Annotated in this window: 51 protein-coding genes and 3 tRNA genes (1 of these 54 running past the window's edge); 46 read left to right on the top strand and 8 right to left on the bottom strand. The window is 49.2% G+C overall.

What is annotated here, in order from left to right; genetic code table 11:
- Positions 1 to 13, top strand: partial view of an SPOR domain-containing protein gene (locus tag V5T57_RS16950; RefSeq protein WP_332892442.1) — the end only. 1,649 nt of this gene lie to the left of the window's left edge; only the last 13 of its 1,662 coding nucleotides appear in the window; its start codon lies off the left edge, out of view; it ends in the stop codon at positions 11 to 13.
- A gap of 18 nt (positions 14 to 31) precedes the next feature.
- Here the strand turns inward: V5T57_RS16950 and V5T57_RS16945 are convergent, their stop codons facing one another.
- Positions 32 to 2,296: a two-component system response regulator gene (locus tag V5T57_RS16945; RefSeq protein ID WP_332892441.1), complete on the bottom strand. Its 2,265-nt coding sequence runs from the start codon at positions 2,294 to 2,296 to the stop codon at positions 32 to 34.
- Between the two features lie 369 nt (positions 2,297 to 2,665).
- Between V5T57_RS16945 and V5T57_RS16940 the strand changes: the two genes are divergently transcribed.
- The 7 genes from V5T57_RS16940 (at position 2,666) to V5T57_RS16910 (ending at position 10,984) form a co-directional block, all read left to right on the top strand.
- Positions 2,666 to 3,175, top strand: coding sequence for a chemotaxis protein CheW (locus V5T57_RS16940; RefSeq protein ID WP_332892440.1), 510 nt, complete (start codon positions 2,666 to 2,668; stop codon positions 3,173 to 3,175).
- A 2-nt stretch (positions 3,176 to 3,177) separates the two neighbouring features.
- The gene (locus V5T57_RS16935; protein ID WP_332892439.1) at positions 3,178 to 4,665 is read left to right on the top strand and encodes a CheR family methyltransferase; all 1,488 of its coding nucleotides are present in this window, start codon (positions 3,178 to 3,180) and stop codon (positions 4,663 to 4,665) included.
- Entirely contained in the window at positions 4,655 to 5,266 is a 612-nt protein-coding gene (locus tag V5T57_RS16930) for a chemotaxis protein CheW (protein ID WP_332892438.1), read from the top strand. The genes V5T57_RS16935 and V5T57_RS16930 overlap by 11 nt, the downstream gene beginning before the upstream one ends.
- On the top strand, positions 5,259 to 6,803 hold the full coding sequence (locus V5T57_RS16925; protein WP_332892437.1) for a methyl-accepting chemotaxis protein: 1,545 nt from the start codon (positions 5,259 to 5,261) through the stop codon (positions 6,801 to 6,803). Before V5T57_RS16930 ends, V5T57_RS16925 begins: the two co-directional genes overlap by 8 nt.
- Positions 6,804 to 6,867: 64 nt before the next feature.
- Complete coding sequence (locus tag V5T57_RS16920) at positions 6,868 to 9,264, top strand: hybrid sensor histidine kinase/response regulator (protein ID WP_332892436.1); 2,397 nt, start codon at positions 6,868 to 6,870, stop codon at positions 9,262 to 9,264.
- Between the two features lie 194 nt (positions 9,265 to 9,458).
- Positions 9,459 to 10,577: a chemotaxis-specific protein-glutamate methyltransferase CheB gene (cheB, locus tag V5T57_RS16915; protein ID WP_332892435.1), complete on the top strand. Its 1,119-nt coding sequence runs from the start codon at positions 9,459 to 9,461 to the stop codon at positions 10,575 to 10,577.
- Positions 10,574 to 10,984 (top strand): hypothetical protein, encoded by a 411-nt coding sequence (locus tag V5T57_RS16910; protein WP_332892434.1) that lies wholly within the window; start codon positions 10,574 to 10,576, stop codon positions 10,982 to 10,984. Before cheB ends, V5T57_RS16910 begins: the two co-directional genes overlap by 4 nt.
- 7 nt (positions 10,985 to 10,991) lie before the next feature.
- Here the strand turns inward: V5T57_RS16910 and V5T57_RS16905 are convergent, their stop codons facing one another.
- Positions 10,992 to 12,326 (bottom strand): diguanylate cyclase, encoded by a 1,335-nt coding sequence (locus V5T57_RS16905; protein ID WP_332892432.1) that lies wholly within the window; start codon positions 12,324 to 12,326, stop codon positions 10,992 to 10,994.
- 380 nt (positions 12,327 to 12,706) lie between these two features.
- Between V5T57_RS16905 and hypF the strand changes: the two genes are divergently transcribed.
- The gene (gene hypF / locus V5T57_RS16900; RefSeq protein ID WP_332892431.1) at positions 12,707 to 14,968 is read left to right on the top strand and encodes a carbamoyltransferase HypF; all 2,262 of its coding nucleotides are present in this window, start codon (positions 12,707 to 12,709) and stop codon (positions 14,966 to 14,968) included.
- Here hypF and V5T57_RS16895 read toward each other — a convergent pair.
- Together V5T57_RS16895 and ilvD are read right to left on the bottom strand one after the other, a co-directional pair.
- On the bottom strand, positions 14,965 to 15,567 hold the full coding sequence (locus V5T57_RS16895; protein ID WP_332892430.1) for a class I SAM-dependent methyltransferase: 603 nt from the start codon (positions 15,565 to 15,567) through the stop codon (positions 14,965 to 14,967). The two genes, hypF and V5T57_RS16895, sit on opposite strands and share 4 nt — an antisense overlap.
- Before the next feature lie 64 nt (positions 15,568 to 15,631).
- A complete protein-coding gene (gene ilvD, locus V5T57_RS16890; RefSeq protein ID WP_332892429.1) occupies positions 15,632 to 17,497 on the bottom strand; it encodes a dihydroxy-acid dehydratase in 1,866 nt (621 codons plus the stop codon).
- Between the two features lie 152 nt (positions 17,498 to 17,649).
- Here ilvD and V5T57_RS16885 point away from each other — a divergent pair, with 152 nt between their 5' ends.
- The 17 genes from V5T57_RS16885 (at position 17,650) to trxA (ending at position 33,935) form a co-directional block, all read left to right on the top strand.
- Positions 17,650 to 18,270 (top strand): L-threonylcarbamoyladenylate synthase, encoded by a 621-nt coding sequence (locus tag V5T57_RS16885; RefSeq protein WP_332892428.1) that lies wholly within the window; start codon positions 17,650 to 17,652, stop codon positions 18,268 to 18,270.
- Between the two features lie 263 nt (positions 18,271 to 18,533).
- Positions 18,534 to 19,331: a 30S ribosomal protein S2 gene (gene rpsB / locus V5T57_RS16880; protein WP_332892427.1), complete on the top strand. Its 798-nt coding sequence runs from the start codon at positions 18,534 to 18,536 to the stop codon at positions 19,329 to 19,331.
- Positions 19,332 to 19,415: 84 nt separating this feature from the next.
- Positions 19,416 to 20,327, top strand: coding sequence for a translation elongation factor Ts (gene tsf, locus V5T57_RS16875; protein ID WP_332892426.1), 912 nt, complete (start codon positions 19,416 to 19,418; stop codon positions 20,325 to 20,327).
- Between the two features lie 172 nt (positions 20,328 to 20,499).
- Positions 20,500 to 21,219 carry a UMP kinase gene (pyrH, locus tag V5T57_RS16870; RefSeq protein WP_332892425.1) on the top strand — a complete coding sequence of 240 codons (720 nt, stop codon included), beginning with the start codon at positions 20,500 to 20,502 and terminating at the stop codon, positions 21,217 to 21,219.
- 2 nt (positions 21,220 to 21,221) lie between these two features.
- Positions 21,222 to 21,779, top strand: coding sequence for a ribosome recycling factor (gene frr / locus V5T57_RS16865; RefSeq protein ID WP_332892424.1), 558 nt, complete (start codon positions 21,222 to 21,224; stop codon positions 21,777 to 21,779).
- A 136-nt stretch (positions 21,780 to 21,915) separates the two neighbouring features.
- Positions 21,916 to 22,647 carry an undecaprenyl pyrophosphate synthase gene (uppS, locus tag V5T57_RS16860; RefSeq protein WP_332892423.1) on the top strand — a complete coding sequence of 244 codons (732 nt, stop codon included), beginning with the start codon at positions 21,916 to 21,918 and terminating at the stop codon, positions 22,645 to 22,647.
- A 192-nt stretch (positions 22,648 to 22,839) separates the two neighbouring features.
- On the top strand, positions 22,840 to 23,646 hold the full coding sequence (locus V5T57_RS16855; protein WP_332892422.1) for a phosphatidate cytidylyltransferase: 807 nt from the start codon (positions 22,840 to 22,842) through the stop codon (positions 23,644 to 23,646).
- Between the two features lie 2 nt (positions 23,647 to 23,648).
- Positions 23,649 to 24,806 (top strand): 1-deoxy-D-xylulose-5-phosphate reductoisomerase, encoded by a 1,158-nt coding sequence (locus V5T57_RS16850; protein ID WP_442918234.1) that lies wholly within the window; start codon positions 23,649 to 23,651, stop codon positions 24,804 to 24,806.
- Positions 24,807 to 24,849: 43 nt separating this feature from the next.
- Positions 24,850 to 25,965, top strand: coding sequence for an RIP metalloprotease RseP (gene rseP / locus V5T57_RS16845; protein WP_332892420.1), 1,116 nt, complete (start codon positions 24,850 to 24,852; stop codon positions 25,963 to 25,965).
- A 23-nt stretch (positions 25,966 to 25,988) separates the two neighbouring features.
- Positions 25,989 to 28,292, top strand: coding sequence for an outer membrane protein assembly factor BamA (gene bamA / locus V5T57_RS16840; RefSeq protein WP_332892419.1), 2,304 nt, complete (start codon positions 25,989 to 25,991; stop codon positions 28,290 to 28,292).
- A 183-nt stretch (positions 28,293 to 28,475) separates the two neighbouring features.
- The gene (locus V5T57_RS16835) at positions 28,476 to 29,018 is read left to right on the top strand and encodes an OmpH/Skp family outer membrane protein (RefSeq protein ID WP_332892418.1); all 543 of its coding nucleotides are present in this window, start codon (positions 28,476 to 28,478) and stop codon (positions 29,016 to 29,018) included.
- A gap of 3 nt (positions 29,019 to 29,021) precedes the next feature.
- Positions 29,022 to 29,477, top strand: a complete 456-nt coding sequence (gene fabZ / locus V5T57_RS16830) for a 3-hydroxyacyl-ACP dehydratase FabZ (RefSeq protein WP_332892417.1) — start codon at positions 29,022 to 29,024, stop codon at positions 29,475 to 29,477.
- Positions 29,477 to 30,262, top strand: a complete 786-nt coding sequence (gene lpxA / locus V5T57_RS16825) for an acyl-ACP--UDP-N-acetylglucosamine O-acyltransferase (protein WP_332892416.1) — start codon at positions 29,477 to 29,479, stop codon at positions 30,260 to 30,262. The genes fabZ and lpxA overlap by 1 nt, the downstream gene beginning before the upstream one ends.
- On the top strand, positions 30,253 to 31,173 hold the full coding sequence (locus V5T57_RS16820) for an LpxI family protein (protein ID WP_332892415.1): 921 nt from the start codon (positions 30,253 to 30,255) through the stop codon (positions 31,171 to 31,173). Before lpxA ends, V5T57_RS16820 begins: the two co-directional genes overlap by 10 nt.
- On the top strand, positions 31,163 to 32,158 hold the full coding sequence (locus V5T57_RS16815; RefSeq protein ID WP_332892414.1) for a Gfo/Idh/MocA family protein: 996 nt from the start codon (positions 31,163 to 31,165) through the stop codon (positions 32,156 to 32,158). Before V5T57_RS16820 ends, V5T57_RS16815 begins: the two co-directional genes overlap by 11 nt.
- Before the next feature lie 30 nt (positions 32,159 to 32,188).
- On the top strand, positions 32,189 to 33,358 hold the full coding sequence (gene lpxB / locus V5T57_RS16810) for a lipid-A-disaccharide synthase (RefSeq protein ID WP_332892413.1): 1,170 nt from the start codon (positions 32,189 to 32,191) through the stop codon (positions 33,356 to 33,358).
- A 205-nt stretch (positions 33,359 to 33,563) separates the two neighbouring features.
- Entirely contained in the window at positions 33,564 to 33,935 is a 372-nt protein-coding gene (gene trxA, locus V5T57_RS16805) for a thioredoxin (protein WP_332892412.1), read from the top strand.
- Between the two features lie 97 nt (positions 33,936 to 34,032).
- Here trxA and V5T57_RS16800 read toward each other — a convergent pair whose 3' ends face one another.
- From V5T57_RS16800 to V5T57_RS16790, 3 genes are read right to left on the bottom strand one after another with little or no spacing between them, the layout of a single operon-like run.
- Entirely contained in the window at positions 34,033 to 34,338 is a 306-nt protein-coding gene (locus V5T57_RS16800) for a hypothetical protein (protein ID WP_332892411.1), read from the bottom strand.
- Positions 34,339 to 34,351: 13 nt separating this feature from the next.
- Entirely contained in the window at positions 34,352 to 38,302 is a 3,951-nt protein-coding gene (gene hrpA, locus V5T57_RS16795; protein ID WP_332892410.1) for an ATP-dependent RNA helicase HrpA, read from the bottom strand.
- A 2-nt stretch (positions 38,303 to 38,304) separates the two neighbouring features.
- Positions 38,305 to 39,066 (bottom strand): class I SAM-dependent methyltransferase, encoded by a 762-nt coding sequence (locus tag V5T57_RS16790; RefSeq protein WP_332892409.1) that lies wholly within the window; start codon positions 39,064 to 39,066, stop codon positions 38,305 to 38,307.
- Between the two features lie 141 nt (positions 39,067 to 39,207).
- Between V5T57_RS16790 and pheA the strand changes: the two genes are divergently transcribed.
- The 19 genes from pheA to V5T57_RS16695 all read left to right on the top strand — a co-directional run bounded on the left by pheA (position 39,208) and on the right by V5T57_RS16695 (position 55,674).
- On the top strand, positions 39,208 to 40,062 hold the full coding sequence (gene pheA, locus V5T57_RS16785; protein WP_332892408.1) for a prephenate dehydratase: 855 nt from the start codon (positions 39,208 to 39,210) through the stop codon (positions 40,060 to 40,062).
- A complete protein-coding gene (lgt, locus tag V5T57_RS16780) occupies positions 40,059 to 40,880 on the top strand; it encodes a prolipoprotein diacylglyceryl transferase (protein WP_332892407.1) in 822 nt (273 codons plus the stop codon). The genes pheA and lgt overlap by 4 nt, the downstream gene beginning before the upstream one ends.
- Positions 40,873 to 42,723, top strand: a complete 1,851-nt coding sequence (gene uvrC / locus V5T57_RS16775) for an excinuclease ABC subunit UvrC (protein ID WP_332892406.1) — start codon at positions 40,873 to 40,875, stop codon at positions 42,721 to 42,723. The genes lgt and uvrC overlap by 8 nt, the downstream gene beginning before the upstream one ends.
- A gap of 11 nt (positions 42,724 to 42,734) precedes the next feature.
- Positions 42,735 to 43,280, top strand: coding sequence for a CDP-diacylglycerol--glycerol-3-phosphate 3-phosphatidyltransferase (gene pgsA / locus V5T57_RS16770; RefSeq protein WP_332892405.1), 546 nt, complete (start codon positions 42,735 to 42,737; stop codon positions 43,278 to 43,280).
- Positions 43,281 to 43,481: 201 nt separating this feature from the next.
- Positions 43,482 to 43,556: transfer RNA gene (locus V5T57_RS16765), tRNA-Gly, on the top strand.
- Between the two features lie 6 nt (positions 43,557 to 43,562).
- Positions 43,563 to 43,639 (top strand) — tRNA-Cys (locus V5T57_RS16760).
- A 27-nt stretch (positions 43,640 to 43,666) separates the two neighbouring features.
- Positions 43,667 to 43,741, top strand: a tRNA-Gly gene (locus V5T57_RS16755).
- Between the two features lie 260 nt (positions 43,742 to 44,001).
- Positions 44,002 to 44,589, top strand: coding sequence for a LabA-like NYN domain-containing protein (locus tag V5T57_RS16750; RefSeq protein ID WP_332892404.1), 588 nt, complete (start codon positions 44,002 to 44,004; stop codon positions 44,587 to 44,589).
- Between the two features lie 175 nt (positions 44,590 to 44,764).
- Positions 44,765 to 45,130 (top strand): hypothetical protein, encoded by a 366-nt coding sequence (locus V5T57_RS16745; RefSeq protein ID WP_332892403.1) that lies wholly within the window; start codon positions 44,765 to 44,767, stop codon positions 45,128 to 45,130.
- Between the two features lie 192 nt (positions 45,131 to 45,322).
- Positions 45,323 to 46,261: an ACP S-malonyltransferase gene (gene fabD, locus V5T57_RS16740; protein WP_332892402.1), complete on the top strand. Its 939-nt coding sequence runs from the start codon at positions 45,323 to 45,325 to the stop codon at positions 46,259 to 46,261.
- Between the two features lie 25 nt (positions 46,262 to 46,286).
- Positions 46,287 to 47,027, top strand: a complete 741-nt coding sequence (fabG, locus tag V5T57_RS16735) for a 3-oxoacyl-ACP reductase FabG (protein WP_332892401.1) — start codon at positions 46,287 to 46,289, stop codon at positions 47,025 to 47,027.
- A 220-nt stretch (positions 47,028 to 47,247) separates the two neighbouring features.
- Complete coding sequence (locus V5T57_RS16730) at positions 47,248 to 47,484, top strand: acyl carrier protein (protein WP_332892400.1); 237 nt, start codon at positions 47,248 to 47,250, stop codon at positions 47,482 to 47,484.
- A 207-nt stretch (positions 47,485 to 47,691) separates the two neighbouring features.
- Complete coding sequence (gene fabF / locus V5T57_RS16725) at positions 47,692 to 48,936, top strand: beta-ketoacyl-ACP synthase II (protein ID WP_332892399.1); 1,245 nt, start codon at positions 47,692 to 47,694, stop codon at positions 48,934 to 48,936.
- A 35-nt stretch (positions 48,937 to 48,971) separates the two neighbouring features.
- The gene (gene mltG, locus V5T57_RS16720; RefSeq protein ID WP_332892398.1) at positions 48,972 to 49,985 is read left to right on the top strand and encodes an endolytic transglycosylase MltG; all 1,014 of its coding nucleotides are present in this window, start codon (positions 48,972 to 48,974) and stop codon (positions 49,983 to 49,985) included.
- Positions 49,986 to 50,001: 16 nt separating this feature from the next.
- Positions 50,002 to 50,631, top strand: coding sequence for a dTMP kinase (gene tmk / locus V5T57_RS16715; RefSeq protein WP_332892397.1), 630 nt, complete (start codon positions 50,002 to 50,004; stop codon positions 50,629 to 50,631).
- A complete protein-coding gene (gene holB / locus V5T57_RS16710) occupies positions 50,618 to 51,628 on the top strand; it encodes a DNA polymerase III subunit delta' (RefSeq protein WP_332892396.1) in 1,011 nt (336 codons plus the stop codon). Before tmk ends, holB begins: the two co-directional genes overlap by 14 nt.
- A gap of 36 nt (positions 51,629 to 51,664) precedes the next feature.
- Complete coding sequence (locus V5T57_RS16705; RefSeq protein WP_332892395.1) at positions 51,665 to 53,134, top strand: PSP1 domain-containing protein; 1,470 nt, start codon at positions 51,665 to 51,667, stop codon at positions 53,132 to 53,134.
- A gap of 176 nt (positions 53,135 to 53,310) precedes the next feature.
- The gene (locus V5T57_RS16700; protein WP_332892394.1) at positions 53,311 to 54,690 is read left to right on the top strand and encodes a TatD family hydrolase; all 1,380 of its coding nucleotides are present in this window, start codon (positions 53,311 to 53,313) and stop codon (positions 54,688 to 54,690) included.
- Positions 54,691 to 54,852: 162 nt separating this feature from the next.
- Entirely contained in the window at positions 54,853 to 55,674 is an 822-nt protein-coding gene (locus V5T57_RS16695; RefSeq protein ID WP_332892393.1) for a PilZ domain-containing protein, read from the top strand.
- 20 nt (positions 55,675 to 55,694) lie between these two features.
- Here V5T57_RS16695 and V5T57_RS16690 read toward each other — a convergent pair whose 3' ends face one another.
- A complete protein-coding gene (locus tag V5T57_RS16690) occupies positions 55,695 to 56,879 on the bottom strand; it encodes a hypothetical protein (protein ID WP_332892392.1) in 1,185 nt (394 codons plus the stop codon).
- 260 nt (positions 56,880 to 57,139) lie between these two features.
- On the opposite strand from V5T57_RS16690, the gene V5T57_RS16685 reads away from it, so the two are divergent.
- Entirely contained in the window at positions 57,140 to 57,643 is a 504-nt protein-coding gene (locus V5T57_RS16685) for a hypothetical protein (RefSeq protein ID WP_332892391.1), read from the top strand.
- The last annotated feature ends 28 nt before the right edge of the window (positions 57,644 to 57,671 follow it).

The following is a 57,671-nucleotide window of genomic DNA, read 5'->3' as shown; positions in this document are numbered from 1 at the left end:
AGCTTGGGATTGACCCATAAACCGTATCCCTTTAGGGGAGAGATACTTCAGAAACGCTGGAGAGTAGACGTGCTGAGTGGGACTCTACTTCTGGTAAAAAAGCATCAAAGTCCAACTTTGAAAGCGGTTTAGAGAAATAGTAGCCCTGACATTCATCACAGTGGTTTTGCTTAAGGAAGGTCACCTGATCCATGGTTTCAACACCTTCCGCCACCACCTTAAGGTTCAATACCTTAGCCAAAGATAGGATCGCCGCGATAATCTCAATATCATTGGCGTCATCCGGTACATCTTGCACAAAGGAACGATCGACCTTGAGTGAGTGGATGGGGAACTGTTTGAGATAGCTTAATGAAGAGTAGCCTGTACCAAAATCATCCATGGCAATATGAATCCCCAGATCGCTGATCTGTTTAAGGGTCGCAATGGCGGTCTCCACATCGTGCATCATTAAGCTCTCAGTAATTTCCACCTCAAAGTGTGCGGGGGCAAGCCCGGTCTCTTGCAACCCTTGTTCAATACTCGCCACCAGTCCAGGGGCCTGAAACTCACGGGCTGAAAGATTAACAGCCACCCTTAAACTATGATCACTCTTCGCCACCCACTGAGCACAATCCTGCATGGCTTGGCGCATAACCCACTGACCGAGAGGGACAATAAGGCCAGTCTCTTCCGCGACTGGAATAAAATGATCCGGGGGGATCATGCTTCCATCATCCTGTGGCCAGCGAACCAGAGCCTCCATGCCGACCATAATACCCGTCTGCATATTCAGTTTAGGCTGATAGTGTACTTCAAGGTGCTGGTTATTCACCGCATGGTGGAGCTGAGCTTCCAGGGAGAGACGTTCACTGGTGCTGACGTTCATCTCTTCACTAAAGAACTTATAATTTCCCCGGCCACTCTCCTTGGCTCGGTACATCGCCATGTCCGCATTTTTGGTGAGGGTCTCGACATTGCTGCCATTGGTGGGGTAGAGGGCAATACCAATACTGGCCCCAACAAAGATATCGTGCCCTTTAATATGGATGCTCTTTTGCAACTCTTCGAGCACTTTACGCGCAACTCTGGCTACCGACTCATTATCATGAATATCGGCGAGAATAACGGTAAACTCATCGCCCCCCATACGTGCCACAGTATCATTGGCCCGCACACATCCTTCCAAACGTTGCGCAACATGTTGTAGCAGTTCATCTCCAGCACTATGGCCAAGGGTATCATTCACCTGTTTAAAGCGATCTAAGTCGATAAAGAAGACGGCCACCTGTTTACGGTGCCGCTGGGCTGCATAAAATTCATGCTCCAACCGATCATGAAACAGCATACGGTTTGGGAGCTGGGTCAGGGCGTCGTAATACGCCAGCCGTTCCAGCTTGAGTTCAGTGGCTTTACTCTCACTAATATCAGAAAAAATACCAATATAGTTCTCAACACGACCTTCATGATTGCGGACGGCGTTGATGGTCAAACGCTTGGGATAGATTTCACCATTTTTGCGTCGGTCCCATATTTCTCCCTGCCACAACCCTTCCTCAGCGATTTTTTTCCACATATCCTGGTAGAAATTGTCATCGTGACGGTCTGATTTAAAGGAGCGGGGATTATTCCCCACCGCCTCTTCTCGGCTGTAGCCGGTTATTTCTGAAAAGGCCGGGTTGGTGTCAATAATAACACCCTGAATATCCGTAAGAATAATGGCCTCAGAAGTGTTTTCAAACACCTTATGGATTAAACGAAGGCCACTTTCAGCCCGCTGACGCACTTCAACTTCATCACTTAGGCGAGCATTGATTTGGGTGAGTTCCTGGGTACGCTCTTGAACCCGATGTTCCAATAAATGTCGGGCTTGTTCTTCGACCCGGCGCATATGTTCTGCGGCTTCCAACTGTTTACGGCGGGCTTCATCTTCGGCTTTGCGCTGAGCTTCTTGGGTTTCAATAAAGCGACCCATGGCAGCAACACGCATAAGAAAGACCTCTTTAGGGTCCTCCTTATGGATCAGATCAATCGCCCCTGCTTCCAGGGAGTCTGCAATAACATCCAAGCTTTGTGAATGCATAACGACCAAGATATCAGAGGTCGCCTCTTCAGCCAGTAGGGCGCGGGTCAGGTCAGCACCTGTTCCATCAGGCATGTGATAATCGACAATGGCTAATAAAGGATGTTCCTGGCGTGCTTTATCCAAAGCATCCTGTACCGATTCTGCCAATACCACATCGTAGCCACTTTGGGAGAGCAAACGCCCATAAAGCATGCGTACAGTGGCCATATCATCCACGAACATCACCTTCATGGTGTCAATGACCTTTTCTCTGACCTGTGTTTTTGTCTCATGATTAATACTTCAATTGTGGTAAGAAACTAATACCATTGCGTGTGGTTATCTAATGCTTCTCATGCAACAGTCATGACTGAACAACGCCCCAAAGAATTACCATATTAGCATAAACTCCGTTTGTCTCAAGTGTTGTGCGTCTATAAAGATGCTGTTTTTCCCCATTCATGTAAACCATCCCAGGCTTTGTCACCCGACGCTACCGGTGTAGAGTCTAAAAAACAAAGCTTTCGTTTCCATGTTTGGCATGCTTATAATCCCTAGCAACTCCATGTTTGGCATGCTTATAATCCCTAGCAACGGTTGAGAAAAGCTTTTCGAGGTATTATGCCAGATTCTATTGAACAACAGCGGGGGGAGCCTGCGCCCTTGGCACCGGCCACACTACAGAATATGCTAGCTTTTCAAGCTGGCGCTGTACGTTTGGTTTTGCCGTTGACTCAGGTTGACCGTGTACTCTTTTTGCCTGCACTTGTTCCGACCCCCAACAGCGCACCTTGGCTGGTTGGTATGATGCATGTGGGACATGAAGCCTTACCTGTTATTGACCTCAGTTTGCGTATGGGGTTTCAACCAACCCGTCACTACCATGTAGATACCCAGCTGATTCTCTGTCGGGATGGTCAGTTGTGCGGTGCTTTTTTGGTTGATGATATTCTTGGCCTGTGCAGACCCTCTCCTCTTTCAAGTGATCGCATGGCCCAAGAGCCTCTCATCGCTCAACTCTTGGAAGATGACCAAGGTCCTTTGATGATGCTGGATCTGGGTAAAAGTTTGGAGCTGACACCTCACCTGCAACCTGTTGAGGCGTTTGTTCTGCCTGGAGAGAAGGCTTAAGCGTGCAAGAGTCTCTGACCACGGCATTGGCTGAGGATGAACGGGCCCTAGCACAGTTGGTGCGCAGCCGGCTGGGCATAACGGTGCGCGATCATCAGATCCTGCCTTTTAGACGAGGTATTCAGCAGACTTTAGATCGCTTTGGTCTAAGCAGTTACCATGACCTGACCCAACTCATTGCCCAAGCATCCGGGCATGATCCTATTATGGAATCTCTGGTTGCAGGCGTTACGGTGGGTGAAAGCTATTTCTTCCGTGATCCTCAGCAGATCTCATTTCTAGAACAAAGGTTTCTTCTGCCGCTACTGGATGAAAGACGCCAGCAAAATAACCCGACTTTGCGCATATGGAGTGCGGGATGCTCAGATGGCCAAGAGCTCTATACATTATTGTTGGTTTTAGACCGCTTAATACCCAAACATGAAGCATGGCAGGTACACGCTTTAGGCAGTGATATCAATAAAGAAGCGCTGGATAGAGCCCGCCAAGGACGTTATAGCGACTGGGCCATGCGTGGTGTTTCTGATCATCTTAAACAGACACATTTTCTACCGGATGGAAGCCATTGGCAGCTACAAACCCAACGGTTTAAAGCCAGTGTGAAATTTCATTATCTCAATTTGATTGAGGGCGGATACCCCTCGGTCCTGCAAGGAACCTCTCAACAGGATCTTATTCTTTGCCGAAATGTTTTTATCTATTTCGATAATCCCACTGTTGACAGCATTGTAGAGCGATTTGCCCGATGTTTGGCTCCAGGGGGCATTCTAGTTACTGGAGCCTGTGATTATGTCCCTAATCACATACCTGGCCTGGTTTATCGTCATGAGGGAGATACTTTCTTTTTTGAAAAATCTAAGGAAGATAATCTGGGTATGAGTGAGGCTTCCAATACTTATAAGCCCACCCCCCCTGTTCAAACCAGACCGCAAACCAGTGACTACAAAGCTACGCCGATACGTGAGACAGCCAGTGAGACGTTGAGTGCGCCGAACTTGGATGGGTTAATGTCATCCTTGTGTACGGGGGATTATGACACCGTTTTAAAGCAGACTGAACGTCTAAGCCCGATCCAGACACAACACCACATCCCTCTACTGAGACGGGCACAAGGACTTTCAGCCCTGGGACAGTTGGATGAGGCCAAAGCTGTCTTACAAGCATTGGTCGATAGGGATGAATTGAATGAAGAGGCCCATTTTTTATTGGGTTTGGTGGCGATGGAGCAGGGGAATGAAAAAGTCGCTGAAGAAGAGTTGCGAAAGGTCATGCTGCTGAGCCGAAACCATCTTCTTAGCCACTATCACATGGGTTTTTTGAAAATCAATCAAGGACGTGTTGAGGCTGGAGAGCGGTTATTAAATCGGGCGTTGACGCTTCTCAAGGCTGAGCAGGATGTTCATATGGTGTTGGATCCTATTGCGCGTTTGACCATTATGGAGCTCCGGGATCAACTCAGTCAGTATCTGGAGAATGATCATGTCCAGTGAACAGGACGATAAGATGCACACCTATACTGGACAGGCTTTTGCCCGAATGCCCAGTGACAACGACTCGGCCAAAGTGTTGGAAGAGCGTGCCCGTTTATTACGGAGTGAACGTCATGATGGCTTGGCAGAACAGAAAGTTGAAGAGTGCTACCTAAGGATCTCTTTAGGTGAGGATGCACGCTACGGCATCCCATTCGACGCCTTGGAGGAGATCCTTTATACCAAAGGGGTCCGTAGCATACCTGGTGTGCCTAACCATATTGCAGGTGTGATTAACCGTCGGGGTGAGTTCGTCACGGTGGTTGATCCAGCCCCTCTATTTGGGCTTGAACCACAAACCCAACATGCTGATAGCCGTATCATTGTGGTACAGCACGATCAACAGCGGGTTGCAGGCCTTCTTGTCAGCCGTGTCGAGAGTGAAGTTCGCTATATGCGCGATGAGCTGACAGCACCTTTTCCAACTAGAAATCTCTCCACAGATTTTATCCGTGGAATTCACTTAGGGTCCGTTACTTTGTTGGCGCCCCGATCACTGCTGGCCTCGCCAGAGGTGCAGATCAACCATTTGAACCATTCAGAGGATGCGATTCATGGCTAATATGCCCGATTCCCTTATGCACCCAGCGTCCGAGCCCAAGCTGGACCTGGAACATATTGAGCAGATGAAACGCTTTGTGGGCTTTACCGACAAAGATGCCAGCATCTTGAAAAAACTGCGTCCTCTTGCAAAAGAACATGCGGTTGATATTGTTGATGATTTTTACTCGCGCATCAGTAGCTTCTCTCAGCTCGAGCAGGTCATTACCCGTGCGGGTTCATCGGTGGAGCGCTTAAAACGAACCCAGGTGGAGTATCTTATTCAGCTGTTTGACGGTGAATATGGCCGGGACTACTTTTTACGGCGTTGGCGTATTGGGCAAATGCACAACCAAATTGGTCTGGAACCAGGTTGGTACTTGGGGGGCTATAGCCTTTACCGTCAGCTATTTTCTCCCATCATTATGAAGGCCTTAGGAAAACCTAAGAAAATTCAAAAAGCCATTGGCGCATTAGATAAAATTCTTACTTTAGATAGTGAGTTGGCCATTGGTAGTTATATTGATGCCGTCATGGACAGCCTGAGAGATGTGAATGTCTCAAAGAAAGAGATTGAGCAAAAGGTTAACGAATACGGCAACTTTATTGATCTGGTTGCCGACGGTGATCTGACCCAGCACCTGGCTGTTGAGGGGGATGATGACTTGGCTCAGTTAGGTAATAACCTAAATGTGATGACCGAGCGTCTTGCTGAAATGTCTCGTTCGATTAACGGTGCCAGCAGTGATATGCATAAGACCTTGGCAGATGTTCAAAAAGCGGTGGCAGATCAATCCTCTGGCGCGGCTCAACAGGCAGCCGCTGTTAATGAAACCACCTCAACTTTGGTCGAGATCCGCACCACCTCCAGTCAAACGCTAGAAAAAGCCACAGAGCTGGGCAAATCGGCAGAGCGTACCCGTGAAGTGGGTGACCGTGGTTTGGATATGGTTGAAGAGAACATTGCGGGCATGCAATCGATCCGCACACGGGTAGAGGGGATTGCCGCTTCAATTTTAGCACTGTCTAAGCAGACACAGCAGATTGGTGAGATTACAGGCGTGGTCGCTGGGCTTGCTCAACACTCTAAAATGTTGGCCCTGAACGCTTCCATTGAAGCCGCTAAAGCGGGAGATAGCGGTAAAGGGTTTGCGGTTGTTGCTGCTGAAGTAAAAGATCTGGCTGAGCAGTCAGAGGAGTCGACGGCCCAGGTTCAAAAGATTCTGACCGAGATCCAACACGCCACAGATCGTGCTGTTATGGCGACCGAGGAGGGGGTTAAGGATGTTGACCAAGGTGTGGTACTGATGTCGCGTACCGGAGAGGTGGTTCGGGATCTTAAAGATGTTATTCATCAATCGGTCTTAAGCAGTCAGCAAATTGTGGCGGCTGTTCGGCAAGAGGCCGTGGGGATTGATCAGGTGTCCACTGCGATGAATGAGATTAACTCGGTGACCGGTCAATTTGTTGAAGCGACCCAAAAAACCTCTGGTGCCAGTGAAGATCTCAACCGTCTGGCGGTTACCTTGCAGGATACCGTATCCCGCTTCCGTAGTTGATGGGGTGGGGGACCTGTTCCCCCACTTTTTCCTCCCTTTCCTCTAGAGCCCGGGTCGCTGTCTCATGGAGTTGGATGCCGATTTTCTCAACGAACTGCTGGCCACTTTCCGTGCGGAGTTGGAAGACCAAACCGCCATTATGGGGGATGGTCTTCTTGCCCTTGAAAAGGGGTTAGATGCTGACTTACGACGGGAAACTATACACCTGATTTTTCGTGCAGCCCATAATGTTAAAGGGGCTGCTCGCGGGGTAGAGATCAAACCGTTATCTGATCTATCCCATCGGTTGGAATCCCTATTCAGTACTCTGCAGAAGAACGATGCTATTCCCGATCAAGCCTTGATTACGCTTGCCTTGGATGCTGTGGATCAAATGCGTCAACTTGGTGGGCAGTTAGGCCCTGGTGAGCCTGCTCCTCAAGATATCGCCCCGCTTTTAGATCAACTTCAGGCGGCGGCAGAGCATGACTTCACAGCCACAACAACGCCCCTGGCTGAGGAGCCTTCAACCGTAGAGCCGTCTTCTCCTGAGCCACCGTCAGCACCGCCTAGCGTTGAAACCAAGAGTGAGCATGCGCAAGAAGCGGCTAAGGTTGAAGAGCTACAACCAGAACCTCCGTTAGAAGCGCAAGCAGAAGAGCCCAAAGAGACTGTTGAGCAGGCTAAACCTGCAACCGACACTACGGCTAAGGTGATACCACCTAGTGAGGTTATACGGGTTGCAGCAAGTAAGATTAATGAAGCCATTGGCCTGGCAGAAGAGATTCAAATTAGTAAAGTTCAGATGGAAGGCTTACAGGCCGGTGTACGTGGGTTGGAAGGAACAGCACTAAATTTAATCCACCAAATCTCCTGTCTCTCAAGTTTTGATGATGATGGTGAAACGCTACCTGATAAGGAGTTGTGGCAGAACTTTGTGCAAAATGCCCCCTCTCTGATCAGTGAACTTAAAACGCAAATGCGTAGCATGCGTTTTGGGGTGAATGAGCGGGCAAAACGCATGGGGTTGTTGAGCAATAACTTGCAAGCCAACTTGCGTATGATGCGCCTGGTTCCTCTCTCTACGATGACCCGCCCTATGGCTCGTACAAGCAGGGATCTATGTCTTGAGCTAGAGAAAAGTGCCGACTTTAAAGTGATTGGGGATGATATTGAGCTCGACCGGGCCGTTCTTGATCAGCTTAAAGATCCTTTGACCCATCTGCTGCGTAATGCTGTGGACCACGCCATAGAAAAACCCCAAGAACGTCTCTCTGCCGGCAAACCAGAACAGGGAACCATTGAGCTGGAGGTGTTGGCAGAAGGGGGGACCATTCAATTGGTGCTTAAGGATGATGGCCGTGGCTTGGATTTGGACCGTATTAAAGCCAAAGCCATTCGTGAAAGGCTTATCACCGCAGAAGATGCCCATAATATGGATGCCGAGGCTGTCACGGAACTGATCTTTATGCCCGGCTTTTCAAGCCGTGATCAGGTGACATCCGTCTCAGGGCGAGGCGTTGGCTTAGATGTCGTCAGAGCCAACCTGCGCCATATTAATGGTCAAGTAAAAGTCAAAACTCAACTGGGAGAAGGAACCCAGTTTATCCTGACAGTGCCGTTAACACTCTCGACTGAACGCGGCTTGCTGGTTCAATTGGCAGGAGAGGTTTTTGCCCTTCCCATCTCTCATGTTGAGCGGATTCGTTCTGTGCCTAGAGATGCCGTGCGCACCCTGGAGGCTGGACCAGCAGTTGTCTTGGATGGTCGGCCTATGCCTTTGTATAGCCTTTCTAATTTACTTGGTATATCAGGCTCTAATGCACTCTCGTTAAATCCTATGCCTGTGGTTATCCTCTCTAAGGGGTGGCATCAGGTCGCAGTGGCGGTGGATGCTGTGGTGGGTGAGCAGGAAATTGTTGTCAAACCTTTTCAAGCCCCCCTGTGCTCGGTTCGCCACCTCAAAGGCGGCAACCTGGACCGCAATGGTCACATTGTTGTGGTGTTGGACTCTGCTTCTCTGGTTGATGCGGCCCTTGAAAACCGAACAGGTCCACTACAGTTGAGTGATCCAACGCACTATGTGGAAGAGAGTGAGGCAAAACCTCCCCATATTCTGGTTGTGGATGATTCCATCACCACACGCACATTAGAGAAGAACATTCTTGAAGCCAAAGGATTTCAAGTGACCACCGCTGTAAACGGTCAAAAAGGTTGGGATACCTTGCAAGAAGGTAGCTATGATCTCGTGATCAGTGATGTTGAGATGCCGATTATGAATGGTTTTGAATTTGCGCGGACCATCCGTGAAGATAGTCGTTATGACGATCTGCCCGTTATTATTGTTTCCTCTTTGGACTCACAAGAGAATAAACGACGTGGCATGGAAGCTGGGGCGGATGCCTATATTGTAAAAGGTAGCTTTGAAACGGCCACCTTACTACAAACTGTACGGGAGTTGCTGGATCATGATCTCTCATAATTAGATCAAAGTGGAAAGTATATTTATAGCACTGAAAAGAAAGTGACCATCACAAGCTATGACAACTTGTCATAATGGGATGATCAATATATTCTATAGTGATCGGTAATGTTTCAAGTGTTAGGGGGAGCTCTTGAAACACACGCAGAGGGGAGCGTGCGCCAAAATAATTCTGTGGAAGGTAGTCTGTCGAAATGAACCAACCCTTGCGTATTCTCATCGTGGAAGACTCTGCTGTGGTCTCCATGCTCCTCAAGGCAATTTTAAATAATGAACCGGATATGGAGGTCGTCGGCGTTGCCGCTGATGGTCAGCAAGGTGTAGAGATGGTTAGCCATTTAAAACCTGACCTGATCACCATGGATATTCGTATGCCGGTGATGGATGGCTTTGAAGCTACCCGCGAAATTATGTCCACACAACCCACCCCTATTGTGGTAATTAGCTCCAGTGTGGATGATGAAGAGCTCAAGATCACCTTTCGGGCTATTGAAGCAGGTGCGCTCTCTGTTCTAGAAAAACCCCATGGTCCTGGGCATCCAAAGTTTGAAGATAACCGCATAGAAATTGTTGAGATGGTTCGGGCCATGGCAGAAGTTAAGGTGGTTCGCCATCTACGCCACCGCCCCCAAAGTGCTGCTAATCAGGGGCAAGAAAGCCAAACAACACCCTCAAGTTGCACACCTCACTATCGGGTTCCCAGCCAACCTTATGAAGTCATGGCTGTCGGGGCTTCCACAGGAGGACCCCAGGCACTACATGCACTCTTAAAATCCCTTCCTGCAGACTTTCCTCTACCTATCTGTGTGGTTCAACACATCTCCCCAGGTTTTATTGGTGGATTAATTCAGTGGCTAAATACAGATAGCGCCTTAAAGGTCAAACTGGCTGAAGAGGGGGAAGCTCTACGTTCGGGTCATGTCTACTTTGCGCGAGATGGCATGCATCTTGAGGTACATCGGGCTCTGGATGGGGGTCTACAGGTTGGTTTTTCTTTGCAACCGGAGAGCTTACATCGACCGGCTGTTGATCAACTGTTTAAGAGTGTGGCCAAGGAGTGTGGGGCACTCTCTATTGGCGTTATCCTCACAGGTATGGGGGATGATGGCGCGAAGGGTTTAAAAGTAATGCATGAGCGGTTAGCGATGACGGTTGCACAGGATGAAGCTTCGTGTGTGGTGGCCGGTATGCCAAGAAGTGCTGTACAGCAAGGGGCCGTTAAAGAGATTTTAGAACTTCATAAGATGGGGAGTCGCTTGGTGGAGGTCACACAGCCCATGCGGTTGGCACAAAAAAGTGTGGTATTCACATGAGCCAGAAGCAACTCATTGATCCTAAGGCGCTTCAGTCCCTTTTTCACCAAGAGTGTAAAAGCCGTTTAACCAGTTTTACCGCTACACTCTCACAGGCTGTTCAAGATCCTGATTGTGAGAGTCGTTGGGATGCATTACATCAAGAACTGGACAGCATTGCCAACGCAGCCCGTATTGTAAATGATCCAGATACAGAACGGGTATCTCGAGAGTTGGCAACCTTGGCCAGAAAGGCCCGTAAACAACCGCGTTTGCGGATGCAAGTACTGGAACTGCTGCTCAGAGGCATTACCGCCATTCACTGCCACTGTTTAGAACCGCAATTATCGGAAAGTGGTGAAACGCTGGATTATCGACGGTTGGATAAACGCTTAAAAGCCTTTGATCAAGATCGTACTGAGGAGTAACAAAACATTATGTCAAATGCTCAGGATCACGATCTTGGGGAAACCCACAGACGACCTGATCTCGCCCCTTATTTTTTGCCGCATAGACCGATGTATCCGCTCTCTTAAATAGCTTTTCAAAACTGTCCTCACCATCATGAGAGAGACATGTCACACCGATACTTGCCGTGATGGATAGCTCGCTTGAAAGGTCATCAAAGCGCATACGCCTAACCTGTTCCAATATGGTTTGAGCTTTTAAGCGCGCCTGATGAGGTGGGCAGTGGATCAAAACCACTAAAAACTCCTCCCCCCCAATGCGAGCGGCAAAGTCCTCTCCACGTGTCATGCTTTTTAAGGTTTTACCAATTTCTTTTAAAACGGCATCGCCGGCATCATGGCCCAAGGTGTCATTGATTGTTTTAAAGTGGTCAAGATCCACGACCATGACACTTAAATCTGACTCATGACGTAAAGCCCCTAGAATAAACTTGGGCACAAACTCCATCACATAATGCCGGTTATACAGCGTGGTCAGTGCATCTTTTACAGCTTGGTCATAGAGCGCCCTCTGCTGGGCTTTGGCTTTATCGTATAGCCGTTTTGCGGTAATCAGATTAGCCAGCCGAACGGCCAACTCCTCACCAACAATCGGTTTGGTGATAAAATCATTGGCTCCTTGCCGCAACACTTCAATACGCCGGGCGAGATCATCAATACCAGAAATAGCCAGAACTGGTATTCGTGCTTGATCTTTTGGACAGCGTCGAATAGCACGAACCAAACCCAAGCCTGACATGGTCCCTTCCAGCAAAATATCGGTGATAACAGCATCGTAATTACCAGCTCTAAAGGCACTTAATGCTTCTTCAGCGCGGGTATAATGATCCGCATCAATGGAGAGGCGGCGTAGATGTTCCAAAATCAATTGTGCGCTGGTTTCACTATCTTCAACAACCAAAACACGACCTGTCATGGGGGTGAGAAGGCTGCCATCAAAAAAAGCTTGGAACTCCCGTTCAAGTATTTCAAACCCACTTTTGGTGAATATTTCGGTGATCCCTGCGTCGAAAGCCTCTTCCCAGACTTCCCGTTTGTCTTCTGTGGTAAGCATAATGACGGGAACCATGCGACTTTCCGGCCGTTGCCGCACCTTACGGCACAACTCGATACCTGTGCTATCAGGCAGATGCATATCGACACATATCAGTTGAAATTGCTGGCTCTCCATCAAAATGATGGCTTCTGCAGCGCTATGACACATATGGGGTAAAAAACCGATGCCGAGCATGATTTTTTCAACCATTTTTCCATAGACGGATGAATTTTCAACAATCAGAACATGTAAGGGTCCAGCATGCATGATTGACTACTTTCTTTAACAAGGGCTTCAAGCAGAACGACCTGTGTACTTTTTTGACTCTTCGTTACCGTACAGGTTTCAAAATGATGCGTCGTTATGAGCCGTGCTAATCTGTGGCTAAGCAGATACCTGTCACAATCTTTTTTCATCGGCTCAATCCAGTTGACACAATCACACCAGTTTTTTTAAGTCGTAACCATTTATAACAGAACATGAATTTTGAATATTGAGTATGACAGAGCAATGATGATTAATTCAAGTCTTGTACCTATGAGTATGGGGTGGTTTGCATCCCCATAGTGCTTTACGCATACTGAATAAACAAAGGTCATCCTAGAGTTGATAGTGTCATATTGATGCTAAGGAAGGGGAGAACCAGTATGAGCCAAGCTCGATGTCTGCTCATTACCGGCCGCGTGCAGGGGGTTGGGTTTCGACCCCATGTCTATCGCTTAGCACATGCGTTAGACTTGCTTGGAGAGGTACGGAATGAAGGGGGACTGGTCCGAATTCATGTCCAAGGGGCCCTGGCCCAATTGGATTGCTTTGAACAGCAAGTCATTGAGCAGGCTCCGCCACTGTCCCGCCCAATCTTGGATTCCGTGACGGTAACAGCTCATTTAGGGATAGACTGTTTTAAGATTGTCTCGAGTCAAGCCAGCCATGCCAAAGCCTATCTTCCCCCAGATCAATTCTGTTGTGATGCCTGTTTGGCGGAGATGCTCGACCCAGCAGAACGCCGATATTTTTATCCTTTTACCAACTGTACGCAGTGTGGCCCACGCTATACCATTATTAAAAAACTGCCTTATGATCGCCCCCATACTGCCATGGCTAAGTTTCCACTTTGCCCAGTTTGTCATAAAGAATACAGCAACCCACTGGACCGTCGTTTTCATGCGCAACCCTTAGCATGCCCGCACTGCGGTCCACAGCTTACCTGGCAACAAAAAGCGCATAAAACTCATGGCGACTCAGCCCTACAGCTTGCTGTGAATGCCTTGAAAGAGGGCTTAGTGATCGCTGTTAAGGGGATCGGTGGCTATCACCTTCTGTGTGATGCCCGCAATGAACAGGCTGTTCAAACACTAAGAAAGCGTAAAAAACGCCCACATAAACCCTTGGCGGTCATGTTTCCCCAGCGTGGGTATAATGGCTTGGCAGAGGTATCTGCAGCTACACAGGCAACCCAACAACATGATGCTGCCCTGCTGGACCCGATTCGACCCATCGTCTTAATCTCCTTAAAGTCAAAGCACGGCCTTGCCCCCTCTGTGGCACCAGGGTTGGATGAGTTGGGCGTCATGCTACCCTACAGCCCACTTCACCATCTGCTTCTACATCAGCTGGGTACCCCCGTTGTTGCAACCAGCGGAAATATCAGTGGCGAGCCTGTGTTGACCGAAGTGGATGATGCTGCTGAACGGCTGGCTCCTTTGGTTGATGGTTTTCTACATCATAACCGCCCTATACTTCGCCCTGCAGATGATGGCTTGGTGCGTATTATTGCGGATAAACCCCGAATGTTGCGTCCAGGCCGTGGCATGGCGCCTGTTGAGCTCAAATTGCCTGTGGCCCTTGAACAACCAGCTCTGGCGGTTGGTGGGCAGATGAAAAATGCCATTGCCTTAGGGTGGGGAGATCGCGCTGTGCTCTCCCCACATATCGGTGAGATGGAATCCCCCCGTAGTGCAGAGGTTTTTCTGCAAGTGTGTCAGGATTTACCAGCCATCCATGATGTAGAAGTTGCTCAGGTGGTGCACGATGCCCACCCAGGATATACCCCCACGCGTCTGGCTAAGGGGTGGGGAAAATCAACCACGCCTGTTGGCCACCATCATGCCCATGCATCCTCACTGGCTGGGGAGCATGGTGTTGGAGGCAGAGATCACCTGTTGATGTTCACCTGGGACGGAACAGGACTTGGCGAGGGGTCCCCGGCTACCCTATGGGGTGGGGAGGCTTTTCTTGGTGGCCCCGGCCATTGGCAGCGACAAGGCTCGATGCGACCCTTTAAGCTACCAGGGGGGGACCGTGTGGGTCGTGAACCCTGGCGTGCAGCTGCTTCTCTATGCTGGGCCTTGGGGCATGCATATCCCCAGGCGCCTCAAGAAGCAGAATTACTGCATAAAGCTTGGCAAAAAGATATTAACGCCCCCTTAAGCACCGCTGTGGGGCGTCTGTTTGATGCCGCAGCTGCCCTGGTTGGTTTGGTACAAAAAGCCAGCTTTGAAGGGCAGGGGCCGTTTATGCTTGAAGCCCTTTGTGGTGGTGAAGAGGGAGAAGTGATCGCACTTCCCCATTCATTTGATGACCATGGTATATGGCGATGTGACTGGGCACCTCTGGTGGCGGCTCTGTTAGATAACAACCGCCCAGTCAAAGCACGGGCACAACTGTTCCATAGCTCAATGGCTGCAGCCCTGGTGACCCAGGCCATGGCCATACAAAAACGCCACCGTATTGAAGCGGTGGGACTGAGTGGTGGCGTCTTTCAAAATCGTCATTTGACAGAGCAGGTGGTTACGCGGCTACAGCAACAGGGTATGCCTATTTTGCTGCATACCCAACTACCGATGAATGATGGTGGGCTTGCCTACGGTCAGTTGGTGGAGCTCGCAGCCATTCAAGCACAGGATTAAACCATTTTTTCAAAGCGAATGGCGTAATGGTACGGAAGAAGGGTGTCCGTTGCCATCCATCGAAATCCCGCAGGTTCGACCATGTCACGAACTTTTTGTGGGGTCATACGTAAGCTGTATTTTGGCCCCCTGGGTTTGCCGAGAACAGGGGTATCCTTTTGAGCTCTTTTATGCCAGTTAATCACAATCAACTGGCCTTGATCCGCTAAGGCATGATAGACGGATCGGCTCAGTTCCGTTGGCTCAGGCACACCATGAAAGGTATTGGCGATAAGCACATGGGTAAGAGGCTGCTCAATATGCTCTTGCAGCGTTCTAGCATCTCCCGTAATCCAATGACACTTAGAGAGATTGAGGGTAGCAAAACGGGCTTTTGCCTGCTTGATCATCTCAGAGTCAATATCCAGCGCATAGAGCTCCGCCATGGCCAGTTGCGCCAAAGCAGCGGTGAAATAGCCATCTCCACAACAGAGATCCAGCACCCGCTGACCTGGACGAAACCCCAAGGCTTTAAGCATACCAAAAGGATCGGGCCACAGAGCCTGCCACCATTCAGGATCTGGCATGGTCGTCGCTGGAAAATAGTGTTCAATATCCATGGCTCTCCCCTTTTATAAAAGTAGGGCCAGGACCTATTGGCCCTGGCCCTGCTCGATATCCGGCTTAGCCGCGTTTGTGCTGTATTTGGTCCAGGTTTCTAACAGCTCCCTCAGAAGCAGATGTGGTGAGAGCTGCATAGGCCTGCAATGCTTTAGAGACAACCCGTTCCCGACCAACAGGACGGAAGGCATCCTCCCCTTTAGCCAGCATGGCCTCACGTCGTGTGGTTAAGGCTTCTTCAGAGAGCTTCACCTGCAAGACGCGGTTGGGAATATCGATCTCAATGAGGTCTCCCTCTTCCACCAGGCCGATGTTACCCCCTTCAGCTGCTTCTGGAGAGCAGTGGCCAATGGAGAGTCCTGACGTTCCGCCAGAAAAACGCCCATCGGTAATTAAAGCGCAGGCTTTACCCAGTCCTTTGGATTTCAGGAAGGTGGTTGGGTAGAGCATTTCCTGCATGCCCGGTCCACCTTTGGGTCCTTCATAACGGATCAACACCACATCGCCTTCTTTAATCTTGTCAGCCAAGATGGCTTCACATGCCTCATCTTGACTGTGGAAAATCCGTGCTGGCCCTGTGAAAGCCCAAATGGATTCATCCACACCCGCTGTTTTGACGATGCAGCCATCTTCTGCAATGTTTCCAAATAAAATGGCTAGGCCACCATCTTTGGAATAGGCATTTTCACCATTACGAATACAACCTTCTGTACGATCATCATCCAGACTCTCCCAACGGGCTGACTGGCTGTAAGGCTCAATGGTGGGAATACCGCCTGGTGCGGCATAACAACGCTCTAAAGCAGCCTCACTTACCTTTTCAGAGACGATATCCTCTTTCTTTAGGGCTTCTGCCATGGTCGGGGCGTGCACTGTGGGGCAGCTGTCATCCATTAAACCAATGCGGTTCAGTTCACCGAGAATGGAGAAAATACCACCTGCACGGTGGACATCCTCAACATGGTATTTGTCGGTGGATGGCGCCACTTTGCATAAGCAAGGGACTTTACGGGAAAGGCGATCAATATCGGCCATGGTAAAGTTAACACCCGCTTCACGTGCGGCGGCCAACAAGTGTAGTACGGTATTGGTAGATCCACCCATGGAGATATCCAACGCCATGGCATTTTCAAAAGCTGCCATGGTTGCAATATTACGGGGAAGTGCAGACTCATCACCCTCTACATAGTAACGACGGGTCAATTCCACAATATATTTTGCGCCATCTTTAAAGAGCTGTTTACGGGCTGTATGGGTTGCCAGGGTTGTACCGTTACCAGGCAGAGCCAGACCCAGAGCCTCTGTTAAACAGTTCATGGAGTTGGCAGTAAACATACCAGAACATGAGCCGCAGGTTGGGCAAGAGGAACGCTCATAGCGCTCCAGGTCAGCGTTAGACACGCTATCATCACCCGCTGCAATCATAGAGTCGATCAAGTCAACTTTGCGAGCTGTACCATCCGTCAACTTAACCTTGCCTGCTTCCATGGGGCCGCCAGAGACAAAGACCACAGGGATATTCAACCGCAGAGCGGCCATCAACATGCCGGGGGTGATTTTGTCACAGTTAGAGATACAGATCAGGGCATCGGCCGTATGGGCATTGCACATGTACTCGACACTGTCTGCTATGATATCCCGAGAGGGCAGGGAGTAGAGCATTCCGCCATGGCCCATAGCGATACCATCATCTACAGCGATGGTATTAAACTCCTTGGCGATCGCACCACTGGCCTCAATCTCTTCAGCCACCATCTTACCCACATCCCGCAGGTGTACGTGTCCTGGTACAAATTGGGTAAAGGAGTTTGCTACAGCGATGATGGGTTTACCGAAATCCTCTTCCTTGACGCCGGTGGCCCGCCACAGGGCGCGGGCACCCGCCATATTGCGACCATGGGTAGAGGTTCGGGAGCGGTATTGAGGCATTGCGTTGTCCTTCTTCGTCATTTACGTGTATGATGCCGGTCCTTTGGGGCTTTGTGTTGCCCAATCGTACCAGCTGCAGAAGGAAAATACCCTTCTGAAATGGGTGCTGCAACACTCTTTAGTTTCGGCAGCAACAGTGAGTTATGTGTATCATGAGCCAATATTTTAAGATCCATCCTGAAAATCCACAAGCACGCTTAGTTAAACAGGCTGCGCAAATCCTGCAGCAGGGTGGGGTTATTGTCTACCCGACAGATACGACCTATGGCTTGGGTTGCCTGATGAGCAACCGTAAAGGGGTAGAGCGGATTGTTCGTATTAAGCAACTGTCAGATACCCACCAACTGACCCTATTATGTGCGGATCTTTCGGATATCTCAAATTATGCCCGGGTTGATAATGGCTGTTATCGGCTCTTAAAGCGTTTTTTACCCGGTCCTTATACCTTTGTGTTGGAAGCGTCCCGGGAAGTCCCCAAAAAAATCTTGCCCCGTCGTAAAACCATTGGCTTGCGAGTACCTGATCATAATATTTGCCATGCTCTGCTTGAAGAGGTCGGCGAACCTTTGCTCTCCACTTCGGTTCGGCTTCCAGGTTACGAAGATATCTATACAGACCCTTCATTAATTCGTGATGCTTTAGAACATCAGGTAGAATTGGTTATTGATGGCGGTATTCTCCCCGAGCATCCTTCCACAATTATTGATATGACCAGCGGACAGCCTGAGCTGATTCGTGAAGGGGCTGGTGAGGCCGCAAAAATCTTTAAATAACCAATTTTTACAGGTGTTTGAAGTTTATTCTATTTTTGTAGTCATTCAATAAATGCACATCATTTCTTTTAGAGCCTCTGTTTGTTACCAATTTTCCCCTTCCATGGATCGATTAATTCCTTGAATTACGATGCGCTTAATGGTAGAAAGCGTGCACTTTTAAATCTGCACGCAGCATGGACCGCGCCCCCGGTGCCCTCATAAGGGTTGGGCGCTAATAATGGCCATGTTGCGGAAGAACAACCGAGACATGGAGAGACATCATGGCTAAGTATTCTGTTCGCGAACTGTTGGAAGCGGGTTTCCATTTTGGTCACCAGACCAAGCGCTGGAACCCCAAAATGAAGCGTCACATCTTTGGTGCCCGTAACGGCGTCCATATCATCAATCTTCAAAAATCTGTTTTGAAGCTGCGTGATGCATGCAACTTTGTTCGTGATACCGTTCAAGGCGGTGGTACCGTTCTGTTCGTTGGCACCAAGCGCCAAGCTGTTGAGCTGGTTTCTGCTGAAGCCAAGCGCACCGGTATGTTCTACGTTAATCACCGCTGGTTAGGTGGTACCCTCACCAACTGGCGTACCATCCAAGGTTCCATCCGTCGTTTGAAAGATATCGACAAAATGCGTATCGATGGCACCTTCGAAGCCCTGACCAAGCGTGAGACCCAACAGCTTGATCGTGAAGGTTTGAAAATTGAGCGCGCCCTTGGTGGTATTAAGGATATGGAGCGCCAGCCTGACCTGATCATTGTTGTGGATACCCGTAAGGAGTCCATTGCTGTTAAAGAAGCCAACAAGCTGGGTATTCCTGTGGTGGCTCTGGTGGACAGCAACTGTGACCCTGATCCCATCGACTACCCCGTTCCCGGTAACGATGATGCCATCCGCGCATTGACCTTGTTCATCTCCAAAATGGGTAATGCTGTTCTGGAAGGTCTGCAGTTGGCTGGCCGTGAAATCCCCAACAGTGGTATTTCTGCTGAAGATGAGGGTTCCATGGAAGCTCAAATGCTTGAGGAAGCTGGTGAAGGTGAAGCTGCTGCGGAACAGGCTGAAGCCTAATCAAAGTGTACCAAGGGCAGATGGCCGGGTGGCCATCTGCTTTTTAGATAGATCGTAAAGTTTTTGGCAGAATGGGGAAGTACCATGGCGGTTACCGCGAGTATGGTGAAAGAGCTTCGGGAAAAGACCGGAGTGGGCATGATGGATTGTAAAAAAGCCCTTAAAGAGACCGATGGCAACATGGATGCAGCTGTTGATTGGCTGCGTAAAAAGGGTATGGCTTCTGCCCAGAAGAAATCTGCCCGTGTTGCAGCTGAGGGTAAAGTCAACACCCTCTCAACCGGCACTGTTGGTGTCATGGTTGAAGTGAACTCCGAAACGGACTTCACTGCCAAGAACGATGGTTTCATCAACTTTGCAGATACGGTCACCAAACTGGCTGCGGACTCTGGTGCTACAGATATTGATACCCTTAATGGTGTTGATTACCCTGAGACCGGCCGCAATGTTGGCGATGAACTGACCAATTTGATCGCCACCATCGGTGAGAACATGAACCTGCGCCGCATGGAGCGCATGGAAGTCTCTTCCGGTTTGGTCAGCAGCTATGTACATGCTGGTGGTAAAATCGGGGTCTTGGTTGGTCTGGAGTCTGAAGCTTCCAGTGACGCCCTGCAAGAGCTTGGTAAAAAGCTGGCCATGCATGTAGCTGCGGCTTCCCCTCAGTTCTTGGACCGTGACAATGTTGATAGCGCTGCTATGGAACGTGAAAAATCAGTTCTGGTTGAGCAGGCCAAAGCTTCTGGTAAGCCTGACAATATCATCGAAAAGATGGTGTTGGGTCGGATGAATAAGTACTATGGCGAAGTGTGCATGCTTGAGCAGCCCTTTGTTATGGACCCTGACATGAAGGTTTCCAAAATTGTTGACGCTGCCGCCAAAGAGCTCGGTAATGCTGTGAAGGTTACCGGCTTCTCCCGCTTCCAGTTGGGCGAAGGTATCGAGAAGAAAGAAGAAGATTTTGCCGCTGAGGTTGCTAAGCAGATCCAGGGCTAATCAAATGATGAAGACCCATACAGACAGGGGTCCGATAATTGTTAACGATCGGTTGGATCGAGAGCGTGTTATCGACTATACTCTGTGTGGTTGAAGTCGTTACTAGGGCACCCTTATAGGGTGCCCTAGACGTATAGACGGGGCACGAATTGAGTCAGGGGTGGTAGCAACCATGGACGCAAACAGGCGTAAACGGGTACTCTTAAAACTCTCTGGTGAGGCCCTGATGGGAGAACAGGCGTATGGTATTGCGCCAGAGTTTCTCTCCTACCTGGTCGAAGAGGTTCAATCAGCTCAAAAGCTAGATATTGAACTGGCACTAGTCATTGGTGGTGGCAACATTTTTAGGGGTGTTTCAGGGTCAGCTCACGGTATGGGCCGCACCCGTGCAGACCAGATGGGTATGCTGGCAACTGTCATTAATGGCTTGGCATTACAATCTGCCCTCATGCAGTCCGGGACCGACGCTGTGGTACAAACCGCACTGGAGATGCCAAGGGTTGCCGAACCTTTTGATCATGACACTGCTAAAAATCACATGAAGAACGGTCGTGTCGTTATTTTTGTGGCTGGTACAGGTAATCCCTATTTTACCACAGATACGGCTGCGGCTTTAAGAGCTGCTGAGATTGAAGCCGATCTGTTGCTTAAAGCGACCAAAGTGGATGGGGTTTATGACAGTGACCCGGTTAATAATCCCCAGGCTAAACGCTATGAGAGCCTGAGTTATCATGAGATTCTAACCCAAAACCTCAAAGTTATGGATATGACAGCCATCACCTTGTGTCGGGAGAATAAAATTCCCATTGGTGTCTTTTCTATCTTTGAGCGCGGTGCTCTGACGTCCGTGCTGCGTGGTGAACCCAAAGCGACCATCATTGAGGAGCGTTAATAATGGATAATCCCCTGATTAAAGATCTTGAAGGGCGCATGAAAAAAAGCCTCGCTGCGCTTAAAGAAGAGTTGACGAGCTTACGTACCGGACGGGCATCAACCAGCCTTCTGGATAATGTGATGGTCGATGCGTACGGATCAATGATGCCTCTTAATCAAGTTGCATCCATGACTGTTCCTGAAGCGCGCATGATCAATGTCCAGCCTTGGGATAAAGGTCAGTTGGGTGCCATTGAAAAAGCAATCCGTGACTCCGATCTTGGTTTAAACCCAACCAACGATGGACAGCTGATCCGCGTCCCGCTCCCTGAGTTAACCGAGGAGCGCCGTAAGGAGCTGGTTAAACTGCTGCATAAATACAGCGAAGCAGCCAAGATTGCTGTCCGTAATATTCGTCGTGATGGTATTGAAGGATTGCGTAAGGCTGAAAAAGCCAAAGAGATCTCCCAAGATGAAATGCACACGCAAGAGAAGCATGTGCAGGAGTCTACGGATAAGTATGTTAAGCAAATTGATGAAGTGGTTGATGCCAAAGAAGCGGATATCATGCAAGTTTGATGTGGCGTTTGGGCTTTCGTTTTTTCTCGAAAGCCCAATTCCCCCATCCCTTATCTGTGAATAGGATAAGGGCCATAATCATTGATATGTCGTGGTTTTATCGGCCATGACATGCGCAATCTTTTGAGGGATACTCTTGTCCAAATCTGCACCAATCGTCTTGCCGGATAACCTGCCCCGACATGTGGCCATCGTTATGGATGGTAACCGTCGTTGGGCACGTAAGCGCTATCTTCCTCGTTTGGAAGGGCACCGTCAGGGCGTTAAATCAGTTAGGCGCAGTATTGAGGCCAGTTTGGACTTTGGTATAGAAACACTAACCCTCTACACCTTTTCTGCTGAAAACTGGAAACGACCCAAGGATGAAGTCTCCGCATTAATGAATCTATTGGCGCTACACCTTAAGCGCGAGATGGATGATTTGCATGAGCGTGGTGTCCGTTTTCGTGCATTGGGGCGGCTTGATGAGCTGCCAAAAAATATTCGTGAATATGTGCAGCAATTGGAACAGAAAACCGCGGGCAATACCCGACTTAATTTCAATATTGCTTTGAACTACGGGGGACGCCAAGAGATTGTCGATGCCACAAAGGCCATTACACAGCAGGTTTTGGATGGTCAGTTGAACTTGGATGATGTTGGACCTGAACATATTGCGGAGCATCTGACAACATTTGATCAGCCAGACCCTGATCTTATGATCCGTACCGGTGGTGACTGCCGTATTAGTAATTTCCTTCTGTGGCAAATGGCTTATACAGAGTTAATTTTTCTACCGATTTTTTGGCCAGAGTTTGATCGAGACCATTTTCTTAAGGCTCTGCATACGTATGCTGATCGAGAGCGCCGATTTGGTGCCGCCAGTTAATGACCCCCTCATCTTTTCATCACTTTGTTCCTAAGTGTGCTCAACCCTTGCACCAAAGCCCCATCCAAAAATAGTTTGTAGTCTCGAAACATTGCTTTTCACGGGCAAATCTGTTTTAAAAGGTCCCTGTGTCTCTTCAATGTTGGGGAGAGTTATTCCGTCAACATCAACATCCGTTGAACGATCCATTCTATGCGCACTCGTATTATATCTGCTCTTGTTTTAGCCCCCCTTGTATTAGGGATCATCTTTAAAGGTGGTTTTTGGGGGATGCTTGCACTTCTGGCACTCATCGTCCCCTTAATGTGTCGTGAGTGGCAGCGCATGGTTGACCATCCAGGACACTGGGAGCTCCTTTATCTTACGATTGGGGGGTGGGGACTACTGGCCTTGGCTGCAGATGAACGCTTGGCTTGGAGTGGGGCCTGGATCTTTATATGGAGTGCGATGGATCTGGTGCGACACACCCTGACCTATCGAGGAGTTACCGAAGGTGCCCGCGCGGTTAAACAGGTGGGCCAAAACCTGTTAGGCGTGCTCTATGTCGCCATGCCCTTACAACTGCTTATGGTGGTTCATGGTACACAATCAGGTTCTGCATGGATTTTACTCTTACTGCTGGTGATGTGGAGTACGGACTCTGCAGCGTACTTTACAGGCCGTTTTTTCGGTAAACATAAATTTTCACCCCATGTGAGCCCTAAAAAAACCTGGGAAGGCTTTTGGGGGGGCACACTGGCGGGGGCTTTGGCGTCTGTAGCGGTTGTACAGGGGACAGAGCTACCGATGCCTCTTATTCACGCCGTGGGAATCGGTTTAATTCTCTCAGTTGCTGGGCAGCTTGGTGATTTGGTGGAATCTCTCCTGAAACGACAAGCAGGGATAAAAGATTCTGGTAATGTCATCCCTGGCCATGGCGGTTTACTGGATCGATTGGACAGCATGATCTTTACAGCACCAGCCTTCTACCTTTATTTAAGCGCGTTGGGGGTCACTTGAATATTAAGGGTCTCTCCATACTGGGCTCAACGGGTTCCATTGGTGTTAATACACTGGATGTTTGCGCTCAACACCCAGGCCGTTATCGTGTGGTTGCGTTAAGTGCGGGCCGCAATAGCCGTTTAATGATTGAGCAGGCCAAACAGTTTTCACCTGAAGTGATCGCTATGGCGGATGAATCCGCTGCTGAGGAGGTCTCAGAAGCGCTTGCGGGAGAGAATATTCGCGTTCTCGCAGGTGAAGAGGGGGTTATTGAGGCTGCCCGTTGGGAATCGGCCCAGATGACAGTCTCGGCCATCGTTGGTGGTGCCGGCCTAAAGCCTACCTTGGCAGCGATCCATGCGCGCAAAGACATTGCCCTAGCTAATAAAGAGTGTCTGGTTATGGCAGGCAGTCTTTTTATGGAAGAGATTGGTCGCTACCAAGTTCGGTTGATTCCGGTAGACTCAGAACACAGTGCCATCTTCCAGGTCTTTCAGAATAGTGAGTGGATGCGCCGCTTGGTCTTAACCGCATCTGGTGGCCCGTTTAGGGGGTGGAAACGAGACCAACTGCAAGGGGTCACTCCAGAACAGGCTGTGGCACACCCTAACTGGAGCATGGGACGTAAAATATCAGTCGACTCTTCAACCATGATGAATAAAGGGTTGGAGGTCATTGAAGCGCACTGGCTTTTTGGGCTACCTGCTGAGCAAATTGATGTAGTGGTACACCCTCAAAGTATTGTGCACTCCATGGTGGAATATCAGGATGGTTCCGTGCTTGCTCAAATGGGCGTACCGGATATGCGAACCCCCATCGCTGTCGCTCTGGCATGGCCTGATCGCATTCCTACCACCGTTGAGAGCCTGGATCTGCCAAAGCTGGCACAGTTGGACTTTTATGCCAAACCAGATCCTGTGGATTTTCCCTGTTTAGAGTTAGCCTATGAAGCGCTAAGGCGCGGCGGGGTCGCACCGGTGGTACTCAACGCATCCAACGAGATTGCGGTTGCAGCCTTTTTGGATAAGCGTATCCCTTATCTGGGTATTGCTGAGTCGATTATTGCCAGTATGGATCAGTTAGGTAGTGGCCATATAGAGAACATTGAACATCTCTTCGAGGTAGATAAGCAGGCGCGCCTGCTAACAGAGCAGTTTGTGAAACAAAACAGTTTGTGAGATAACTACCGGTCTTGACGACCGTTAACATAGGTGAACGATTGTGAATGAGGCTTTTTGGGCCATTGTAGTTCTAGGCATTTTAATCTTTGTCCATGAGATGGGCCATTTTCTGGTGGCCCGTTGGGTTAAGGTTAAGGTTTTGGTCTTTTCACTCGGTTTTGGTCCTCGGCTACTGAGCTGGCGCGGACGTGGCGGTGAAGATGGTACAGAGTACTGTCTGAGCCTGATCCCTTTGGGGGGATACGTCAAAATGTTTGGCGAAGCCGGGGTTGTGGAGGATGAAAACAGTGAAAGTGGTGAACGAGAGCTCACGGAACATGAAAAAGCTGGCTCTTTTGCCCACAAATCCCTAAAAGAACGTTTTGCTGTTGTCTTTGCAGGTCCTCTGTTCAACTTTATCTTTGCAATCTTAGCGCTGTGGGCAGTGTATGCCATGGGTGTTGAGAAGATGTATGCAGAGGTGGGTAAAGTTACAGACAACAGCCCTGCAGCAGTTGCAGGGATGCAACCGGGAGATCGTATTCTTAAGGTTGATGGGATTGCGGTTGCAGACTGGATGGCCATGCGTGAACGCATTCGAGCCTCTTCAGGCGGGGTGATTGAACTGGAGGTCAAACGAGGCGACCAACAGATGCCACTTGTTCTGAATCCAGAGATGGCCGACACCGTGACAAAATTTGGGGAGCCTGTTAAAAAAGCCCGCATTGGTATTGCCCCGAGTGGTCAGACCTTCGCCGTTGAATATGGTCTTGGAGAGGCTTTTTGGTTAGGCCTGGATAAGACGTGGGAGTTTTCCACGCTGATCTTTACCTCCATTAAAAAAATGATCTATCAGGAAATTCCTGCAGACCAAATTGGTGGTCCTATCGCCATTGCTCAAATGGCTGGTCGAACCGCTGAGATGGGCTTTGCCAGTATGTTGATGTTTATGTCGCTCATTTCGGTCAACCTTGGGGTACTTAATCTGCTCCCTATACCGGTTTTAGATGGTGGACATTTGATGTTTTACCTGATGGAGGCCGTAAAAGGGGGACCTGTTAGCGAAAAAGCTCAAGGAATAGCCATGCGCATAGGACTTTCTTTACTGTTAGGTCTAATGGTGCTTGCATTTTACAACGATTTAGTCAGACTGTTCGGATCGTCCGCTTCTAATTAGTAACTTTGTGACAGGTGTTAAAGATGAAACCTGGCCGTTTTGTTCGTATCTCTTCGCTGTTTTTCCTCATGCTTCTACTGGCAATGCCTGTAGGTCGTGCTATGGCACAGGCGAATGGAGAGACCATCGTCAATATTGAAGTACAAGGCGCACGCTGGATCGAAAAAGAGACGGTTAAAAGCTATCTGGAGTTGGAGCCTGGCGACAGTTTTCACCCCAGCAAGCTGGCAGGCTCTCTGCGGGCACTGCACAAAACAGGTTTTTTCAAAGATGTTAAGTTTGAGCGTGACGGTTCGACTTTGATCGTTAAAGTTGTAGAAAACCCCATGATCCATGAGATCAGCTTTTCTGGCAATGATGCACTGGCCGAGGAAGAGCTGCAGGAGATGATCAAACTTAAAGTGCGGGATGTCTACAACCAAGCCAAAGCACAGAGTGACCTGACCAACCTGCTACAGGCCTATCGGATTAAAGGTCTCTTCCTTGCCACAATTGACCTGGATGTCAAAACCCTCTCCGGAAACCGTGTTGAACTGGTTTTTGATATTGAAGAGGGGGAAAAGTCCAAGGTACGTGAAGTGCGTATCATTGGTAACAAAAACATCAGTGATAAAAAATTGCGGGATGCTCTCTCCATTCAGCCCACCAATTGGCTCTCGTGGTTGACAGAGAAAAACACCTATGACAAAGAGAAACTGCTTTACGATAAAGAGCAGTTGAGAACGGCTTATCAAAATGGTGGTTATGCCCGTGTACAGGTCAACTCCTCCATTGCAGAGCTGACACCAGATAAAAAAGCCTTTGTCATTACCCATGCGTTGACAGAGGGTGCCCGGTACAAGTTTGCCAAGAGCTCCATTTCAGGGGATTTTGACGAGCTACCAGAAGCCAAGCTCTATGAGGCCCTTAAAGTTGCTGAAGGTGCTTGGTTCTCCCGACGAGCAGTCCGTAAGTCCATTGAGCAATTAACCGATTTGATTGGTGACTTTGGCTACGCCTTCCTGGATATCCGCCCTAAGTTGGCCTATGACGATGAAACCCATACCGTAGGCATTAACTTTAAGGTAACCAAAGGACGTCGCGTCTATGTAAGCCGGGTTGATGTTGTGGGCAATACACGAACCCGCGATAGTGTGATCCGGCGTGCCGTTCAAGTTGTAGAAGGCGACCGCTTCTCCTCATCTAAAGTTCGCAAGACAAAAGAGTCCCTGAAGCGACTGGATTTCTTTGAGAAGGTAGAGATTGAAACCCCTCAAACTCAGGATCCAGATCAGGTTAACGTCAAAGTAAAAGTGGAGGAAAAGCCCACCGGTTCTTTCTCTATTGGTGCGGGTTTCTCGACCACCGATAAAGTGGTGACGTCAGCCAGTGTTACCCAAAAGAACTTCTTGGGCCGTGGCCAAAACCTCTCTTTCTCAGCTTCTTTATCGGCCAGTACAGCTGATTTTGACCTGTCGTTTACCGAACCCTACTTCTTAGGTAAACCCATCTCTGCTGGGTTTGATATCTATAACCGTAAGGTCCAGGACTCCAGCACAACATCCTATGACCGTTCGACCTATGGATTGGGGCTGCGCTTAGGGGCGCCTTTATCCGATAATCTCTACAATAATATTTCATACCATCTACGCCATGTAGAGATCCATGATATTGACTCCAATGCTTCGACCTATGTTCAAGCTCAATATGCCAACAGCCCTTATTTACAGTCCATGCTGCGTTATGATGTGAATATGAATAAGGTCAAGCGTGAAGAGCAGAGCCCGGTTGGTGGCCATAGTCATAGCCTGCGTACAGACCTTTCAGGACTGGGCGGCGATGTACGCTTCTTGCGCTTATCTTCCGATAACCACCTCTACCACTCTATCCGCCCAGGTGGCAAACTGGTTGCGCACATGCGCATGAAGGCCGGTATTGTTGAGAGCTGGAGTGGCGATGTGCCCATCTATGAGAAGTATCAAATTGGGGGATCGCAGTCGATTCGTGGTTTCCGTAGCAGTGGTATTGGTCCCCGTGGTGTTTCAGATGGTGACTCCATGGGTGGTAACGCCTATGCAAGTACCAACATGGAGTTAATCTTCCCCATGATTGGCTTGGAAGATAAAGGTGTTAAAGGGATTACCTTCTTTGATGCGGGTATTCTCAGTAACTTTGATACGTTGGGCAGCGATGTCTACGAATCCACATCCCCTCGTGTTTCTGCTGGGGTTGCTGTGGATTGGAACTCGCCCTTTGGACCCCTGCGTGTCAACTTGGGCTTTCCTCTCATGAAAGAGCATTGGGATAAGACCAGAACATTTGACTTCAGCGTTGGGACCTCCCTGTAATCGGCATTGTGCTTGGTTAAGGCAAACAGCAAGGGTGTTGTCTGTGAGTAAAACAGGGTACAATCCGACCCTGGTAGATAGCTGAATGTCCTATGGCAGTGTCCGAAGAGAGCTAATTGGGGTCGCTGCCATGGCGTGTGAGATCACCACGCTAGTAAAAGAATTACGTTGAGGAAAACGCACATGTGGAAAAGTTGGACACAGATCCTTCCCGTTTTTGTTCTCTCAATGAGCCTGCTGTTTCCTGTGGCACAAAGTCGGGCTGCTGAGGTTAAAATTGCGGTCATTAACACCCAGCAGGCGATTGCACAATCCATTGCTGCCCGCTCAGCCCGGAAGATGCTTAAGCGCAAGCTAGAGTCCCGTCAAAAGAGGGTCTCCGGTAAAGAACAAGAGCTTAAAAAACTTCGTCTTGACCAGCAGCAAAAGAGCCGCTTGTTAACCCAGGATGCTCGAGACCAGCTACGGGTACGGCTGTCGCAAAAAGAGCGCGATTTTCAGCGTTTTTTTGAAGATAGCAACCGGGATCAACAAGCAGAAGCGACCCGTGTGACACGGAGAATCACCAATGCTGTTCGTGAGGTGATTGAAGATATCTCTCGTCAGCGTGGTTTTATTCTTGTGCTGGATAAGCGGATGACCGCTTTTAATGCACCCAATATTGATATTACTGATGATGTGTTGGCCATTGTCAACGAACGTACCAAAGACTGGTATCAGGAATAGAGCATGTCCCAAGATCCGATCTCATTGCAGGAAATTTTATCTTTTCTGCCCCATCGTTACCCTTTTCTGCTCATTGACCGCATTGTAGAAGCTGTCCCTGGTGAGCGGATATTGGCCCTTAAAAATGTCTCTTTTAACGAGCCTCATTTTCAAGGCCACTTTCCCGATCACCCGGTCATGCCTGGGGTATTGATTCTTGAAGCTATGGCTCAAGCCGGTGCTTTACTGGCTGGCCATACCGACCCTGAGTCCATTCGTGGGCAGTTGGTCTATTTTATGGCCATTGATAAAGCACGCTTCCGTAAACCGGTTGTGCCCGGTCACCAGCTGCATATTGAGATGACCCTGCTTAAGCGCCGTCGTGAAGTTTGGCGTTTTGGCGGTAAAGCAATGGTGGATGGTGAGGTTGCTGCCGAAGCTCAAGTTATGGCCATGACCCGCAATCGGGATGAAATCTAATGGCAGAGGCCAAGGTACACGCCACAGCGGTGGTCGAGTCAGGTGCTCAACTCGGTGAAGATGCCTCCATTGGTCCATACGCTGTTATTGGTTCTGATGTTGTCATTGATAAAGGGGTTGAAGTTGGCGCGCATGCCGTTATTCAAGGCCACACCCATGTGGGCGAAGATAGCGTCATATCCAGTTTTAGTGCCATTGGGCTGCCCCCACAAGATCTAGGCTACCAAGGTGAACCGACCCGTGTAGAGATCGGCAAACGCTGTCAGATTCGCGAGTATGTTTCCATTCACCGAGGAACAGAAAAAGGTGGGGGATTAACCCGTGTAGCCAATGATTGTATGATCATGGCTTATGCGCACGTTGCGCATGACTGCCGGGTTGGTGAGCATGTCATTATGGCCAACGGAGCCACCTTAGCGGGGCATGTTGAGCTACAAGAGTATGCCGTAATTGGTGGCTTAACCGCCATTCACCAGTTTGCACGTATTGGTCGCCACTGTTTTATAGGTGGTGCTTCAGCGGTCTCTATGGATGTGATTCCTTATGCCTCAGCAGCAGGTAATCGCGCCAAAGTTACTGGGGTCAATGTGGTTGGTTTACGCCGCCGAGGCTTTAGTGAAGAGGCCATCAAGGCCATTCGCCGTACACACCGGCTCATTCTACGTGCAGGTCTACGTCTTGAGCAGGCCCTTGAGGAGATTGAAAAGGATCCCATTATCCATTTCCCTGAGGTCGTTGCCATCCTTGAATTTATTCAAAACAGTCAGCGTGGGATATGCCGCTGATCCATGGGCTAAAGCTTAGGCTTCATTCCCACCGTTCCCTCCCGGTTTCTCCGGGTGGGAAGCGGGTAGGGATTATTGCTGGAAATGGCCAAATTCCTTCTCTTGTCATTCAAAAAATCCGTTCTCATACTGACAGCTGTGGTGTGGTGGTCGCAGCCCACCGGGGAGAAGCTGAGCCAGAGCTTGAACAGTTGGCCGATGCCACTTTATGGGTACGCTTGGGGCAATTTAAACGGATTATACGTTTTTTTAAAGCTCAGGGTGTGACACATATTGTCATGGTTGGTGGCATTACCAAGACAAAGATTTGGAACATTCGCCCAGATACGCTGGCCTTGAAAATTGCCAGTCGTCTGCGCCACATGCAAGATGATCATCTACTAAGAGCCATAGCTGAAACTCTTGAAAGCTATGGTTTTTCGGTGTGTGGAGCCCATGAACTGGTCCCTGAACTGCTGGCTCCGGCGGGTGTGTTAGGTAGTTACCAGCCAGATGAAAGCCTGCAAGCGGACTTTACGCTCGGCTGGAATATGGCCAAGGCCGTCGGTGCTTTGGATATTGGCCAGGGCGTCGTGGTTAGAGACAAAGTGGTTTTAGCCGTTGAGGCCGTTGAAGGTACCGATGCCATGTTAAAACGGGCCGGGGAGTTGACCCGGGGTGGTGGATGCTTGGTCAAGGTGAGCAAACCTCAACAAGATCTACGCCTGGATATGCCAACAGTGGGGGTTTCAACCATCAAAAACCTGCACCAAGCGGGATTAACCGGTTTGGCCATTGAAGCAGGGGCCACAATGATCGTAGACTTCATTGAAACCGTGGCTGAAGCAGATCGTCTAGGTGTGGTGTTGATGGGATGTGAAGCGTCCCAAATGGCAGAAGATAAAGAAGGGAAGCTGTGTCATGAGCCATGATATAAAACCTTATGCAGGACGCCCCCTACGCGCTGGCGTCATTGGTGTTGGTTATCTGGGGCGTTTTCATGCTCAGAAATTCAATAATATTGAGGGGGTTGAGCTTACCGCTGTGGTGGATAGTGATGCGGGGCGAGCTCAGATGGTTGGTGAGGAGCTTGATGTTCCTTTTTATACCGACTACCGCGATATTCTAAAAGACCTCGACTTGGTTTCTGTGGTTGTTCCCACACAATATCACTACATGGTGGCCAGCCACTGCTTGGAAGCGGGCGTTCATGTGTTGCTAGAAAAGCCTATTACGGTGACGCTAGATGAAGCCGATGAACTGGTAACCATGGCTGAACAGCGTAATATGGTGCTTCAAGTGGGGCATCTCAAACGCTTTCATCCTGCCGTTGTCGCTCTAAAAGAGAGTGGACTGCTGCATGAGCCCCCCACATTTATTCAGGCACAACGTTTGGCTCCCTTTAAATCCCGGGCTTTAGATGTTGATGTGGTTTTGGATTTAATGATCCATGATGTTGACCTTATTCTTAATTTCGTCAACTCAGAAGTGGAGTCTGTGGAAGCCATTGGTCAGCCCGTGTTGACCAGCCATATCGATATGGCCAATGCACGTCTACACTTTGCCAATGGCTGTATTGCGGATATTACAGCTTCTCGGGTGGCTCGTAACGCCACCCGTCAAATCCGTCTTTTCCAGGATGATGCCTACATTAAGCTCGACTTTATCACCAAGGGTATTCGAATTTCCAAACGCAGTGAAGGCACCATGGAGATGGATGGTATTGAAGTACCAGCCATGAGCGAAGAGCAATTGGCCATTCAGGATTATGATACCTTGGAGGCAGAGGTTAAGGCCTTTTGTGATGCCGTATCTTCAGGCGAAGAACCGCTGGTCAGTGGCCGCGATGGACGCAAGGCGCTTGAGGTCGTAGAGCGTATTCGACAGAGTATTTTTGGTCGTCGTGAAAACATCTGATTTCACGATCACATACCAGTAGGGGATATCATGGGCCGCCCACTTCGTATTGCCATAGTCACGGGAGAGGCATCTGGAGATCTGCTGGCGGCTTCTCTGCTAGAAGGCTTACAGCGACGTTTTCCGCAAATTGATATCTATGGTATTGGCGGACCCCGCATGAAAGCGATGGGGTTAGATTCCATGGCCGATGCTGAGGAGCTGTCTATTATCGGTGTGGTTGAAGTTCTCAACCGTTTTCCACGGATCCGCACCATTTTTAAGACATTTCTCCGTCGTCTAAAGACTGACCCTCCAGATCTTCTCATCACGGTTGACCTTCCTGATTTTAGCTTGCGCATGGCTAAAAAAGCTAAAGCTTTGGGTATTCCAACGGTGCATTATGTGAGTCCTCAAGTCTGGGCATGGCGCTCTGGACGGGCCAAGAGCATTGGCCGTTATCTGGATCTTCTATTGTGCCTGCTACCTTTTGAACCGGACTATTATAAAGAAACCTCACTGAACGCCCATTTTGTCGGTCACCCTTTGGTTCATGAAGCGGTCCCCAGTCGTAGCCGATCAGAAGCCAGACAGATTTTAGGGGTGCCAGAGACGGGGCAACTGGTCGCCATTATGCCTGGCTCCAGACGCAGTGAGATACAACGTCTGTTAGAACCTTTTTTACGTACGGCTGACCGTATGTGGAAAAAACGCACCAACATCTCTTTTGTTTTGATCCAAGCAGAGACCGTAACAGATCAACAAATGCATGATTGTTGGCCGGATGATCTTCGCAATCTTCCTGTGATTGTCCGACATGGTAATGCCTATGACTGGTTGGCCGCATCAGATGCACTCTTGGTTGCCTCAGGTACAGCGACATTGGAAGCCGCATTAATTGGTGTCCCCATGGTCGTAGCTTACAAGGTAAATAGTTTGACTTATCAGATTGGTAAACAACTGATCAAGAGCAACTATATCTCACTACCAAATTTAATATCTCACCAAGCTGTGGTACCTGAACGCATTCAAAAAGAGGCGAATCCTGAGCAGCTTTCTGAAGATTTATTACAGATTTTGGCCAGACCGCAAGAGGCAATGGCCATGCGTGATGCGCTGAAGATGGTTAAACAAAGCTTGATGCCGCCTCAGCATAGTGCTGCGGATGTAGTCGCCGACTTTATTTTAAAACATGTGGGTTATCAGCCCGGCAAAAGCTAGCTCTGTCGCGCTAAAACGACCCCATAAGGGGCTTAAAATAGAAGAATCGTCGGTATCTGTTACAGAGCTGTTTCAATCAATATTAGAATATGTTTAAATGGGTCTTCGTTGCCCCCCTATTAAAGGGTGTGTAGCCAGCGTGTTTTTTTACGGTTTAGCCTTATGACTTGGGGTGTAGGGCTTTAGATACTTCTAGGAGCAGACTGTGGCAGCCATTGATTTAACCAAAGAGAACTTTCAGGAAACCATCACCGGCGATAACATCGTCATTGTAGATTTTTGGGCATCCTGGTGTGGGCCGTGTAAGGCATTTGCTCCGATCTTCGAAAAGGTTTCTGAAGCTAACCCTGATGTGGTATTTGCCAAAGTCAATACCGATGAACAGCGTGAACTGGCCATGGAGTTTCAAATCCGCTCCATCCCCACGCTGATGATCTTCCGTGAGAATGTTATTATCTTCTCTCAGCCCGGTATGCTGCCAGAGCAGGCTTTGGTTGAACTGATTGCTAAAGCCAAAGATCTGGATATGGATGAAGTACGTAAAGAGATTGCTAATGCACAAGAGACGGAAAGCTAAGATTCTCTCTTTGCTTGGCTGAATATAAAAAGGCACTCCTTTGGAGTGCCTTTTTTATGTCGAGTCGAGGAGGAACCTGTTCTTTGTCTTGATCGTTCTAACCAATATGCACGTTGATCGCGATAAAAAAACTAAGAAGCATACTGCTTAACATCCCAATGCCCAATCCCCACTGGGCCTGTTTGAACCCTCGGCGATATAACCCAACCCACCACGGAACAACATAGGCCAATTGGAAAAGACCAAAAAGCAGGGTGTAGAGCACCAATGGTGTCCACATAACAAGGGATCCAAACAGCTTTTCACTGATAATCATGCCCAGTAATAACAGCAAAAAAATCGTCATATGAATAAGGTAGAGCTGAAAAAAAGTGATGACAGCCCCTTTTTGATGAAAAGTCATGGTTTTTTTCTCTTTATTTAGGGGGGACATCTTGATAGTAGCCTTCCATACGCTTGCTAGAGACAGGAATCGCTGTTTTTAAATCTTGCGCAAAGAGGGATACCCGATACTCCTCCAAAGCCCAGCGTAAATGGATCAGAGCTTCAGGTAGATGGGGTTCCTCAGCATATTTAAGCATTAACCGATCATATTTTTGCTGCCACACAGCATAGGCGGTTTGACGCTCTAGATCTTTGCCACTGTTGTGCCGTGCACGTTCCAGCCGTAACTGCATTGCCTTGAAGTAACGGGGGAAGTGGGTGAGCCACTGAGGAGGGGTACGACGTAGAAAGCCATGACTCATTAATGCGGTCATATGCGCCTCAATATCCTTAGCGATTTTCTGTTGCGGCGGATACATCGGTTTTTTAAAAGCTTTACGTAGGGCCCCGTAGTGTCTAAAGGTTTCATCCAGAAGTTTCCCCATGCGTTCGACTTCCGGTATTAAATGTGCCCGACCTTTTTCTAAAATAAACATAAAATCAGCTTGGTTACGTACCATCTCTGGCAAAATATCCTGGTCTTCAAAAAACACACGATCTGCCGCAGCATGTAACATGGATTTAGCCAGGACCTCTTTACGTTCTAAATGGGTGTAGTGCACGAGAGCTTCACGGGAGATGGGAGGATTTTTTTGGACCATTTTCACCTGCTGGTGCATTTGTAAGAGCAGCAGTCGACGCACACCATCATGATGCATACGAAAAGCGGCCTCCTGAGTTTCTACCATCTCAATACCAATCGACCCACCATCATCCCGAAGGGCAGGGTAACAGGTCACCGGTCGGTTGCGTTCGGTACGTAAAGCAACCTTTTCAGCCAGCTGGCCAAAGTTCCAGTTAAGTAACCCTGTTTTTTCATACTCAGATTTGGGTAAGGAAGCAAAACGATCCTGGGCATCCCCCCCATGCGCTTGTTGTAAACCTTTAAGATCTCGTCCCTGGGCAATCACCTTACGGTTGCTGTCATCTACAATACGAAAATTCATACGTAAATGGTCAGGCAGACTCTCCCATTGCCATGTGTCTGACAAAATCTCTCCACCAACCTTCTTTTCTATAAGGCGAGCCAGTACAGCGGTAAGGGTACCTTCATTAAAGGTGAGCTGCTCTGCACACCATTTGGCTGATTGAGGTAGTGGAACCAAATGTTTGCGGTAGCGCTTAGGCAGTATTTTTAACAGCCCAACAATTTTTTCTTCCAATAATCCAGGCACCAACCATTGAAAATCAGACTCTCTAAATTGGTTTAGAACGGGTAGGGGGATCACAACAGTTACCCCATCGTTGCCCTGACCCGGATTAAACTGATAGATCAAAGCCAGTTCATGGCCGCGTATGGTGATATGGCCAGGGAACTGCTCATCTTCCAGCACTTTTCCTTGCGGAAACACCACATCACGAGGCAAAAACAGTCGTTTAGGATTATTGCGTTCGGCCCTTCTACGCCATCGATCCAGAGCGTTCAAGTCATGGACATCACCGGGCAGGGCTTCGTCAAAAAACGCGAACAGTGCTTCATCATCGGCCAAATAGCCCCGCTCACGGGTGCGATGCTCTAAACCTTCAGCCTCTTCAATCAACGCACGGTTATGTTGATGAAAAGGGGCATTACTACGCAGATCTCCGGCAACCAATGCGTTATGAATAAACATGGCACGGGCATCCGCCGGAGCTATGGGAGCATAGGGGACCGAACGTTTGGGAATTAAAGTCAGGCCAAACAGAGTGACCCGCTCATAGACCATGGTTTGGCCGGCACGCTTCTCCCAATGGGGATCGAAGGGGTGTTTTTTGACCAAATGTGGGGCGACTTCCTCCACCCACTCCGGTTCTACTTTCGCTAGGAGCCGGGCATAGAGCTTACTGGTCTCAACCAGTTCTGCCGCAACAACCCACTTGGGGCTTTTTCCAAACAGATCAGATCCAGGAAAAATATGGAAAGAGAGTCCTCGTACGCCATCATATTGATGTTTCTCCCCCTTCATGCCCAAATTACCCAGTAATCCAGCCAGAAGAGATTTATGGATGGCAGCATATTCAGCAGGTGCCTGATTTGGCTTTAAGCCCAACTCTTTAAGAGTACGGTTTAACTGGTGGGCCACATCTTGCCACTCACGAATTCTCAGAGGGTTGAGATACTGCTTTTTTAGAGATTTTCTAAACTGAGTTTTTGAACGGGCCTGCTCAGACATGGTCTCAATGTGACGCCACAGCTTCAACCGGCTGATAAACTCTGATTTAGGTTCACTAAAGCGAGCATGGTGCTCTTTGGCACGACCTTTTTCAGCCTCCGGAAACTCCCGGGGATCTTGCGTACTCAGAGCAGCGGCTAAGATGGTGATCTCTTGCAAACATTTAAAACGGTCACCTGCCAAAATTATTCGACCCAAACGGGGGTCCAACGGCAACTTGGCCAGTTTACGGCCGATATCCGTTAGATTTTCGTTGTCATCTAACGCATCCAACTCTTTAAGTAACCGTATACCCTCACGGATGGCGGTGGGCTTGGGGGCATCAATGAAGGGAAATTTTTGAGGATCGCCCAGCTTTAATGCCTTCATGGTTAAAATAACAGAGGCTAATGAGGTCCGTAGAACTTCTGGATCTGTAAAGAGGGGGCGCTGTTGGAAATCCTCCTCTTCAAACAGCCGAATACAGATACCGGGCCCTAGGCGTCCACAGCGCCCTTTGCGTTGATTGGCTGATGCTTGTGCAATGCGTTCAATGGGTAACCGTTGAACTTGAGTCCGGGTACTAAAACGGCTCATACGTGCCAAGCCGGTATCAATCACACCATGAATACGAGGAACCGTAAGAGATGTTTCTGCGACGTTGGTTGAGAGAATAATACGACGTCGAGAGCCAGGGTTAAAAATGCGCTGCTGCTCTTTTGAGGAAAGACGGGCATACAGGGGCACAATTTCTACATGGGGGGGGTGGTGTTTGCGTAGCGCTTCAGCCGCCTCTTTAATCTCTCGCTCCCCGGGCAAGAAAACCAAAACATCCCCATTAGGCATATCCTCAAACAGCTCTTCAACGGCAAATAGAATACCGTCGTTGCGGGCCTCGCTATCACTTTCGGTCTTATCATCCAGCGGATTATAGCGAACCTCTACAGGATAGGTGCGACCTGACACTTCAACAATGGGGGCTTGATTAAAATGTGCCGCAAACTTTTCCGTATCCAATGTGGCTGAACTGATGATCAGTTTAAGATCTTTGCGACGGGTGCAAATTCCTTTTAAAAACCCCAGAAGAAAGTCAATATTCAGGCTGCGTTCATGGGCTTCATCAATAATAATGGCCTCATAACGGTTCAGGTATCGATCCTGCTGGGTTTCAGCCAGCAACATACCATCGGTCAGTACCTTAACCAGAGCATGCTCCCCAACCCGATCATGAAAGCGGACCTTGTACCCCACTTTTTCACCCAATGGGGATGATAAGTCTGACGCTAAAAACTGCGCAATGCCCGATGCCGCAATACGTCTCGGTTGGGTAACGCCCACATAACCGTGACGCCCAAGCCCCAACTCGAGACAAATTTTGGGTAGCTGCGTGGTTTTTCCTGACCCCGTTTCTCCACTGAGCACAACAATTTGATTATCCTCAATAGCCTGCTTAATAACCGCTCTTTTAGCACTGATGGGGAGCTGTTCGGGATAATCCAATGTGGGCAGCTGGCCTTTACGGGCTTCCACTTCAGCAAGGGTTGCTTCCATGCGAGCCCGTAGCTTACCCAGAACCTGTTGAGGGTCCTGTGGCGAGCGCTGTTTTTTTTGTACGGTTTTCTGCGACCCTCGCCGTAGACTCTGCTTAAGATCACCCAGAGCCCGTCGCAAGCCATGACGATGACGGATCATGGTCAAGGGTAACTGCTGCTCCCAGGCTTGGAGTTGCTGGCGAATTTGATTGTTATCCATAATTAACCGGTTGTGTAGACATCAAAGCGGGTACTACGACCCTTAAGCTGAAAATTAGGTTTGGCCTGTGTTAACAAGGGGGCTTTTAAGGGACGCTTTAAGACCACCCGTCGCTGTGCGGTTGCCATCGCCTGATCAAACAGTTCAGGCAAATCCTGGTCATCCCCTGCCAGTTGTCGTAACGCGACCATGGCTTTGCGGGGTAGGGAACCTTTGCCTTCATGGGGAAACATGGGATCGAGATAGATGACCTCAACTGGGTCAGGCAGGGTTTGCATAACCTGGCGAGCATCGTTGGTATGTAGGGTCAGGCGTTGAGCGACATCGTGACGTTCAGGGTCACGTTTGGCCTGCTGCAAACCATCCGACAATAAAAGGGCCATCAACGCAACCCGCTCAGCCAAGATAACCTCACACCCCATTCTGGCCATTAGCCAACCATCCCCACCCAAACCTGCCGTTGCATCCAGCACGCTAGGTAGGTTAGACCCCTTAATCCCCACGGCTCGTGCCAATGGTTGCCCCCGAACCCAACTCTCTGGCCCGGAGGGGGGAATCGCTCCTGCTGTCAACTTGGCGGTAATGGGATTTTGCCGCTTTTGATCACCGCTTTTTAGGGCGTAGCCATCACGGCCAACCCATAAAAGCAAAGGGGTCGGGCAGGGGGCACCCACCCCTAACAGGGGCCAGCCATACTGCTGGGCCAGCGCTGTGGCTTGCTGGATTTGAGATTCCGTGGCTGGAACCACACTTAGCACGCTCATGCAACCTCACCTCACTCAAAAAACCGGGGGCACCGCACATGGGTGGTTTATTCCTGAGGTGCCGTGCCGTAGAATAAGCGGGTTTCGCTTCCATGTACACCGGTGAGCCATGCTCAACGCTTAAATAGAAATCGGATAACCATGAATCACCCCTCAAAAATCGTGGCCTTTCAGGGTGCCCACGGCGCCTATAGTGAACAGGCCTGCCGGGAGAAACTCCCTGGTTATGAATCCCGTCCGTATAAGACATTTGAAGATGTCTTTATTGCCGTGGAGCAAGGGGATGCCGAACTTGGTATGTTACCGGTTGAAAACAGCATGGCTGGTGTTGTAAGTGATAGCTACGACCTGCTGGCTGTACATAACCTTCATATCATCGGTGAACATTACCAGCGGGTTCGCCACTGCCTAATGGCGCACCGTGGTGCCTCTATCGACCAAGTTAAAACGGTCTATTCACACCCACAGGCTCTGGCTCAATGCCACACTTTTCTTAAAAAACAGGGGTGGACACGCATGGCGGTTTACGATACCGCTGGGGCCGCCGCTTCGCTCCAAGAAGAGAAACGGGAAGGGGAAGCCGCCATTGCATCCGCACTGGCGGCAGAGCTCTATGATCTGGATATTCTAGCCGAAGAGATCCAGGATAGCGCCAACAATACCACACGGTTTTTAGTGATCGCCAAAGATGGCATCATCCCCATGCCCGAAGTTGGGTGCAAAACCAGCTTGCTGTTTGAAGTACGCCATATACCGGCTGCACTGTATAAATGCCTGGGCGGGTTTGCCACGAATGGGATTAACCTGACCCGTTTGGAATCCCGTCCGGTGGCGGGACGGGATTGGAGCTACCACTTCTATCTGGACTTTCAGGGACGCCTGGATCAACCCAATGCCCAGCAAGCTTTGGAAGAGTTGGAGTTCTATACCCATAGCATGAAGGTACTGGGTTGCTATCCTGAATCCCTACGTCCCCAGGGGCAGACACAAGCATGATCAGCTTTCCCCAAATCGATCCCATCATGTTCGAAGTCGGCCCGCTGGCTATCCGCTGGTATGGCATGATGTATACCCTCTCCTTTATCGTTGGGTGGCCACTCCTAAAGCGTCGTGCACAACGTGTTATGCCTGAACTGAGTGTGGATCATTTAGGGGATATCATGGTCTACACCCTGCTGGGCTTGGTTCTTGGGGGGCGCTTTGGCTATGTACTGTTCTACAACTTTGACTATTTTATTTCGGACCCGTTGGCCATGCTTCGCATCTGGGAAGGGGGCATGTCTTTTCATGGTGGATTGCTCGGCGGTGTAACCGCTTGTCTGCTCTACTCACGTAAAACCAACATTCCCTGTTTAACACTGGCTGATTTGGTGTTTCCCATCGTGCCGTTGGGGCTGCTCTTTGGACGTATTGGTAATTTCATCAATGGGGAGCTATGGGGACGTATATCAGACCTGCCATGGGCGATGGTCTTTCCCGGGGCAGGGCCCTATGCCCGCCATCCCAGTCAGCTCTATGAGGCTTTCTTAGAAGGCGTGGTCCTTTTTATTGTCTTGAACTGGCTTGCACGAAAAACCCGTTCCAGTGGATTTCTTCTCGGAGCTTTTATGGTGGGGTATGGTCTCTCCCGCTTTTTGGTGGAATTTGTGCGAGAACCCGACGCCCACCTGGGCCTTCTTACCCTGGGCTTATCCATGGGGCAATGGTTAACCTTACCCCTACTGGTACTCGGAGGCTGGTTGATGTTCCGCCCCCATGCGGCTCCAGGGTTGCCAGGACAAGCCGAACCTTCAGGGAAAGCCAACAGTGGCTGAAAAGGCGTGTGAAGAGGAGCGGTTGGATCGCTTAAAGCGGGTTGTTAAACAGCTCCCTCTTAAGCCAGGTGTTTACCGTTTTTATGATGGTGAAGATCAGCTGCTTTATGTGGGTAAGGCCAAAGCACTACGCAAGCGGGTGAGCAGCTACTTTAGCCGTCAGAGTGGACATAGCCCCAAAACCATTGTGATGGTTAAGCAGATTCAGCGGCTGGAGTTTACCGTAACAGCGACGGAAAATGATGCTTTGGTGCTGGAAGCTAACCTGATTAAAGCCCACCAACCCCGCTACAATGTTGTCTTTAAGGATAACAAGTCCTACCCCTACCTGCACCTAAGCACCCAGCATGATTATCCTGCGCTGGCACTCTATCGCGGTGATCGCAAAATTCCAGGACGTTTTTTTGGCCCTTATCCTTCGACCCATGCGGTTAGAGATACCTTAAAATGGCTACAGAAGATCTTTCCTGTTCGCCAGTGTGAGGATAGTCAGTTTAACCACCGCACACGGCCCTGCTTGCAATATCAGATTCACCGTTGTGGTGGACCGTGTTGTGATCGAATATCCTTGGCCAACTATGGAAAAATGGTGGATCAGGTCAGCCTGTTTTTGGAAGGCAAAGATAAACAGCTGGTTAAAGCCCTTAAAGAGGATATGTGGCAGGCTGCTCAAGATCGGGATTTTGAAGGGGCCGCCAGACTACGTGACCGTATTAATGGCATTGAACATGTCCAGGAGCGTCGCCGGTTAAACTTAACCGGTGAGGTTGACCTGGATGTCATGAGTGTCTCCGTGGGGGTGAAGAAGGCGATCGTTCAAGTCTTTTTTATCAGGGCAGGCATCAATTTAGGCAACCGAGCCTTCTTTTTGGATAAAGGTGAGGAGGAGGACCCGACCATTATCCTTCAAGCTTTTGTCAGCCAGTTTTATCTGGATAAACCGCCTCCACCGGAGATCCTCCTTGAGTATCTCCCCTTGGAACAAGAGATGCTGGAGGAGGCTTTAAGTGAGCGATTGGGTAAACGGGTCAAGTTATTGCACCCTCAACGGGGGGAGCGTCGCCGTTTGCTGGAGATGGCCCAGGAAAATGCACAGCAAGCTTTAAAACAGTACCAGTCCAGCCGAGATCATGTTCGGGATCAGCTGGAGGGTTTGCAAGAGATATTTAATCTTTCGGAACCTCCTCAGCGTATTGAAATTTACGATAACTCCCACATGCAGGACAGCAATGCCGTTGGTGCCATGGTGGTGTTTGGTCCTGAGGGATTTGAAAAAAACCAGTATCGTAAATTTAATCTGGAAGAGTCTGGCGCCCCAGATGATACAGCCCGTATGATTGCTGTCCTTACCCGTCGCTTCAAACGTCTCAAAGAGGGGGAGGGGCGTTGGCCAGATATTGTGCTGCTGGATGGCGGTATTGCTCAACTGAACGCGGCGTTAAAAGTGGTCGAAGATCTGCAGATTGATGGGGTTCTTTTTACAGCCATCGCCAAAGGTCCTGAACGTAACGCCGGACAGGAGCGGCTTTTCTTGCCCGCTCAAAGCAATCCGCTTATACTGCCTGAGGATTCACCACTGTTGCACTTTTTGCAGGTGGTTAGGGATGAAGCACACCGTTTTGTTATTGGCTTTCATCGTAACCGACGGGGGAAACGCCAGACACGATCACTACTCGATGGTATTGCGGGTGTCGGCCCCAGCCGTAAGAAGGTACTCATTAAACAGTTTGGTTCCGTCAAAGGGGTACGTGAAGCCTCACAAGAGGAGATCGCTGCACTACCCGGTTTTTCTACCCATCTAGCCCGCACCATTATGGATGCCCTGGATGAGACATCTGGCTGAATACGGATCTTATGAATCTACCGAATAAATTAACGGTCTCTCGTGTTGTCTTAATTCCCTTTTTTATCGCCTCGGTCTACCTGCCTGGTGATCAAGGGCATCTTACGTCAACGGCTCTCTTCATCCTTGCCTCTTTAACCGATTGGCTGGATGGGTATCTAGCCCGTAGTCGGGGGGAGATGACCTCCTTTGGCAAGTTTCTTGATCCCGTTGCCGATAAGCTGTTGGTCATTGCCGCACTGATCATTCTTTTGGCTGAACAGCGCGCGCATATGGTGGCGGTACTCATCTTGGTGGCCCGTGAAATTGTCATTATGGCACTCCGGGAGTTCATGGCTGGCAAAGGCAGTGGCGTACCTGTCTCTTGGGTGGGCAAATGGAAAACCGCCATTCAGATGAGTGGTATCACCCTTTTACTGCTCCACGATGCCTTTTTTGGTATTGCCTTACATAACCTGGGGCAAATACTCCTCTATAGCTCTGCTATTTTGGCTGTCTGGTCCGCCTATCTTTATATCCGTAGTGTTTGGCCCCATATCATGGAAGGGGCAAGCTGAATCTTTGTTTTAGTTTTTTGGGTCTTGTCACGGCAGCTTTCATTTTTTTTAACGGTTTCGTTAAAAAGGTCTTGACCCGGTAGGGGGGATCTCTTATATTCCCCTCCACCCGATGACGGATTGAGTGATTAAACAGTTCCTAACCAGGGATGATCACAAATAATCAATCATCGATGTGAGTGCCGAAATCACAGTAGGTATGCGGGAGTAGCTCAGGGGTAGAGCGCGACCTTGCCAAGGTCGATGTCGAGGGTTCAAATCCCTTCTCCCGCTCCATTTTTCGGCCGGGTGGCGAAGTGGTCTAACGCTGAGGTCTGCAAAACCTTTATTCGTGGGTTCGAATCCCACCCCGGCCTCCAGCTATACCAAGTCTAAAAAAAGTGCATGCGGGAGTAGCTCAGGGGTAGAGCGCGACCTTGCCAAGGTCGATGTCGAGGGTTCAAATCCCTTCTCCCGCTCCAACTTTTTCCTTCCCCTCTCCAAATCTTAAAATTGTCATCTAAAAATAGACGTAACCTATCGAAAAGTTTCACGTGACTTTACGGTCCGCATCCCCTAGTGTTACAGTCAATCTTACATTTATCCGCGACAGGTTCTTCTTTTTTTTATTTATAATAAAGTCGGGTCATATCGCGATTTTACGGCTCTGGTAACACTGTTAACGCCTCAACAGCGGTTATAGAGCTTAAACCATTCTGTTTTTACGGTTCAGGATCTTCCCATGAGTAACGCTTACGATCAGATTTTCCGCCAAAACGAGCGGGTAATGGTCTTTATCGATGGCTCTAACCTCTATGCAGCCATCCGCTCCCTCGGTTTTGATTTCGATTACAAAAAGCTACTGCGCTACTTCCGGTCTCAGGCCAATCTGGTCAGAGCCTACTACTTTACAGCGCTGGGTGACGACCAGGAGTACTCTCCCATCCGTCCTTTGGTTGACTGGCTGGCCTATAACGGCTACTCCGTCGTAACCAAGCCCATCAAAGAGTATGTGGACCCCGTAACCGGCCACAAGCGTACCAAAGGCAATATGGATATCGAAATTGCCGTTGATATGATGAAACTGGCCCCTTACTACGATCACGCGGTTCTGTTCTCAGGTGATGGGGACTTCCGTAGTGTGGTTGAGGTTGCTCAAGATCAGGGTAAAGTTGTAACCGTCATCAGCTCCTTAATGACGCAACCCCCCATGATTGCCGATGAGTTACGCCGTCAGGCTGACTACTTCATTGAGCTGAACCGCATTAAAGAACACCTCCAGCGGGACCCCTCCCAAGGACAGCAGGGTGGCGCACCAAGCATGCCTTAAACTGAGGTGTGATCGATAAAAAAGCCGCCGTTTGGCGGCTTTTTTTATGTATAGACACTCAAAAAAATGGCCGTCATTGATCTTTTTGATTCAGAAACAGTCTAATCTTGATAAAGATTGAACATACATACCCTTATGTACGTCATGATGGGTGGGTAGCAATGGGGAGGCTGTGATGAACGTTGTCGAAAGACTATTCAACCAATGGCAGGCTCAGCCCGAGTCTCGCGCAAAAGATGAACTGCTCGCATCGGTATTAGGCGATAACCGTAGCGGCACATCCATTCCACGTTATTGCACCGATATTGGGGAAGCTCAAGTTGCCATGGATCGTGCCTGGATGCTGCTGGAGGAGTCGGCACCCGTACGCATTGCTTGCCATGTCGAAGGTCATGGGCGTCAGGATGGTGGACGTCAATGCCATGTAGAGTGGTGGCCTGAAGATGGTGCACACCATGCGACACCTGAGTTTGAAAGTGAGGCCGAGTCTCGCGCTTTTGCAGCCTTTGCCTTTTTAAAAATGGAAGCTGGACAGACCTGATAGAAAACCCGAATATTATGGTTTTTCTGCTAAGCGGCTTGAGACCCTGAGTTTCAAGCCGCTTAACTGTTTTTACACCTATAACTCCTGGACCTTGCAGAGGCTTTGCTTCAAGATAGGGACTCCCTTTTTTATAACGGATGCAGGCTGCTGACACCGTCATGCCGCCTGTTTTTAGGAGGATATGGGCTGATGGGTAAGGTTGCGTTTCTTTTTCCAGGCCAAGGTTCCCAGGCTGTCGGCATGGGACAACAGCTCAAAGAGGCTGATGGCGACTGTGCAGATCTTTTTGAACAGGCCAATGCTGCGCTTGGGGATGATCTAACGGGATTAATGTTCAACGGGCCAGAGGAGGAGCTAACCCTGACCCGTAATACTCAGCCTGCTCTCGTCGTTACGGCGATGGCAGCCTATACCTTGGTCCGCAAACATAGTGACATTCAGCCCGCATTTGTCGCTGGGCACTCTTTAGGGGAATATGCGGCGATCTGTGCGGCCGGTGGGCTCTCTTTTGCGGATGCGGTGCGTTTGACCCGCCTGCGTGGGGACGCGATGCAAAAAGCGGTTCCGGTTGGTGTTGGGGCCATGGCCGCTATGCTGAATATGGATGCTGCAGTAGTCGAGGAAGTGTGCCAAGCCGCCCGTGAAGAGCTGGGCAAAGCCTGCGTACCGGCCAACTACAACAATCCCTCACAAATTGTGATTTCTGGTGACAAAGCAGCGGTTGAACGTGCGGTGGTTCTCGCCAAGGAAAAGGGGGCCAAGCGCTGTGTCATGCTACCTGTATCTGCCCCTTTCCATTGCCCTTTAATGCAGCCTGCAGCCGATGCCATGGAAGCGGCTCTCGCCAAAACCACAATGAATAATCTCACCATTCCCCTGGTTGCCAACGTCAACGCCGCGGTGACCACCGATGCAGAGATGGTACGCAAACAGTTGGTTGAGCAAGTATGTGGCTCGGTTCGCTGGGAAGACTCCATTCGCGCCATGATCGCCCAAGGGGTCGATACCTTTGTGGAGATTGGAACAGGCAAGGTTCTAACCGGCATGCTGCGCAGAATTGATAAAGGCGTTAAAGGGGTTACCATCAATGGACCCGACGACCTCACTTCCCTGGCTGATTTGGGTTAACTTTCTGTCATCGCTTTAAAGGAACATGAAGATGAGTGATCGCGTTGCAATCGTTACCGGCTCTACCGCAGGGATCGGTCAGGAAGCGGCCAAGCTGTTAGCCAAACGCGGGTGTCGTGTGGTCGTCACCGGTACCCGAACTGAGAAAATTGAAGAGACACTAGAGGCCATCCGTGCTGATGGTGGCGTGGCCGAGGGGATTGCGGCCAATATTGGCGTGGATGAAGATCTAGATAAACTGGTGGCCTTTGCCCAGGAGAGCTTCGGTGGTGTCGATATTCTGGTCAACAATGCCGGCATTACCCGTGACAACCTGTTCATGCGTATGAAGGATGATGAGTGGGATCAGGTCATCGCACTTAACCTAAGTAGTGTTTTTAAGCTATCCAAGCGTGTTATTCGTACCATGATGAAGACCCGCTATGGTCGCATTGTCAATGTGACCTCGGTGGTTGGTTTTAGTGGTAATGCTGGACAAACCAACTATACGGCGGCCAAAGCAGGACTGGTTGGTTTTAGCAAATCCTTGGCTAAAGAGGTGGCTAGCCGAGGCATTACCGTCAACTGTGTCGCGCCCGGGTTCATCCAGACGGCAATGACGGAAAAGCTGAATGAAAAGGCTCAAGAAGCCATCTTGGGGCAGATCCCCATGGGCGCCATGGGTAGTGTTGATGACATTGCCTCAGCCATTGGCTTTTTGGCCTCAGATGAAGCCCGCTATATCACAGGGGAAACCATACATGTCAATGGTGGCATGTATATGTGATTAAGTGGTCATTGCCCTTTTTATAAAGCTTTGGTAGGCGGAGATTCCGGCTATTCGAGCATTTGCTTCGAAAAAGGGCAGTAAAAAGCTATTTCCCCGTGCTAGTGGGGGGGCGGCTGTGCTATATAAAACAATCTGGAGGGGATAAGCGGTATACTTTTTAAAAAGCTACCGTATCTATCCATCACCTTTCTTTAAGAACAACAGAGGAAGCGAACCGATGAGTGATATCGCGGAACGTGTCAAAAAGATCGTTGCAGAGCAAATGGGTGTTGACCTGGACAAAGTGACCGACGACGCCAAGTTTGTCGAAGACCTGGGTGCTGACTCCCTGGATAACGTAGAGCTGGTAATGGCTTTCGAAGAAGAGTTCGGCTGCGAGATCCCCGACGAAACCGCCGAGAAAATCGCCTCGGTGAATGACGCCATTAAGTACATTGGCGAGAACATGGAATAAGATCCGTTTTGGGAGAGGTGTGGATTTCCTAGGATCACATACTCAACCCATACGGTGACCATAGCCACGGCGTCCTGTTCTTATTGTGCAGGACGCCGTGTGCCGTTCCATCTTGTAGCGTATTGATTTATTGCATTAACCTTCCCTAAAAAGTCTGCTCAAAGGTTGAGAATTGGCTTTTAGGAAGCTGTCGAAAGGGTTCGCTCCGTGAATCACAGAGTTGTCATCACCGGTGTTGGTCTGGTTACCCCTCTGGGTGTGGGCAATGACGAAACCTGGACCAAGCTGATCGCAGGTGAGTCTGGTATTGCACCTTTGACCTCCTTCGATACCGAAGCCTACGCCTGTAAAATTGGCGGTGAAATTAAAAACTTCGACGTGGAACAGTGGATTCACAAAAAAGAGGTCAAAAAGATGGACCGCTTCATCCATTATGGGATGGCGGCTTCACAGATAGCCTGGGAAGACAGTGGCCTGGAAGAGCCTGAAGAGGAAGAGAGCTACCGCTACGGCGCCATTATTGGTTCTGGTATTGGTGGTTTGATCGCCATTCAAAATCAAGCCATTGCGCTGAAAGAGAAGGGCCCTCGTCGTATCTCTCCCTTCTTTATCCCGATGTCTTTGATCAACTTGGTCTCCGGCCAGCTTGCCATTAAATATGGCCTTCGCGGTCCAAACCATTCGGTTGTGACAGCTTGTGCCACAGGTACCCACGCCATTGGCGATGCCATGCGTATTATCCAACGTGGTGAAGCGGATGTCATGGTGGCCGGTGGTGCTGAAGCAGCCATTTGTGAGCTGGGTATTGGCGGCTTTGCTGCAGCCCGTGCGCTCTCTACCCGTAATGATGATCCCACCCGTGCCTCACGTCCCTGGGATACCGGCCGGGATGGTTTTGTCCAATCCGATGGTGCGGGTGTGGTGGTTGTGGAAAGTTATGAGCACGCCAAGGCGCGTGGAGCCCGTATTTATGCAGAGCTCATTGGTTACGGCATGTCAGGAGATGCCCACCATATTACGGCTCCACACCCCAGTGGTGATGGCGCGGCCCGCTGCATGACAGCTGCTCTAAAAGATGCCCAAATTGATCCTCAGCAGATCGGGTATATCAATGCCCACGGTACCTCAACCCCTCAAGGGGATATCATTGAGACCAAAGCTGTGAAGAAAATCTTTGGTGAAAGCGAAGCCAAAAAAGTCATGGTCTCTTCGACCAAATCCATGACCGGGCACCTTCTGGGGGCTGCGGGTGGTATTGAAGCCATCTTTACCGCCAAAGCACTGCATGAAGGGGTTATTCCCCCGACCATTAACTTGGATGATCCTGATCCTGAATGTGATCTGGACTATGTACCCCACACAGCACGCCAGGAACAGGTAGAGGCTGCACTCTCCAACTCATTTGGATTTGGTGGTACCAACGCAACACTGGTGCTGAAACGGGTCCCCTGATAGCCTGTTTTAGTTCACGTTGAATACAGGCTTGAATGTTGAAAAAACTGTTTTTTTACCTACTTCTGCTCATCCTTGTTGCCACCACCGGTTCGGCAGGCTTTGCCTGGATGCGTTATGAGGCTTTTCTTCAGCAACAAGCACCACAAAACCTGGATTTTGTGGTCGCTCGGGGTTGGAGTGTGGGAAAAACAGCGCAGCAATTAGAAGCGCGGGGGGTTATTGACTCCGCGCTTTTTTTCCGCCTAATGAACAGACATAAACCAGGGGCAGCTCTCAAAGCAGGAACATTTGCCATTGAGAAGGGGATGACACCGGAGCAGATTCTATTGCGTTTACGCTCTACAGATGTGGTGCGTTACATGGTGACCTTTCCTGAAGGGATCTCTCTTAAGCAAATTGCTCAGCGGTTTAATGAAAAAGGCTGGTCTGGTGCAGGTTCCGCTTTATTAACCCCACAAGGGCGTGAAAGACTCGGCGTCCCACAACAGACTCTCGAAGGTCTTTTGTTTCCTGACACCTACTATTATGAAGCCAATGAGCAGGGTTGGGGAATTGCCCAGCGCATGGTGCAACGCATGCAGCAGGTGCTTGATAAAGCGTGGGGGGCAACCCCTAAAGAGCAGAAGAAGCTTAGTCGTTATGAAACCCTGATCTTAGCCTCTATTGTCGAAAAAGAGACCGGTGCTGCTGCAGAGCGCCCTGAGATCGCAGGTGTCTTTCATAACCGTCTGGCGCGACGCATGCGGTTACAGAGTGACCCGACCGTGATCTATGGTATTAAAGATTATCGGGGTAATATCACCCGTAAACATTTACGAACCCCCACCCCTTATAATACCTATACCATTTCTGCTCTTCCTCCGACCCCTATCTGCTCACCAGGGGCTGGGGCGATTACGGCTGTATTACACCCCAAAAAAACCAACGCTTTATACTTTGTTGCTCGGGGGGATGGTTCAGGTAGCCATCGGTTTGCACGGACACTGAAAGAGCACAATCGCAACGTCAAAACCTACCTCAAACAGTTGCGTAAAAATCGGAAATGAAAACGAAGGGCCGAGCATGTTGGGTAAATTCATTACATTTGAGGGTGGAGAAGGTGCAGGAAAAACCACCCAAATTGAACGCTTGGCCATACGTTTAACGGATCAGGGGCATCAGGTTCTACGTACCCGTGAACCAGGCGGCTGCGCCATCAGTGAACGTATTCGTGAAATACTGGTAACGGGGCGTGGTAATGACTTGGATGGTACATCCGAACTGTTGCTGATTTTAGCTGCACGACATGAGCATATTCGACAAGTCATTCGTCCCGCACTTGAAGCAGGAACCTGGGTCTTGTGTGACCGGTTTGAAGACAGCACCATGGCTTACCAAGGGGCCGCTAGGGGTGGGGATGAAACATGGCTTAAACAGCTAGGGCAGTGGATTAGGGGGGATGTTTGCGCTGATTTAACCCTGGTTTTGGATCTTGACCCCCATGAGGGCTTAGCCCGCAGCCACCGACGTGGCGGAAAAGAGCAGCGCTTTGAGCAGGAAGCTCTCTCTTTTCACCAGACCGTACGTCAGGCCTTTCAACGCATTGCCCAACAAAATCCCAAGAGGGTCAAAATCATCCAAGCGGATCAAAGTATGGAACAGGTCTCAGCGCAGGTGTGGAACCATACGGAGGCACTCCTTGCTTCAATTTAATCAAATATTGGGGCAACAAGGTGCTTTAGATGGCTTAACCAGTGCCATCGCCGCAGGACGTTTAGCCCATGGGTTGCTCTTTTATGGCCCTGCGGGCGTGGGTAAAAAAAGTACGGTCCGTGCCTTGGTTCAGCGAACGCTCTGTCATGAAGTAGGGGAACACGCGCTCAATGCCAGTGGTACTCTACCCGAGAGTGGGTGTGGTCACTGTAGCTCCTGTGCCCGCTTTGACAGTGGAGGCCACCCAGACCTTTTATGGCTTGAGAAGCAGGATGGACGAACCCAACTCTTAGTTGATCAGGTCCGTGATTTAACTCACTTTGTTGCCTTAACACCGCTGCTCTCAAACTATAAAGTCGCTGTTATTGATGAAGTCAGCCTGATGAATGCCAGTGCAGCGAACGCCCTGTTAAAAACCTTGGAAGAGCCTCCTGCTCAATCTTTAATTATTCTTACAACCCAAAGCCCTGGTGCCCTGTTACCTACCATACGCTCCCGCTGTCAAGCCATCCGCTTTGTTCCACTTGAAGCGGATATCCTTAGAAAACTACTCAAAAATCATAAAACTGAGCCGCCTTTAACAGATCAGGCCATGGAAAGTGCGATTGAGATGGCTGGGGGTAGCATGGGTCGTGCCTTGGCGTTGTGTGAAGGGGAGTTACCCACACAACGTCAGGAGCTTTGGCAAGATATGGCACAACTGTTAAAGGGCACGGATTTAGGGACCATCTGTGATCTCGCCGCAAGATGGGGAAAAGCAGAGCTGTTTGAAACCACCACTATGCTGTTGGAGTTCTGGTTTCAGTCCCATATTCGTGCTAATTTATTAGATCAAGATCAATCCAATAACCACCAAGCTCAATCAACCCGTAACCGGGAGTGGTTGACGCTTGCGCAACAGTTTACACGTATGGTGGATGAAGCTAGGGTTTTTAATCTGAACCGCCCTCTGATGCTGGAACATCTGTTTATTCGCATCACCCGACTGGCGACCTAAACCTGCCACATGTGTGTTAAGAAGGAATTCCCGGCAATGTCCGAGATCGAATCGCCTTCTGATCCTCAGGATCAGAGCGCTCTGTTGGAAACATCCCAACCCTCCTCAAGTTCAACAATAGAGACCCAGCCAGATGCGGGTAGCGCAGCATCGCCTGGTCAAGAAGAGCAGAAGCAAACGTCAAAAGAGGGACGAAAAGGGCGCAATAACCAACACCGGTTGGTTGGCTTTCGTATGGAAAGCTCCTGCATGGTCTACCAGATCAAGTCGCGTATTGCTAACCTGAGTAGTGGGGATGCCATTTTGTTGGAAAACCGTGCTGGGGAAGTTATTCCTGGCCGCGTTACCCATGTTGCGCCATGGGACCCGCAAAATAAAAACAATCTTTTTTGTGGCCCTGTGACCCGTATTATTCGGCGCATGACCGATCAGGATAAACAGGTTCAAGAGACCCGTGAACAGCGGGAAAAAAGCGCCTACCGTCTGTGTCGACAACTTATCCGTGAACAACAGCTCCCGATGAAACTCTCCAAGGTCTCCATTCAGGGGAGTAATAAGGCCATTTTTCATTTTACCGCAGAAAACCGGGTCGATTTCCGTGCACTGGTCAAGCAGCTTAGCGGTGAGCTAAGCATGCGGGTAGAGATGCGCCAGTTAGGGGTAAGGGATGAAGCCAAACTACTGGGTGGGATGGCACCTTGTGGTCGTAATCTTTGCTGTTCTTCACATTTGAACAAGTTTCACCCTGTTTCAGTACGTATGGCAAAAAATCAGGATCTCTCCCTGAATCCCGACTCTATTTCTGGTGTGTGTGGGCGGTTAATGTGCTGCCTGTCTTATGAGAATGATGTCTACAGCGATATGCGTAAGGGCTTACCGAAGCCAAAATCTCGTATGATGCTGGCCAATGGGGAGGAGGTTGCCATTCGTGTGGTTCACCCGATCTCCCAATCGGTCGAAATCCAATTTTCAGACCGTACCCGTAAGACACTCACCGTCGAAGAGCTTAACCATGAAGTAGAGGGAACAACACCTGAACCTAAGGTTGAAGAGCCTGTGATCCATCAGGTTGTTGCCGAAGCCATTGCTCAACCAAATGATAAACCCACCCCCAAGACTCAAGAAGAACGTGGGGAGAATGAAGAAGAAAAGAGTGGTCGTAAACGCCGCCGACGACGTCGCAATAAAGATCGGCAGGAGGCTAACCAAACTGCTGGAGAAAAGCCAGCTTCTCAAAGTGTGACACCCGCACCAGCTGAGGAAAATGCTGAAAAGTCAGCAAGTGGGGAAGAACCTAAAAAACGTCGCCGTCGCCGTCGTCGTAAACCGAACTCTGCCGAAGCTGAGAATAAGACCACTCAACAACCACAACAGGCAAGTCCTTCCTCCCCACCTGCTCCAGCAGGGGATCAAGAAAAAGGCTCAGGAGAAGCCCCCAAACGTCGTCGTCGACGCAGGCGACGCCGGGGGGGAAATGGAAACTCTGAGACCAAAAGCGAGTCTTAACTGATAAGCCTTCATATCACACCGACGAAGCCCGATGATAAATCGGGCTTTTACCTATCTCTAAAGAACCTAAGCGTTTGTCGTTTAGTTTGAGGCCGTAATTAAGGTTCGTCGCGATTAATCATCCTAAGGGGGCTTTATCAAATGCCCCCTCAAACACCATTCGGATTTCAACCATGTACCTTGCTGATAGCCATGCGCACTTGACCTTTGATGCCTTTAAAGAGGATTTGGACACGGTCTTGGACCACGCACGTAAACGAGGCGTGCGCTATATCAACACCATAGGAACCCGTCTGGATGAGGTTGAAGCCCTATTAGCACTGACACAAAAGCGTCCGCATATCTATACAACTGTGGGAGTGCACCCACACTATGCGGATGAGTATGTTACATGTACGGCTGAGGAAATTGTCACCTTGGCTCAGAACCCCAAAGTGGTTGCCATTGGGGAAGCTGGGCTAGACTACCACTATGACAATGCCGATCGGGGGAACCAACGTACGGTGCTGCGTACCCACATTCAAGCGGCCCGGCACGCTAACCTTCCGTTGGTTATCCATACACGGGAAGCAGAGGCAGACACGCGCACCATTATGGAAGAGGAGAAGGCCTCAGAGTGTGGTGGGGTTATCCACTGTTTTACAGGTAGCAAGGATATGGCTACTTGGGCACTAGACCAGGGCTATTATATTTCACTCTCAGGTATTGTCACTTTTAGTTCAGCCCAGGAATTACAAGAAATTGCCCGCTATATTCCGGCAGACCGTTTACTGGTAGAGACTGATGCACCTTATCTGTCCCCTTTAGCCAAGCGGGGTAAACGCAATGAACCAGCCTTTGTAGAGCTTACAACCAAAACCATCGCCAAGTTACGCGGTATTAATGCCAAAGACCTGGCCGATATGACTACAGAGAATTACCGTCGGCTTTTTCGAATTGATCTAGCAAGAACCAGCGATAAAGGTGTTTTGGCCTATCCCATTGGCAACCGTTTGTATATGAATGTCACCCATGGATGTACCTTGAAATGTCAGTTTTGTCCCAAATGGGCTGCCCCTGAAGTACATGATTTTGATCTCGGACTTAAGGCAAACCCGAGTAGTGATGAACTTATTGGGGCTTTTGGTGAGTTGGACGCCTTTGATGAAATTGTCTTTTGTGGTTATGGCGAACCAACCTTACGCATAGAGGTTATGTTGCAAGTCGCCAAAGCTGCAAAAGAGCAAGGTAAAAAGGTTCGTCTCAATACAGACGGTTTGGCAAACTTTGTGTATGGGAAAGATGTAACTCCACAAATGGCTGGATTGATTGATGCAATTTCTATCTCGCTCAATGCCCAAAATGCTGAGATCTATGATCAGCATTGTGTCCCAGGAAAAACAGGTGCTTATGATGGTTTATTGGCATTTGTAGATAGCGTAAAAACCTATATTCCTGAAGTTACGCTGACCGCAATTAATGGTCTAGAAGGGGTAGATATTTCAGCGTGTGCCAAAATTGCCCGTCAAAAAGGTGTTAAATTTAGAGCTCGGCAATTGGATTTAGTCGGATAACAAGTGGCACCACTTCACTTTTTTGTTATCTGAAGAAGGAATTTGACCGATAGGGTCAGAAGAACTACCCCCGTTTTAGGTCTGTACCTGCAAAACGGATATTTAGACGATGCTTTCACCCGATATCAGCAGGGGGAAGCAATATCAGGAGTCCATGAACCTGTGGCTGAAACTAAGAATGAAGGCAAAACCAAGCGCTTTCTGAAAAGCCTGATTCAAACAGGTAAAGGAAAGGGCAAGGACCTCGCTGTTGCAGACGAGGACGGCTGCCATAAGATTGAGGAAGAGGAGATGATCATCAAGATCGTCACCCGCGCAATCGAGGAGCATCTGCCTGTTCAGCTTCAGCTTGAGGAAGGGGATGCTTTTACCTTTTTCACCTATTTTGAAAAAGAGAATGAAGAAACTTCCTACCTGGAACAGGCCCGGTATGTCTTAATTGATGCCTTGGACCCGCCCTTAGGAAATATCAAAATTCGCAGTGCTGTCTTTGTCGATATCTCCATGTTCACCGAGCTACATCTGGTGCGCACCAAGCTGCGTTTTCAGAAGATTATTGAAGGCAAAACCATTCAGCTCAGTTTTCCTCGCTACCTTCAGCAAGAACCGCAAAAACGGGCCATGGTACGTGCCAAGCTTGAATCTCAGTGGAAATTCAACTTGGAAATCATTCGCGAATCAGGTGTGAAGTTTAATGCGAAGGCGTATGATATCAGCACCGGTGGGGTGGCCATCTACTACAAAGATAAGATTGCCAAAATTACAGAAGGCTCACGTGTAGAAACGGTCATTTACTGGCCAGAAGGTCCACCGATCAGAGTCGATAGCATTGTGATTGGGCAGTTTAGTAAAGAGGGGTATACAGGGTACCGTGTACGTTTCTTAGTCGGATCCTTCGACATCAATGAAGCATTAGGTAAGGTTGTTTCTCTGGCTCAACGTATGAGCTTGACCAAACGTACACGTCTGTTTAGTAAAGATTAAATTAATTATTTATTGTTAAACTATTTCAGAGTAATAAAGCCCGTATCGCGTTGCGACACAACCCCCACAAACCGGTGGCCATTGGCCAGTGTAACGGCTTTACCTGGCTCTATGCGTTTGCCCATTTCAATCCAATACCGCGCATATTCCAAGATCTCATCCTGGGAGTCATATAAAAACTCCTGCCCTCGGCGTATATCAACATAACGCTCAAGCTCAGCGCCAGTAAACCGTTTTAGCCCCTTACTTTTTAACAGATACAAACCAGACTGTTTTTCCACGGCAAAGCGTACCCATAGCCGAATAGGTAGGTAGTCAAAAGCATTGGGATCATTATGACTGAGCCGCTCAAACACCATCCCTAAAGCGCGTTTGTACATAACAAAACGTGACCACATGATCAGGCGCTTACTACTTTCCCAATAGTTGAGAACCGGGCGCCCTTGATCGGCTAGAATATAAGATAGCGCCATGGTGTCATCAGCAATGGTCAAAAATTGATTCATATCCTTTGGTATGGTTGTCGGCCGAGTGATTAAATGCCCACGGTGTCCACGAACTAATTTTAAGTACAGATCTCGGTCAGGAGAGTGCTCAAGAGTCTTGCTAAAGTACGTGACAGGCAAAGGACGGTCTAAGATCTGGACGGAGAAGTGGGTATCGCGGTAGCGAATGGTATACTGACCTGCATGGCTTTGTTTCGTTGGGCCAGAGATCACTTCAAAGCGTTTTTCATCGATAAAACGGTGAATGTGCTTATGCAGTGTTGACACAGAGAAGCTAACAGGCCGGTCCATTAAAACCGTGTTGATAATAGGCTGCTGATTGAAATGAGAGACAGGTCTAACCCTTGGGGCACGATCCAATTTGGCCGCCATACGTTTAGGGGCAACCAGAGCCATCATATTTGGTGAGGCGGACTGTTGCACATCATGGGGGCGGGGAAGGGCTGCAGAAGAACCCACATCTACATGTTCAACGTGTGCTGAGGGTAATGACTGTTGCTGAATCTGTTTGGTGGGGGACGTTTTTTTAACGGGTTGAGCAACAGCACCTTCTGGTATGACCCGCGGCGCTTTGCTCTTAACTTGACTTGGCTCGACTTGGTGCGCTTTTTGTTTGGCTGGGGCATCGGACTGCGGACTAGACCCATCAAAATTTAACGTGCATCCACTGCTGATAAGCATGAGACAACTGAGTAGCATCCAACGCCCTAGATATGCTGACCCAGACCCCATGAATATGCCCTTTTTTAGTATCATTACACATCGATTGAATAGAGTAGCCAAACAAGGCGCAGTTTAGCCTGTTTTGTTTAGGGTTCCCAGTCAGAATACCCAGATCTCCCTGAAAATTTATAATCCTTCCTGAAAATAGTAAAAGAAAGCTTGAGATTAAGAAGTTGCTCTGCGAAAATTAAATTTTATATAAGAGTCATCATTTCATTACAAAAGGCATTCACTATATGAAATTTAGAGTCTTCATGCTCTTTGTCTTTCTCTTTCCTCTCACCTTGCAACACTTGGCTTTTGCAGACATCATCCCAGATGGATTAAAAAACGATATCATTGAGCTTTCTTTAAAGCAGTTTTGGGACAGCGCCAAACAACCAGATATCCAAGCCAAAAAAACCCAAGCCAAAGCTAAACTCATAGATGTACCGATTGATCTTGATGACGCACGTTCTGTATTGATTGCCGGTGAGATCTCCGCCATTGCCCGTTGGTGTGGGCTGAGTTGGAAAGGTCATTTTAACCGTATTATTGATAGTGCTAAAAGCTACAAACTCTCAGAAAGACAACAAACGTTTATCCATATTTTACACCAAACAGCAATGGATTATACCCAGTCAAAAATTGCCAAGCAGACCTGCTCTAATAATCTAAAAGCCAAGTTCTCTGCCTTGATCCGCTCACGAAGCAAAAAAAACATGGTATTTAGCCGCTCAACCCCCACCGCTTCGCGTTAAGTGGCATGAAGGATTACCAAAATGCTCA

The organism is Magnetococcus sp. PR-3 (assembly GCF_036689865.1).
Lineage (GTDB): Bacteria > Pseudomonadota > Magnetococcia > Magnetococcales > Magnetococcaceae > Magnetococcus.
This window is presented reverse-complemented; position numbering and strand designations above follow the sequence as displayed.

Excerpts from the sequence above, each read along its gene's own strand:
- V5T57_RS16945 (WP_332892441.1), bottom strand. The coding sequence starts at position 2,296 with ATGAAGGTGATGTTCGTGGATGATATGGCCACTGTACGCATGCTTTAT.
- V5T57_RS16940 (WP_332892440.1), top strand. The coding sequence starts at position 2,666 with ATGCCAGATTCTATTGAACAACAGCGGGGGGAGCCTGCGCCCTTGGCA.
- V5T57_RS16930 (WP_332892438.1), top strand. The coding sequence starts at position 4,655 with ATGTCCAGTGAACAGGACGATAAGATGCACACCTATACTGGACAGGCT.
- V5T57_RS16925 (WP_332892437.1), top strand. The coding sequence starts at position 5,259 with ATGGCTAATATGCCCGATTCCCTTATGCACCCAGCGTCCGAGCCCAAG.
- V5T57_RS16920 (WP_332892436.1), top strand. The coding sequence starts at position 6,868 with ATGGAGTTGGATGCCGATTTTCTCAACGAACTGCTGGCCACTTTCCGT.
- cheB (WP_332892435.1), top strand. The coding sequence starts at position 9,459 with ATGAACCAACCCTTGCGTATTCTCATCGTGGAAGACTCTGCTGTGGTC.
- V5T57_RS16910 (WP_332892434.1), top strand. The coding sequence starts at position 10,574 with ATGAGCCAGAAGCAACTCATTGATCCTAAGGCGCTTCAGTCCCTTTTT.
- V5T57_RS16905 (WP_332892432.1), bottom strand. The coding sequence starts at position 12,326 with ATGCATGCTGGACCCTTACATGTTCTGATTGTTGAAAATTCATCCGTC.
- hypF (WP_332892431.1), top strand. The coding sequence starts at position 12,707 with ATGAGCCAAGCTCGATGTCTGCTCATTACCGGCCGCGTGCAGGGGGTT.
- V5T57_RS16895 (WP_332892430.1), bottom strand. The coding sequence starts at position 15,567 with ATGGATATTGAACACTATTTTCCAGCGACGACCATGCCAGATCCTGAA.
- ilvD (WP_332892429.1), bottom strand. The coding sequence starts at position 17,497 with ATGCCTCAATACCGCTCCCGAACCTCTACCCATGGTCGCAATATGGCG.
- V5T57_RS16885 (WP_332892428.1), top strand. The coding sequence starts at position 17,650 with ATGAGCCAATATTTTAAGATCCATCCTGAAAATCCACAAGCACGCTTA.
- rpsB (WP_332892427.1), top strand. The coding sequence starts at position 18,534 with ATGGCTAAGTATTCTGTTCGCGAACTGTTGGAAGCGGGTTTCCATTTT.
- tsf (WP_332892426.1), top strand. The coding sequence starts at position 19,416 with ATGGCGGTTACCGCGAGTATGGTGAAAGAGCTTCGGGAAAAGACCGGA.
- pyrH (WP_332892425.1), top strand. The coding sequence starts at position 20,500 with ATGGACGCAAACAGGCGTAAACGGGTACTCTTAAAACTCTCTGGTGAG.
- frr (WP_332892424.1), top strand. The coding sequence starts at position 21,222 with ATGGATAATCCCCTGATTAAAGATCTTGAAGGGCGCATGAAAAAAAGC.
- V5T57_RS16855 (WP_332892422.1), top strand. The coding sequence starts at position 22,840 with ATGCGCACTCGTATTATATCTGCTCTTGTTTTAGCCCCCCTTGTATTA.
- bamA (WP_332892419.1), top strand. The coding sequence starts at position 25,989 with ATGAAACCTGGCCGTTTTGTTCGTATCTCTTCGCTGTTTTTCCTCATG.
- V5T57_RS16835 (WP_332892418.1), top strand. The coding sequence starts at position 28,476 with ATGTGGAAAAGTTGGACACAGATCCTTCCCGTTTTTGTTCTCTCAATG.
- fabZ (WP_332892417.1), top strand. The coding sequence starts at position 29,022 with ATGTCCCAAGATCCGATCTCATTGCAGGAAATTTTATCTTTTCTGCCC.
- lpxA (WP_332892416.1), top strand. The coding sequence starts at position 29,477 with ATGGCAGAGGCCAAGGTACACGCCACAGCGGTGGTCGAGTCAGGTGCT.
- V5T57_RS16820 (WP_332892415.1), top strand. The coding sequence starts at position 30,253 with ATGCCGCTGATCCATGGGCTAAAGCTTAGGCTTCATTCCCACCGTTCC.
- V5T57_RS16815 (WP_332892414.1), top strand. The coding sequence starts at position 31,163 with ATGAGCCATGATATAAAACCTTATGCAGGACGCCCCCTACGCGCTGGC.
- lpxB (WP_332892413.1), top strand. The coding sequence starts at position 32,189 with ATGGGCCGCCCACTTCGTATTGCCATAGTCACGGGAGAGGCATCTGGA.
- V5T57_RS16800 (WP_332892411.1), bottom strand. The coding sequence starts at position 34,338 with ATGACTTTTCATCAAAAAGGGGCTGTCATCACTTTTTTTCAGCTCTAC.
- hrpA (WP_332892410.1), bottom strand. The coding sequence starts at position 38,302 with ATGGATAACAATCAAATTCGCCAGCAACTCCAAGCCTGGGAGCAGCAG.
- V5T57_RS16790 (WP_332892409.1), bottom strand. The coding sequence starts at position 39,066 with ATGAGCGTGCTAAGTGTGGTTCCAGCCACGGAATCTCAAATCCAGCAA.
- pheA (WP_332892408.1), top strand. The coding sequence starts at position 39,208 with ATGAATCACCCCTCAAAAATCGTGGCCTTTCAGGGTGCCCACGGCGCC.
- lgt (WP_332892407.1), top strand. The coding sequence starts at position 40,059 with ATGATCAGCTTTCCCCAAATCGATCCCATCATGTTCGAAGTCGGCCCG.
- pgsA (WP_332892405.1), top strand. The coding sequence starts at position 42,735 with ATGAATCTACCGAATAAATTAACGGTCTCTCGTGTTGTCTTAATTCCC.
- V5T57_RS16750 (WP_332892404.1), top strand. The coding sequence starts at position 44,002 with ATGAGTAACGCTTACGATCAGATTTTCCGCCAAAACGAGCGGGTAATG.
- V5T57_RS16745 (WP_332892403.1), top strand. The coding sequence starts at position 44,765 with ATGAACGTTGTCGAAAGACTATTCAACCAATGGCAGGCTCAGCCCGAG.
- fabD (WP_332892402.1), top strand. The coding sequence starts at position 45,323 with ATGGGTAAGGTTGCGTTTCTTTTTCCAGGCCAAGGTTCCCAGGCTGTC.
- fabG (WP_332892401.1), top strand. The coding sequence starts at position 46,287 with ATGAAGATGAGTGATCGCGTTGCAATCGTTACCGGCTCTACCGCAGGG.
- V5T57_RS16730 (WP_332892400.1), top strand. The coding sequence starts at position 47,248 with ATGAGTGATATCGCGGAACGTGTCAAAAAGATCGTTGCAGAGCAAATG.
- mltG (WP_332892398.1), top strand. The coding sequence starts at position 48,972 with ATGTTGAAAAAACTGTTTTTTTACCTACTTCTGCTCATCCTTGTTGCC.
- tmk (WP_332892397.1), top strand. The coding sequence starts at position 50,002 with ATGTTGGGTAAATTCATTACATTTGAGGGTGGAGAAGGTGCAGGAAAA.
- V5T57_RS16705 (WP_332892395.1), top strand. The coding sequence starts at position 51,665 with ATGTCCGAGATCGAATCGCCTTCTGATCCTCAGGATCAGAGCGCTCTG.
- V5T57_RS16700 (WP_332892394.1), top strand. The coding sequence starts at position 53,311 with ATGTACCTTGCTGATAGCCATGCGCACTTGACCTTTGATGCCTTTAAA.
- V5T57_RS16690 (WP_332892392.1), bottom strand. The coding sequence starts at position 56,879 with ATGCTACTCAGTTGTCTCATGCTTATCAGCAGTGGATGCACGTTAAAT.
- V5T57_RS16685 (WP_332892391.1), top strand. The coding sequence starts at position 57,140 with ATGAAATTTAGAGTCTTCATGCTCTTTGTCTTTCTCTTTCCTCTCACC.